This window comes from Oscillospiraceae bacterium, assembly GCA_015065085.1.
Lineage (GTDB): Bacteria > Bacillota > Clostridia > Oscillospirales > SIG627 > SIG627.
The window spans coordinates 115343-173013 of sequence record SVQW01000001.1 but is presented as its reverse complement, the minus strand read 5'-3'; the positions used below and the strand labels follow the sequence as shown (position 1 = coordinate 173013).

Below are 57671 nucleotides of genomic sequence, written 5' to 3'. Positions count from 1 at the left end.
ATAAATGAAAATCGTTTCAGCACCAGTGTCACTCCCACAAGTGATGAGCAAAGCGCTATCAGTACGCCGACAACAAGAGCGTTTCTCACAAGAGGATATTGGAAATAGTATAAAATCTTTTCAAAAGCCACTGTCATTCCACACAATCCTCCCGCAAAAGAATACCGCATTCCAAAGCCTGTTCCTTTGTACCGAAAAACGAAGTTTCACCAAGCTGCAAAATGTGGCTTGCGTATTTATAAACAGCATTCATATCATGCGTTATCATAATCACGGTCATACCGTCGTTATTGATATTTTCCAGTATATCATACATACTGCGGGAAGCATCGGGGTCAAGACCTGAAACTGGTTCATCCAACAGAAGTATTTTCCCCGCAGAGCAAAGTGCACGCGCCAGAAGCACACGCTGTTGTTGACCGCCCGACAGGTTTCTGTAACATTTTGAGGCAATATTACTTATTCCGAGGCGCTTCATATTATGTTGAGCCAGTATTTTTTCATTTTTTCCGTAAAACGGCTTATTGCATCTGCCCAGACATCCGGACAACACTATTTCACCAACCGAAGCGGGAAAATCACGCTGTATATCAGTTTGCTGAGGAAGATAGCCTATATCATGTATTCCAACTCCGTCACCGGTAAAAATATTTCCGCCCAAAGGCTTACAGAGTCCCGCTATTACCTTTGCCAATGTACTTTTTCCCGTACCGTTGGCACCGATTATACACAGATAATCTCCGCTATCGACAGTAAAACTGACGTTGGCTATTATTTTTTTCGATTCGTAACCCATCGAAAGGTCCTTACATATCAGTTGCGACATAAAAATTCCTTTACACAATAAGTGCGCCGTGTATCAGCGCAAGGTTATTTTGCATGACATCAAGATAGCTCATACCTTTTTCTATCTCTTTTGAGCTTACCGCCTGCATTGACTCAAGCTCGAATATTTTAATTTCGTCGCCGTACGGCTCTGCAAGCGCCCTTGCGATTCTCTTGTCAGATGTTTCGGTGACGAAAATGACCTTTGCCCGGTTTTGCTCAATTTTTTCAGCCAAAAGTGCCAATGTTTCAAAGGACGCCTCGCTGTCGGAAGAACACGAGTCAAATGCTGCACAATACTTTATGCTATAATCCCGAACAAGATAACGCAACGGAAAACGATCCGCCACAATTATAGTATCCCGCGGTGCAGTTGAAATAAAATCCGCACTTATTCTGTCGAGCTCACAAAGCTTATCGGTATAACTCTTTACATTACTTTCATAGTAATCCTCGTTTTCGGGGTCGAGCTCACAAATAACCTCTGCGATTGCGTTACAGAAGAAAACTGCATTTTTCAACGAAAGCCATACGTGCTCATCCACAACAGAAATGTGCTCGTGGTCGTGTTCATTTTCTTCATCGCATGAATCGGTGAATAGCACCTCTTCTCCGAGAAGTTCAATAAGTTTTAGCTGACGAATATTCTTGTTGCCCGAGTTTTCTACGGCTTTATCTATCCATGACTCGGAATATCCGCCTATGCTTATCACAAGCTCGCTGTCGCACAGACTGACAATATCACTCGCATCCGGCTGAAAGCTGTGCATATCCACACCGTTGTCGTTAAGGTAGATTATCTCAAACACGTCTTCTCTGCCCTCTACGATATGCTTCACCCAGTCGTACTGTGCAAACGCAGTGCAAACAACAGAAATCCTGTTATCCTCACTCCTGACGGGATACGCACATGAATTGAGCATAATGCCGACAGCTATACACAGCAAAATATAAGCCGTTTTAATGTTCTTCACTTTCCGCACCTCCGCATTTTCCGCAAACACCGTATAACACAGTTTTTTCACTGCTGATTTTAAAGCCGTCCCTTTCAGACACATTTTGCATAAGCTCGGTGCAAATATCATGATTCATATGAAAAGTATTGCCGCATTTTACGCAGTTCAAATGTATACAGTGGCGGCACTTTTCCGAAATGAGACTCTGATAATATATTTCGCGACTTGTGTTTTTCACGCTTCTTGTTATATATCCGTCCTGTTCAAGCCTTGCCAGGTTGCGGTAAATGGCGCTGATGCTTATTTCAGCATTTTTAAGGGCACTTTTTACCTCTTTCGCCGTAAATGATTTATCGGGATTGTTTTTAAAAAATGACATAAGCTCACGGCGCTGTTCAGTCATGTACTTATCCATATTCTCTCCAACAAATGCGAATGATTCGCAAATTTTATATTTATTTTACCACCGCCACATCAAAAAATCAACGTAAAAATGTGAACATTAAAAAAAACGCCGTCAAAACGGCGTTTTTAGATTGATTATTTTATCAAAACAGCTCTTTACCTTCCCATTCGGCGGGCTTGTTCACACCAAGTATTTTAGCAATGGTGGGAGCAATATCACGTATATCGGCATTTTCAAGCTTCCCCGGTGTGACGAGATTGCTTTTAATTATCAGAGGTATGGTTACATCTTCGGGCATATTTGTGCCGTGGCAACGCTCATGTCCGCCGTGATCGGCAGTGACAATCACTGTATAATCCTTGGGAATACGCCCAATAATGCTTTTGATAAACAGATTAACATCCTTCACCTGCTTGAGATAAGCTTCGCTCATCCAGCCGTCCTTATGTCCGGCTTCGTCTGTCATTCCAAGGTACAGGAAAACGAAATCCGGATTTTTGGAACGTATGTAGCCTGTGGCAAGATCGGTAAGCATTGCATCGGTATTCTGACTGGAATGAAGATTTGAAAAACACGCCATATCAACCGAACCGGGCGACCATAAATCGCGGAGTTGTTCCCAGTTATAGAACGTCGCACACACGCCGCCCGCTTTTGCGATTACATCCACAAGACTATCAACCGGTCTCACCATAGGCATCCAGACATTTGTCGTAATACCGTGTCTGGCAGGCTCCACACCGTAAAAAAGTGATGTGTGGCAAGGGAGAGTGACCGATGGCATAACGGTTTTAGCCTCAAGGGTAGAAAGTGATTCTTCGGCAAGCTTGCAAAGATAGTTGTCACCGCATTTATCAAGCGCATCCGGGCGCATACCGTCCACAAGAATAAGCAAAACTTTATTTTCCATAGTTAACTCCTTTTGTTTTATATTTTACTGTAATTATATCAATTACGACTTGTTATTCAATGCATATTTGTAAATATACTGTTAATTGTTATTTTTTTGCCACTTACTCTTGCAATTCCATGCGTTTTGTGGTATAATAAATGGTTGTAAAATTCGAAAGGCGGAATGAATTAATGAAACAGGAAAACATAAGAAATATCGCCATAATCGCTCACGTTGACCATGGCAAAACAACACTGGTTGATGCCATGCTCAAGCAAACAGGTACCTTCCGTGAAAACGAGCAGGTTGCGGAGAGAATAATGGACTCCAACGATCTTGAAAAAGAGCGTGGAATAACCATTCTTGCAAAAAACACTTCTCTTGCCTACAAGGATTACCGTATCAATATAGTTGACACTCCCGGCCATGCTGACTTTGGCGGAGAGGTTGAACGCAGTCTTTCAATGGTAGACGGTGTTCTTCTTCTGGTAGATGCGTTTGAGGGCTGTATGCCTCAGACAAGAACAGTGCTCAAAAAAGCTTTAAGCCTGGGGCTTGTTCCTATTATAGTCGTTAACAAAATAGACCGTCCCAACGCACGTCCCAGTGAAGTGCTGGACGAGGTTCTTGAGCTTTTCATTGAGCTGGATGCAAACGATGAGCAAATTGATTCTCCCGTTGTATATGCTTCGGGACGCGACGGCTGGGCAAGTCTCACGCCTGAAAAGCAAAATGATGACCTCAGACTTCTTTTTGACCTTATCGTAGACAAAATCCCCTATCCGGCGGGCGACCCCGATCAGCCCTTCCAGATGATTGTTTCAAATATTGATTTCAATGAATATACGGGTCGTATTGCGGTGGGCAGAATAACAAGAGGACATATTAACGAAAAAACATTTGTATCGGTATGCCGTACAGACGGACGCATTGACAAGACCAAAATCGGCGGTCTTTATATGTTTGACGGTCTCAAGCGCACACAGGTCACTCAGGCATCTGCCGGTGATATTGTGTGCATGACGGGCATACCCGACATAAACATCGGCGAAACGGTATGCGACGCGGAAAATCCCGAAGCGCTCCCGTTTGTTGAAATCGAACAACCGGTACTCAGCATGAACTTTCTTGTAAACAACAGTCCATTCGCCGGAAAAGACGGTACTTTCGTTACAACTCGTCATCTGCGTGAAAGACTGATGCGAGAGCTGGAGTCCAATATAAGTCTAAAGGTTGAAGAAACCGACAACACAGATACCTTCAAGGTTTCGGGACGCGGTGAGCTTCATCTTTCGGTGCTTATTGAAAACATGCGTCGCCAGGGATATGAATTCCAGGTTTCCAAGCCTACCGTTATTACCAAAGAAATTGACGGTCAGCTTTGCGAGCCTTATGAAAAGCTGTTTATAGATGTACCCGACGAATACAGCGGTACGGTTATTGAAAATGTAGCCGCAAGAAAAGGCGACATGACCAATATGACCCCTATTTCCACAGGCTTCACACGTATCGAGTTCCTTATCCCCTCACGTGGACTTATAGGCTGCAGAAGTGAGCTTATGACCCTCACAAAGGGTAATGCCATAGTCAATACCATGTTTGAAGATTATTACCCGATGAAGGGCGTTATAAATGACAGAACCCGCGGCTCTCTTGTGGCATGGGAGGATGGATGCACCACTTCCTACGGTCTGTTCAATGCGCAAGACAGAGGAACTATGTTCATAGGTGTTTCAGTGGATGTATATGAGGGAATGATAATCGGTGAAAACAGCGAAAGCAGCGATCTGGTTGTCAACCCGTGCAAAAAGAAGCATCTTACCGCCATACGTTCAACAGGCGCCGACGAAGCTCTCAGATTGGTTCCTCCACGTCAAATGTCGCTGGAAAAATGCCTTGAATTCATCGCAGATGACGAACTTCTGGAGGTAACTCCCACCTCGCTCAGACTTCGCAAAAAAATCCTCAACAACGAACAGCGTGCAAAGATACGCGCAAAAATGACAAAATGAAGATACTGACTTTTATTCTGGGATCGGTCCGTACAAACGCTTTCATATGTGTTGACCCCGAGACCTCAAAATGTGTTGTTATTGACCCGGGCTGTGATGGTGAAGGAATTTACCGCAAAATTGCCGAAAGAAATCTGACACTTGAATATATTCTGCTTACTCACGGGCATTTTGACCACATTATGGCATGTAAAGTGCTGAAGGAAAAGACAGGTGCCAAAATCGCAATTCATGCTTACGACAATGAAATGCTTGTCGACCCCATGTTAAGCTACGCAATGCAGTTTGCAGGAAGCAATTTTACATGCGGAAACGCGGATATTTTTCTGAATGACGGTGATACAATCAACTGCGGTAACATGAGTTTTAAAGTCATTCACACTCCCGGGCACACAAAAGGCTCTTGTACCTTTGTTGCAGAAGAAAGTATGTTTACAGGTGATACTCTTTTTGCCGGCGATGTAGGTCGCACCGATTTACACGGCGGTAGCGAAAAGATACTCAGTAATTCGCTGAAAAAGCTGTTTTCGCTGGAAGGTGATTACAGGATTTATCCCGGTCACGGCAACTTTTCACGACTTTCGAAGGAAAGAGAATTTTTTAATTTTTGATTTTTTCTATTGACAACATGTCAAAAATATATTAAAATAATGGCGGTGCAAACCGCCACACGCCTCCATAGTTAAATGGATATAATAAACCCCTCCTAAGGGTTAGTTACAGGTTCGATTCCTGTTGGGGGTGCTGAAAAAACAGACTTGTCATTTGGCAAGTCTGTTTTTATAAAGGATATACACAGATACGGGAGATATAAAAATCACTGTAATCAACTCCACTGACAAGTAATAAGTAACAAATAAAGTCACCGATTGCTCGGTGACTTTGTTTTATAATATTGAAAAAGCGTATTACTCGCCTACAAAATATTTTCTGAACACAGGCCATGAAATATCAGCATAGAAACGGTGTCCTGCATCTCCGGTGATAAGCTGACAATTTTCGGGGGCTCCTTCTTTTTCGTATATCTGCTTTATCACATCGTATACCTTCTCTACCCCGGGATACAAGAAGCCGTGGTCCTTCGCACCGGCGACAACAATGAGCGGACGTGGTGCAATAAGGCATGCTATTTCACCCATATCAAAGTATTTTGCCATTCTGGGAATGTAATTACAGTCACAGTGGCGAAGTGTGCCTATAGATGTATCAAACGAGCAGACCGCACATGATGGCATTACGACCTTTATACGCGGTTCAAAACAAGCAGTATAATATGTTGCCGTTCCGCCGCCGGAGTTGCCCATAAGAGCAATTTTATCCATGTCGATATCCTTGAAGGTCTCCCCTACCGCATCGATAGCACGGGAAATATCCCATCCGCGCTCTCTTGCCATAGTTCTGCCCAAAAGCAGTGCAACCATGGACGGATGGGCACATGTAGTGTTATTATCACCATGATGCTTAGGTGTACGGCGTTCACCGAAGCCGCGCTGTTCTACAACAAGAGCCGCATAGCCCTCTTTTACTATCTGAGGCGCAAAATCTCTGTCTCCGTCGGCAACAAGCGCCGCGTCTCCTTCATATTTAGGTCTGCCAAGCGAAATATGCATACCACTGGAGTGTCCCTGCAAACAAATTACCATAGGATACTTGCCTTTGCCTGTCTTGGGGATAAGCAGATGGCAAGGAACCAGTGTGCGGTACTCAGAATAAAAAGTAAAGCGACGCTCAATAAATGTTTCTTCTTCCTTTTCCCATTCCACTTCCACCTTGAGGTCTACCTTCTCAGGCATATCTCCGAGCAAATCATCAAGACGCTCGCGGACAGCATTTTTCCATACCTGATAATCCGCATTGGGGTCAAATGACAAAAGCTTTTTTCTGTTCAGCAATATATTTTCATGGCTGAGATCGGGGGAAAATTCAACATTTTCCGATACTTCATATCTACTCATACAGTTTTATTTCTCCTGTTTTAAAATATTCTCCCATGTTAATAACACGTTGATTGCGGCTGCCGCGGAAGCGCAAAGTGAGGTCGCGTTGTTCTTCAACATATCTTCCGTCGACAAGCAAGTCGCACAGCTTCAAAAGTTCCATTATATCGGGATTCTCTTCCGAAAGTTTTAAAAGTTCCTCCAGTGTATAACCACTGTAAGACATAACGCCTTTATTTTTAGCCCTTACCGCACGCGCCAGCGGCAAAAGTTCCGACGCCTGACAAAACGGTTCACCACCCGAAAAGGTTATACCGCAAAGAAGCGGATTTTCGTCAAAAGCGGAAAGTATCAGGTCTATATCCGCTTTAAACCCACCCTCAAAAGGGTGGGTTTGCGGATTGTGACAACCTTTACAATTGTGTGGACAGCCCTGAGTGAATATAACGTATCTGAAGCCCGGGCCGTCCACTATACTTTCCGATTCGATACCGCAAAGCATAAGTTCCGACATGGCTTATTTTGTGCTCAGACTATGACGGACACGGTCACGCTCTTCTGCGCGTTTCGCATCATTAAAACGGTCTGTTGTACCAACAAGATAGCCTGTGATACGGCGGATTCTTTCGAATTTTATTCCTTTTCCGAGTGCATTCTTTTCTGTTGTATTCATATTATTCTTCTCCTTGTATGTATTGTCCTGCCAAATTAGGCATATTGGGATAAAGTTTTCTGAGTTCTTTGTATTTTGCAGGGGTAAGTTCCTCGCCTTCGCGTCTTCCGCAACGGGGGCAGACATCATCAATAACACCGGTGTAGCCGCAAACAGGGTCGCGGTCAACAGGGTGGTTAACCGAGCCGTAGCCGATTCCGCTTTCCTTCATGCAGCGGATAACCGATTCGAAAGCTTCGGGGTTTTTGCAGGTGTCACCATCCAATTCAACATAGCTGATGTGTCCGGCATTGGTAAGTGCATGGTAAGGTGCTTCAAGCTGGATTTTTTTGAAAGCAGTGATAGGGAAATATACGGGAATATGGAAAGAGTTTGTATAATATTCGCGGTCGGTAACGCCGGGAATTATACCGAATCGCTTTTTATCAATACGTACAAATCGTCCGCTGAGGCCCTCTGCGGGGGTTGCAAGAAGTGAAAAGTTAAGTCCGCGATTCTTGGATTCGTTATCCATTCGGCGTCTCATATAGCCGATTATCTCAAGACCCAGCTTCTGGGAGGCTTCGCTTTCGCCGTGATGAGAGCCGGTGAGAACCTTAAGTGTTTCGGCAAGTCCTATAAAGCCCATGCTGAGAGTACCGTGCTTAAGTACCTCTGCAACACTGTCATCCGGGCCGAGCTTTTCTGAATCAATCCACACGCCCTGTCCCATAAGGAACGGATAGTTTCTGACAGTTTTGGAGGACTGAATCTGCAGACGGTTAATAAGCTGACGGATAACCAGGTCTATACGCTTATCAAGTATAGTATAGAATTTTGCAAGATCGCCCTTGGATTCGATAGCGATTCTGGGAAGGTTTATAGAGGTAAAGCTGAGGTTTCCTCGTCCGCAGGTAACCTGTCTGTCAGGGTCATGAACGTTGCCCATTACACGTGTACGGCAACCCATGTACGCAACCTCGGTGTTATAGTCGCCCTCTTTATAGTATTCCATATTAAAGGGAGCATCCATAAAGCTGAAGTTGGGGAAAAGACGCTTTGCAGATGTCTTTATTGCCAGCTTGTAGAGGTCATAGTTTACATCGCCCTCGTTGTAGTTGATGCCTTCCTTAACCTTGAAAATCTGTACGGGGAAAATAGGAGTTTCGCCATTTCCCAAGCCCTCATCGGTGGCAAGAAGCAGATTCTTGATTACCATTCTCGCCTCGGGAGAGGTATCGGTTCCGTAGTTCACCGAGCTGAAAGGAACCTGTGCACCTGCGCGGGAATTCATGGTGTTGAGGTTATGAATGAAGGCCTCCATTGCCTGATATGTCTGATTTTCGGTATCGGAATACGCCATTTCAAATGCTTTTTCATGCATTTCCTTAATTTCGGCGGGTTTGAGCGATGAGCCGGAGAACGCCGCATTGAGTGCGGAAAGTGTTTCATCTTTCTTTCCGATTCCGACCGACTCACTTATCTGAGGCTTGATTTTGTCAATTATCTTGAGTGCTTCCTCGGCTGTTTTTCCAAGGTTAAAAGACATATACTTTACAAGAGATTTAAAGTATTCTTTACGGAATGTCTTGGCAACGCCGGGAGCCATGCAGTAGTCAAAATTGGGAATACCCTGACCGCCGTGCATTTCGTTCTGGTTTGCCTGGATAGCTATACAAGCCAGTGCGGAATAGCTTCCTATTCCGTTGGGCTCACGCAGATATCCATGTCCCGTGGAAAATCCGTTTTTAAAAAGCTCAAGAAGGTTTATCTGGCAACAGGTTTCGGTGAGCATATAAAAATCCTTGTCGTGGATATGTATATCACCGTTCATATGAGCCGAGGCAACATCCTTGGGAAGAATGTAATTATCAACAAAATACTTAGCACCCTCAGAGCCGTACTTGAGCATGGTACCCATAGCGGTGTCGGCATCAATATTGGCGTTTTCACGCTTGATATCCGCATCGGCTGCGCTGGAAAAGGTAAGCTCCTTAAATATATCCATCAGGTCACTTTCGGTCTGACGTATTTTGGTGTGCTCGGCACGGTAGAGAATATACGCCTTTGCGGTTTTCGCGTAACCCGAAGAAATAAGAGTAGACTCTACTATATCTTGTATTTCTTCCACAGTGGGAACGCTGTCCTTAGGTATATCAGAAACCACCTGTCTGGTTATACAGTCAAGGGTCTCGTCGGAAATTTCGTTTTCCCCGCCTGCTTTATTGGCTTTACTTATGGCGGCTCTGATTTTTAACGGGTCGAAATCAACAACATCGCCGTTTCTTTTTTTAATTTGCTGTATCATTTATATAAATCCTCCGATAACATTTTTGAAAGTAAAAATATTATATCACATACTACATCTAGTTGTCAATAGCTTTTTGATAACTAAATATAGTTTGTACACTTATCTAAAAATACATCTTTTTTTTAGATAATATTTACAAATCATCCGTTTTTCACAGAATTCAGATGCACAATTAAGCGTCTAAAGAAACATAAAAGAAATTTTTTGAAAAATTATATAAATTTGTCTTTACATTCTTGAAAAAATAGTATATAATATGTATAAGGAAATTTTTAATTGTAAGGAGCACCTCATTGATACTTATTCTTGAACAATCCAAGCAGACACTCGATGAACTTAAAACAAAAATAGACGAGCTTGAGATTTCGCTGGACATAAACGCACTGACCGAAAAAGTGGACTCTCTGGAAGCAAAAGTGCAGTCCGAAGGCTTTTGGGATGACCCACAGGCATCTCAAAAGACTCTGGTTGAATTGAAAGCCGAAAAGGACAGACTGGAAAGCTTCAAGCAGCTCAAGCTTTTATTTAACGACACCTGCGAAATGTTGGCGCTTGCCTGTGAAGAGGATGACGAAGCACTTGCGGAAGATATCCTCAATGATATACGCAGAATAGAAAAAGGCTATGACGAGCAAAAAACACGCATACTCCTCTCGGGTGAATATGACCGAAACAATGCCATCATCGCCATACACCCCGGTGCCGGCGGAACAGAAGCTCAGGACTGGGCGCAGATGCTTTACAGAATGTATTCCCGCTGGGCCGAAAAAAGAGGCTTCAAGGTCAAGGTACTTGACTATCTGGACGGCGACGAAGCCGGCATAAAGAGTGTTACTTTCCTTGTTGAAGGATTATACGCTTACGGATATGCAAAGAGCGAAAACGGTGTACACAGACTTGTCCGTGTCTCCCCATTCGACTCTTCGGGAAGACGACATACCTCATTCGCTTCGGTAGAGGTGGCGCCCGAGTTCAATGATGAAATAAAAATCGAAATCAAAGAAGAAGAAATAAAAGTGGAAGCCCATCGTGCCAGCGGTGCCGGCGGACAGCACGTAAACAAAACCGACTCTGCTATACGTATTACACATATTCCAACCGGAATTGTTGTCGGATGCCAAAACGAGCGAAGCCAGGTTCAGAACCGTGAAGTCGCACTTAAAATGCTTAAGAGCAAGCTTCTCGAAATCAAAGAACGTGAGCACCTTGAAAAAATTGAGGATATCAAAGGAATTAAGAACAATATTGAGTGGGGTTCACAGATACGTTCTTACGTATTTATGCCCTACACTCTCGCAAAAGACAACCGCACCGGCTATGAAACAGGCGATATTTCTGCTGTCATGGACGGAGAATTGGATGAATTTATGAATGCCTTTCTTAAGTATAAAGCGCAGGCATAATTCAGATAATAAACAAAAAATAATTTATATATAAAGGAGAATTGTTATGCGTAAACCCAGAATGATTGTCGGCATTTCACTTGTTGTTCAATCCGTAACCATGTTTGTACTTTTCCTGTCCTTCATGAACAAGAACAAGAAACAGCTTGCGGGTACCTTTCTTACGGTAGGTCTGATAGGCGGTCTTGCAGGTCTGTGGATTCTTTATATGGAATATCTCGAAGCAGAAAACAAGCGCCACATGGACGCAATGGATGCCTGCTACGACTGCGATAACGAAAATTGCTGTGATTGCTCGTCTTATGACGGATTTGAAGAATTCGACGACGACGAAGTAAGCTACTCTATTCAGGAAGAAACTGAAGAAAACGCGGAAATTCCCGAAGATTCCGACGAAGACGCTGAATAATATGAGTTAAAATGTGCTGAACTTGTGTTCAGCACATTTCAGTGTGTCGATAACCCTATCGGCACACTGTGAGACTTTCGAAAAGTCAGGGATATTTTGCCGATTAAAGCCCGTCGGCGTACAAAGGTACGATAGGGCTTGAAGCGACAAAAAGCGACAAACAGCAGGTGATATTCGATGCATCACCTGCTGTTAAATTATTTTTCGATTTATTTTCGTCTTTTTGAAATGTAATTTTTTTAAGTCGCGGTATCACGACTTTCTCGACAGTCCGAAAATGTGCTGAACTTGTGTTCAGCACATTTTTCACATCACAATATTCATAAGTTTTTGTTCAAAGTTTTCTTCCTTTATAAGGTGGACGTTATCAATAAGGCATATATTCATATCCTGTGCACGCTGACGGAAATACTTTGCTGCCTCACCCTGTTTGCCCAGATGCGTAGCCACAAGCACCTTTTTGACATATGAGCCTCCGAATCGGAGAGCTACGGTATTAAGCTTATAAAGCTCATCATCACCCACCGAGCCGTTTTTGCAGGAAACAAAAACAGGTACAAGGTTTTTCATGAATACCACATCAATTTCGTTTTCCGTATCACGTTTGCCGTCCCCGGATTGGTTTACATTGCCATCCCAATCAATGCACACCTGCATGGCGGAATCTGTATAATAGTTGCTGCCGTCGGAATTTTTCAGGCGGCGCGCCAAAATAAGTGTTTTCAGTTCCAGAACATTTCCCGCTTTTGAAAGGCATTTTTTAATTTGACTGTTCTTGTAGCGGTAAGAGACAGTGGTACCGTCTTTTTCAAATTCGTGTATCAAACCATATTCAGCCAAAGCCTCCAGCAACGAAACTGCCTGCGAGGCGCTTTTATTTATAGTAACGTCCGCTTTTATCAAGCCGTTTGAGCTTTTCGGCAATTTTGCCGCCTCCAGTGCCGACAGAGCCCCCACTGCCGAATTCCATGACGAGGGTGACTTTTTGGAAATATTCCACAAAGTGTCCACATCACAGATAAATTCATCGTTAAAATCCCATCCGTCGCATCGTCTGCCGTTTTCCTGCGCCATACATACTGCACCACCGTGAAGCGAAACACTTTCTTCGATGGTAATGCTCGGCATGGAAGTGTTTAACTGTGGTATTTCGCCGTCATCTGTTTCAAACAGCCCTACGCTGTGAGTGCTGATATTATACCTGTGCAAGGTCAAATCTCTGCTGTCACGGTATCTTTCGTATATAACACCTACTGCAACAAGCGCAACGTCGCCGCCTCCCGTAAGGTCAAAACAGCATTCCTGTTCAGCTTCAACTATCTTTTCAAGAACAGAAAGCATTGCACCCATATTATTCTTGGCTGCGCATTTTACATAAAACTGTGTATCAATGCCGCGCCGTGACAAAAATTCAGAATATTTAGGAAGCTGTTTTTTTATTCTTCTTGCATCTCCGCCCACAAAATATACCTTTTGAGGGCGAAGGCTGAGACAGCCTATCATATTATTCATGGGCTCTTTATCAAAAAATTCAATCAGTACCATATATGTATTCCAATCCGAAAAAATGTATACGTACATTTTACAACATTATATTTGTTTTGTCAACACAAAGCCTCATTATACCGGAGTATAATGAGGCTTTTGAAGGCTATTTATTACAGTTCCAAAAGTTCGATTGCATTTTTGTGAGTAATTTTGTCAAAGCTGTCCTTGGAGATCTTGCCGTCTTTATACCAGGTGCGCAAAGTATTGGCAAGAGGCGCATTCATTCCGGGGAAGCACATATCGGTTCCGAAGAACATTCTGTCAGCAAACTCTTCTATGAATTTGAAGGTAAACTCCTCATCTCTGGTAAGGGCGTTATAGCAGGTGCCGTCCGAAAGGTCGCAAAGGAGATTGGGATAACGGCGGAGAAGTTTGGGTACTACACCCTCTTCTTTTATCTTTCCGCGATTAAGTTTACCTACCATATCACCGCTGCGTGTCCACACATATGCACGTTCACCGGGAGTTTCAAGACGGGCGATTTCAGCCCAGAAAACAGGACCGTGACCAAATATTTTAAGCTTTGGATAGCGCTGAAGTGTGTGTTCAAGCTGAGGAAGTCCGGGGTCATCATAAAGACCGAAGTCATTAGTCTTTTGATCCGAGCCATCGTATGTAATGGGAAGTCCGACCTTTTCAGCACATGCAAAAAGGTTCTGAACCATCGGATCCATAAGTTCCATATTGGGCATTACCTCGCCCACTCCCTTACAGCCGTTATCCTTATAGTATTGCAGCACTACATCAAGCGGTGCATCGGGGCTGTTGGTGAGGGCGCGTGGGTCAAGATTGCAGAAAGGTATAAATCTGTCGGGATATTCTGCGCATATTTCCAGTATTTCTTCATTGCTCTGAGGCAAGTATATCTCGTTATTAACCACCGGCATAAGAACGGCCTTATCAATACCGAGGGCATCGTACTCCTTGATTAGCTCTTCCGGTGTTGAAAAAGAAGGAATACAGGGAAAATGATGGGGTTTACGATAACAATGAGAATGAATATCTATAAACATGGTATACCTCCAAAAATAACTTTAAGTGCATTATATATCTTTTAAATATTTTTGTCAATACATTCTATTAAATATGCAAAAAAACTGCAAAACACCATGCCATGGCACGGTGTTTTGTTTTAGTTTTATTTTGCAAGAGGAGTTGCTATAATAATTCTTATAAGACCGCCACGGTCGGGACGTTTATCAAGCCATCCGATAAGAGCGTAATCATCACTGTTCTCAATATCAGAAACCGTTATTGCACGGTAATCGGCATCCTTGTATTCGTATATCGCAACTTTATCCCACACAGCATAGGTCAATCCGTCAGAAAGAGCCGTGAGTTGTCCTACGGCATCAAGGTTCACACCGATTTTGAGATTGCGCATATCGGTGACATATGCACCGTCATTTTCTATTGATGCAATTCCGCTCTCAATGCCGAAAACAGTGTCAGTGATAAGACGTTTTGTACCGTCCGGACCAACGTATTCATAGGTTCCCGTGACACCGCGGTTTGTAACGGTTTCGATTGCCTTTTCCATTATAACATATGTATGACTGTCACCGGTATAATCATTCAGAAGCAGTATTTCTATCTCACCCTCGGCGTTAAGCTTATAGTAAATAACATCATCCGATGTCACCTTACAGCCGGCAAGTCTTTCGGTGTAAACGGGAATAACTGCCGAGCCGCACTTATCAGCCACCTTTGCACCGTCGGCATACTTATTCTCCGCCATGGCTTTTTCAAGGTCTTTTACAGAAGTATAGGTCTTGGCAATAACGGATATTTTTGTACCAGAGGATGTCACCTTCACGGATACCATCTTACCCTTGGAAGTATAAGAAAGCGTTGTAGGGAATTCCATAGTATTGCCGTCAAAGTCGGTTACGGATATACAATTTGAAGTATATGTACCGCCGTAAGCGGTAGTATAGTCCTTTGTGTAGAAATCCGTGATAAATCCGATAACCTCATCGGAAACCTCGTCCGCGCTCACGACACCTGCAATACCTCCGCTTTTACCAAGAAGAAGTGTGACATTGTCACCAATTGCGTATTCGCCTGCTGACGAAAGCTTATGAGATACGGAGGTGTTCTCAATTAAATAACTCTTGCCCGAGACCACAACAGAGCTTGGTGCCGATTTATCGGGAGAAGCTGCTTCATATCTTCCGCTTACCTTTTTTGAATAAACCCACACGGTTTTCAAGGGTTTGGAGTAGTAGTAAACGTCCCATTCACGGATAGCATCGGCATTTGATGCTTCATCGTTACGGTAAATTGAAGCGCTGTCAAGTTCAAAATCGATCTCGTCTTTATAGCTTGTTCCGTTGACAATGTACGGCCCTTCGATGGATGCGTTAACTATCTGCTGATAGTCCAAATCACCCTGAATATACATGGAACTGTCAGAGGCATCGGCAGTAATAATACCCTCCACAAGATTATCGCGGCCCAAAAGCAGCGTTACCACATCACCTTCGGAAACAGTACCAAGTTCGGACAAGCTGAAAGCAACACTGTCGGAAGCAATGCTGTAATTTGTGCCCGAAAGATTAACGGATGACGGAGCTGACTTTGTGGGAGAAACTCCGTTTACTATTCCGCTCTTTTTTGTGTCATAGCACCAGACGGTATTCATAAGCTTCGAGGAGTAGACTACATCATATTTCTGTATTTTATCAGCACTTGAAGCATTGCCGTTTTTATATATCATTGCACCCGACACATCAAACGGTATGTTGTCCTTCCAACTTAATTCATCCTCAACTACAAAAGGATCTTCAAGAGAGTATTGAGTCAGCAGAACATAGTCCGTTTCGTCCTCGACAAACAGGCGGTAATCAATTTCGTGCGCATCGTAAGCATATTCAACCTGGCCGTTATCACCCAAAAGCACCACGACGATATCATCTTTTGCAAAGGTACCCATAGAAGAGAATTTGTATTTCACATCGGAATTCCCGAGGGTATATGTTTTACCGGAAAGCGTCACGGTGTTGGGAGAAGCCACGGAAGAAACGCTCTGAAGCACACCGAACTCCTTATCACTGTACGCCCACACGGTATTTATCAGTTTCGAATAATAAACAACGTCATACTGCTGAACATCCCCAAAAGATGTTTGTCTGCCGTCACGCCATATTTCAGCCTTTTCAGCTGCAATGCCGGTTATATCAAGCCAGTTTTTGTCAGTGACAAGCAAAGGTCCGTCGGTATTTTTCTCAACGACGGCAAGGTAGTCTATTTCGTCATTGGAATCAAGAGCGTATCCGAGAGCCTGCGCATGAATGGTACCGTTTTTATTCTCGGTATTGAGCATATTATATATAAGGAGCATACATTCCTCACGCGTGAGAAATTCCCCCTGAACGGCATTGATATTTTTATCCAGCTTCAGGGATTTGTAGTTCGACATCTGCGGTGTGGGGTATGCTCCCACAAGCTCTTTTTCGGTATAGCCGAGTATTTTGAGTACGATATTTACGGCTTCCTCCAGCTTTACATTGTTGTCGGGGCGAAAGGTGCCGTCAAGATAGCCGTTGATCCATCCGTTTGAAATAGCAAGTCCCACATAGCGAGTTGCCCAGTGATTACTTCTCACATCGGGGAATAGCGTATTCTTTGGCGCTGTATCGGCAGCACTTTTGTAGCTTGAGGCACAAATAGCCATCTTTACAAACTCCGCACGTGTAACATTGTCGCTCAGGTTAAGTTCTCCGTTTTCATCGCCGTGCATTATCTCCAGAAGACGGATAACATCAGTTATCTTGTCAATATCAGCGTTTTCACGGGCGTGAACCATGGCAGTGAAAATCAGAGAAAAAGACAGCAAAAGTAAAATAAGTTTTTTCATACTTTTTCCTTTCTAATCGTGTCTGAGTGCATCAATAGGATTAAGCTTTGCGGCTTTATTGGCAGGCAAAAAGCCGAATATTATTCCTATACCAACTGAAATTCCGAAAGCAAGCATTACCGAATCCACCTTAGGAACAGCAGTAATATCAAACATGGGTCCTATGACGCCGGCAATTGATATTCCCACAATTATCCCGAGTATGCCTCCGATGGCGCTTGTGGTACCTGCCTCAATTATAAACTGGCTCTTTATATCACGTTGCTTGGCGCCCAACGCCTTTCGGATTCCTATTTCACGGGTTCTTTCGGTAACGGACACAAGCATTATGTTCATAATGCCTATTCCGCCCACCGCAAGAGATATTCCTGCGATTCCGGCTAAAATACCTACAACTATATCCATAATTTCATTAACTATGCCAAGTATTTCAGTCATGGAAAAAACGGTATACAAGTCATCATTAAGAAAGACCTCGTAAAGAGCTTCCTCGATTTTTTCCTGCGCCTCTATAACAGTGTCATCACTTGTGGCTGCGGCAACATATGAAGAAATGGTGGCGTTTCTCGAAAACTTGGTAGCGTTAGAGTACGGTATAAGCACCATATTATCCGTGCTGTTTTCGGTGGAATCGGCTATTTCCTCAATCACACCTACAATATTGTACAACTCTCCGTTGATTTTAAGTGTTTTCCCGAGTGCAGCACCGTCAAAAACATCCGCAGATTGGTAATAAGAGCCTACCGCACACACCTTTTTGCGCGCGGAAATATCGAAATACTGCAAAAATCTGCCCGAAGCAAGTGTCCAGGCATTAACACTAAGATAGTCCTCGCCCACACCCGTAACAGAGCTTGACAAATTTTCGTTGTTGCAACGTACGGCGCCCGAAACATTGACCTTCGGACTTATGTACGCGACGAGTTCATTGTTTTCTTCGGCGATTTCATACATCCTGTCAACAGAAACAGTACGGTTTGAGCCGCGTCCGGTAAGATTTATATTGAGAGTTCTTGTTCCCATTCCCTCAAACTGCTCTGTCATATAGTTTTGCATACCGTTGCCGAGCCCTGTTATAATTATAACCGCCGCAACGCCTATAATTATGCCCAGCATAGTGAGGAAAGCACGCATTTTACTGGTACTGAGTCCTTTCAGAGCCAGCAAAAAAGATTGATAAAAGCTCATTTTTTACCTCCTTTATGCTGTTCTTCGTGAGAAAGCTCAGGATTTACCACCGCGCCCGCTCCGTCGGAAGGCCCGTCATATATCACTTTGCCGTCCGCAAGACGTATAATACGCTGTGCCTTACGGGCTATATCATTATCATGGGTAATAAGAACAACCGTGTTCCCCTCGCTGTTAAGCTTCTGCAGAAATTCCAGCACTTCCCTGCCCGTTCGGGAATCCAGAGCACCGGTAGGCTCGTCAGCAAGTATAACAGGCGGATTGCCCGCAAGTGCTCTTGCTATGGAAACTCTCTGCTGCTGTCCACCCGAAAGCTGTGACGGAAGGTTTTTCGCTTTTTCCTCCAACCCAACCTTTTTGAGTGCCTCCATTGCCATACGTCGTCTTTGTGACTTGGGCATACCGCTGTAAAGCAAAGGAAGCTCCACATTTTCAAGCACATTGAGCTTGGGTATCAGATTATACTGTTGAAATATAAATCCCAGTGTTTTGTTTCTTATGTCCGCCAGCTTATTGTCGTTAAGAGTGGAAACATCGACATCGTTGAGGTAATATGAGCCCAATGTAGGTACATCAAGACATCCTATAATATTCATACAGGTAGATTTTCCGGAGCCTGATTGGCCTACGATGGCTACAAATTCACCTTTTCCGATTCGAAAAGATATGTCATCTGCTGCTCTTACCTCTGTGTCACCCATTTCATATATTTTTGATATATGTTCAAATCTTATCATCTGGGCATTCTGCCTCCCATATTTCCGCTGTTAAAGCCTCCGCCCATGTTTCCACCCATCGACGGCATTGAGCCCATACCACCCATTGAGCCCATGCCCATCATACCGCCGGTAACAGTGGCGCTTGAGTCAACTGTGGTGTTCAGAATAACAACCATATCTCCTTCTTCAAGTCCCGAAACTATTTCAACATAGTCATCATCGCTCACACCGGTAACAACCTCAACGATATCAAAATCGCCTTCCTGTACGTTCATGTTTCCAAAAGCATTGTGACGCTCGAAGCCCTGCTGTCTTTGCGGGAGTTTTTCACGATCTGACTGCGACATATCGGAAATTTCCATTTTTTCCGGCATCTGCGGCATTTCGTCTTTACCAAACGTTTCCTTTTCCTGCTGAATCTTATCACCGGGTGCACCATTTCCTGCATCTTTTTTCAGAACCCTGACCTTATTTCCTCGCATTATCGCTTCAACGGGTACTGCAAGCGCATTTTCAACCTTTTCAATATATATGGTTGCATTAACGTTCATACCCGGCAAAAGTACATCGTTTCCGTCAAGCTCAATGGTAACCGGGTAAGTTGTGGTGCCCATGGAGCTGGAGCCGATAATACTCTTTTTCTTAACATAGCCCGTATATGTTTCATCAAATGAATCGGAGGTTATGCTAACCTCCTGTCCCTCCTTGATGAGAGAAAGATCCAATTCATCAATATTCATTTCAAAATTAAGCTTTGACATATCGTATATGATAGCCAAAGCGGAATTTCCGCCTGTACCGCTTGAAATATTGTCGGAAGCCTTGTAATTCTTCTGAACAACCGTTCCCGCAATAGGAGCGGTTATTGTATAGTCTTCAAGCTTTTCGAGGTAATCGTTATAGTTTTCCTGAGCCTTTTCAAGCTGTTTTTCCAGATTTTCTTTTTGGTCATCGAGATTTTCGGAGGAAATTTTCAATATAACCGAGCCTTCCGAAATTCTGTCACCCTCGGAAATGTTAAGGGTTTCTATTTCTCCACTGTATACAGCAGTTATTTCCTCATCTACATTGTACTTAAATGTGCCCTCTCCTGCGGATTCAATATCGCCTACGATTGCATAGGCTGTGGTAGCAGTAGTAATGCTTCCGGGGTTTTTTACACTGACAGTAACAGTGCGGAGCTTTGCACCAACCGAAGTTACTGTTTCGAGAGAGCCGATTTTTGTAACAACACCGATAACGCTGTCGGAAGCGGAATTGACGGTAACAACCGCCGACTGTCCCACATTTATATCGGGAATATCCTGTACGAAGAAAGGAACCTCGAGAAGCATTGTATCACGGTCAATTATATGAGCTATTTTTGCACCTTTCTGAACTGTATCATCCTCTTCAACATATACCTCTTCACAGACACCGCCGTAGTCACTGTAAAGCACAAGGTCTGTATAGTCTTCCATGAGTTCGTCAAGTGCCTCGCGTGCATCCTCCACATTGTCGGCAAAATCACGTATGTCGCTTTGCAAATCGGCAGAATCTATTGTATACAGCACCTGATCCTTTTCAACAATATCCATTTCTTCAAAATCTGCGCTCATTATCTCACCCGTAACCTTAGCGGTTATGGTGTATGAATCAATTGGCTGAAGTGTTCCCGTGCCTGTAAGAGTAACACTGATGGTGCGGCGTTCGGCGGGAGCCACCGTATAACCCGAGGTGCTCTGCACCGCAGCACTTCGCTCGGGCAAAAAGCTTATGTATTTCTGAGCAAACGAATATGCCTTATCATTCTTCCATACGAATATGCACACGCCTGCAATTAACACAATCACTGAAAGCCATCTGATAATACCGCTTATGAGCCTACGGCGCTTATGATTTTTTGGCTTTTTGTTATTTTTGCCTTCAAAAATCTCTTGTGCGGTGTTGGTTTGAGTTTCTGTATTATTCTTTTCTGACATGGTATTTTCCTTTCCCAAAATTTATTCACGTATAATATTTTACACATTTATATGTACTTCGCGTGTATAAAATGTGACACAACAAGACCAATATATAAATTCCCTGTATATGTTTTTTAAAAAAACAGTAAACTTGTTAATTATATAAAAACAAAAGAACTGCAACTCGATATTGCAGTTCTTTTTTCGTATAATCATTTTGCACCGACGATGTCAGATTTTATTTCGCCCGCCTTCACAAGAGCTATTTTTGTAATTACAGGACCTATGATTTCGTAGATCAGTGTAGCGCAAAGTATTACAGCGCGTATTACGTCCGCATATTGAGGTACAGATGTCTGAGCGACAATGGTTAATCCTATTGCAACACCTGCCTGAGGGATCAACGTGGGACCTATGTACTTACAAACCTTATCGGGTGCATGGGTAAGCTTTGCACCGATGTAGGAACCCAGCATTTTTCCGGCAACTCTTACAACAAGGTAAAGTATTCCCACAATTCCTATCTGCGGGATTATACTTACATTAAGCTGCGCACCCGAAATAACGAAGAACATCATAAAAATGGGCGGAGTAACATTGTCGGCGATATTTGCGACGGTGTCACTTTCATTGGAAATGTTGCAGAATACCATACCGGTAACCATGGTGGTCAAAAGTGCCGAAGCTCCAAACATGGAAGCAGCACCACTGGAAAGAAATACTGCGCAAACAGCTATGGAAAGGCGGTTTGAAGTCTTTTTGAAGTACTTCATGGGAATAAGCATAAATACCCCCACAACAGCACCAATAAGCACAGAAAGACCGATTTCAATAAACGGTTGAAGCACGGACATGAGTATACTGCCGCCGTTCCCGTTCATGGAATTGGCAATCGTAACGGAAAAACCAAACGCCATAAGCGCCACCGCGTCATCAATTGCAACAACGCTGAGAAGTGTCTCGGTAACCGGTCCCTTTGCCTTATACTGCTTTATTACCATAATGGTTGCAGCCGGTGCAGTAGCCGCGGCGATAGCACCCAGAACTATGGAAAATGCTTTATCAAAGCCGCAGGCAATAAGCACGAACTGAACCAGAAATACCGCAACAAGTGCCTCAAAAAATGCTATTATCACCGGCATCATACCGACACGTTTAAAATACGAGCGCTTAAACGTAAGACCTATGGTAAAAGCGATAAACGCAAGCGCCATATCAGAAACAACAGAAAAATCCGAAACCACATTTTCGGGAAGTATCTTAAAAACATAAGGCCCCAAAAGAAGACCCGCCAACAGGTAACCTGTTACATTGGGAAGCTTTATAAGCTTTACAAGTCTTCCGCACAAAAGCCCCGCAGCAAGAAGAATCGCTATATAAACAAGGGTATTAAATTCCATACAAAATAACTCCCCCATCAATCCTCAAGTGAAGAAATGCCATCAACAAAAGTTACCGGCATACCGAAAACTATACCGGAATCCGGCTGTGTCACATCAATCACCTCATGGAAAATATTTCTTGCGATTTCCACAGCCTTATCGTCCGCCACCATAAAAATAGTGCGGTTATCCTCGCGGTTTCCCACAAAAAACGCACGCAGAGAAGCAAAAGTAAGATCATCCTCGTGATGATTTGCCAAAGCATGGGCCATACCGGTGGAATTGATGACGGTAGCTCCCTTCAATCCGGCTTCGTTGAATCTTTCCAGAAGCTCATCAATTTTGTCAAGACGATTGATTACAAAAAACAATACCTGCATAACATAAACTCCTTTATACATTTATAAAATTATTCATTACATTGCTCAGAAGAAGAATCGCAACTATACCCAGCACAAGACCTGCATACTGCTTGGCATTATATCGTTCCTTAAATATAACCGCTGAAACAAGTGTACAGAATATCAAGCATCCTCCGTTTGCAATAGGGAAAAATATGATGCTGTCCATAACACCGGAAAGATAAAGATTGACACTGTGGTTTATTGCCGTTCCCACACCCACCACCGATGCTATTGCAACAGTAGCAGGCTTGATTGAAAACACCTTTGAAACAGATTTTTCGTTCTTGAGCACACTCAGGAACGACGCAACTGCGTAAATTGCAAACGCAACGATAAGGAACTCGTTCATCTGCGGTTCTCCATCGGGAACGTATGCTTGAAAAACTGTCTGCATAACTCCGAAGCCGCCGTTGAGGAAGAATACGATTATTGCGAAAAACAGCCACTTTGCACTTACGCTTTCATTCTTCTTCGGGTTGGCGTTGAAATAAAACATAATGAGCATTAAAACAACACCTATCACCTGGAAAACATTGATGCTCTGGTGAAACCATACCACTCCAAACAGTGCGGAAATAACCATACCGCAGGAGGAAAGGAGCGTTGTATAAGCAAAGGAACCCAGCCCCAGTGCACGGTAGAGTGCAAGCTGAAACCCGGTGAGTATGAGACCGAAAATACCGCCCATCATCAAAGTATACAGCGTGGGAATTTCCAATCCGCCCGAAAAAAGTCCCAATACAACAAAAGTAAGAATGGAGCACACTGAGGTTATCATGGTAAAGCGGGTAATATCCGTGCTTTTTTTAACCATTTTTTTGCCGAACAGATTATTAAAGGATTCGGCAGTAACAACTGCCACGGTAGTCAGCACCAGCAGCAAAGCGTTTGTTATTGTCATACAATATGTACCTTTCATAATTCAGTATTCATCGAGATGTAATTATATCACACATAAATGATAAAATCAATATCAATATTGACCAAAAAAATGCAAAATATCAACCATAAGATAAAGTAAAAACCTATGTAAAAAAATAACCGCAGACGAAAGCTTTTTCGTCTGCGGATTTGGCTAAACCGTATATTATCCCTTTTTATTTATCGCTGCATTTGAATGTGTCGCACTGTGTATCGGAGCAAGTACAGCACTTATTGCCGCAAATGTGAACATCGGCAGCGGTACAGCTGTTGTCGGCATTGTAATCACAATGCTTCGCATCGCATTCGATATACAGGTCACTTACAGGCTTTTCAACGGAAGAAATGAACTTCTTCACAATGTCATCCTTCTGAGAAAAGCTGTCACACTCGGTATCGCAGGTCTGAACTGCGTTCATCTTTCCAACCTTTATTGCGTCAAGACAGCAAAGGTTATCCTTATTATGAGTACAATCGGTAACGGTACAGCTTAATTTAGGCATATTATTTCACTTTCCTTTCGTTGTTGTGTCTTTAGTTTGCACATTAAAGAAAAAATAATTCCCGCCAACATAATATTTTTTTATCATTTTTTTCCAAAACTATTGACAAACACAATTTTTTATGATATCATACAACTGTACTAACACGAATAGTACACTTACGTCATTGCGAAAAGGGGTGAAAGTATGGCTACAATGATAAACGTTGATTTCCGCGACCGAAGACCTATTTACGAACAGCTTGTGGAATCGATAAAGGATCAAATAATGCGAGGGATACTTACCGAGGATGAGCAACTTCCTTCGGTCAGAGCGTTGGCGGCGGAATTAGGTATAAATCCCAACACAATTCAGAAGGCATACAGCGAGCTGGAGCGTCAGGGAATAACCTACACTGTTCTGGGAAAAGGATGTTTTGTTTCCATCATCGGCTCAAGCATTCTGGAAGCAAAAAAATCAGAAATCCTGAAAAAGCTTCACATAGCAGCAAAGGAGGCTAAAGATTTAGGAATAGACATGGCGGAGCTGGAAACTGCAATTCACAAAGGTTACTGTGGAGGTGACATTAAAAATGATTGAAATAATCAACATATCAAAAACCTATCCTTCCAGCGGTGTAAAATCACTGGATGATATAAATCTTAATATAAATAACGGATCTATACTTGGACTTGTCGGCACAAACGGCGCAGGAAAATCAACACTTCTGAGAATACTTGCAGGGGTTTACAGACCGGATAGCGGAAAGGTACTCATTGACGGTAACGGTGTGTTTGATAACAGAGAGCTGAAGCAAACACTATCCTACCTGCCGGACGACCATTATTTTTTCAAATCCGCAAATCTTTTACAGTGTGCGGAGTTTCACAAAAGGTTTTACCCCAACTTTTCGGATGAATATTTTGAAAAACTGGTGGGTAATTTCGGGCTGGACAAAAAACGTTTGCTTAATACATTTTCAAAAGGAATGCTTCGTCAATGCGAAGTGATACTGGCTCTTTCAACCATGCCCAAGTATATGTTATGCGACGAAACCTTTGACGGCCTCGACCCGCTTATGAGAGGTTATGCCAAGCGTGAGCTGATGGCTTATGTAGCTGAGCAGGGTGCTACGGTCATACTGTCCTCGCACAATCTGTACGAGCTGGAGGATCTTTGCGACCACATAGCGCTTATCGACAACGGCAAACTGGTTATAAACCGTTCACTTGACGATATAAAGGACAACATTTTCCGTTATCAGACGGTTATAGAAAATGCCCCGGAAAGTATCATTCCGCAGGATATAGAAATATCTTCTCTGACAAACAAGGGCAAGCTTTACAGCTTTATTGCGCCCGGTGCGGCTGATGAGATAGAAAGCAAATTCCGTGCGTACTGCGAAGATAACGGAAGCACGGTATCTTATTTTGAGCCCATACGCCTTACACTGGATGAAATCTTCTGTTACGAACTTAAAGCAAAAGGACTTACGGCATTTACGGGAGGTGAAATGAATGTTTAAGAACATTTCTCAATACATCCGTCACAATCTTAAAATCGGACGTTCCATAATCATTCTTCTGACGGTAGTTATGCTGATATGCGGTCCCATTCCCGTGTTTATGGAAATCGGCGATTATATGGACCGTTTTGACAACCGCATCGGTATCGAAAAAATGGATTATGCCAGAACTGTCGAACGTCAGTTACGCAGCATTTTTGACTTGACAGATGAGTACTATTCAATTTTTCTCAGCCTTATCGCCGCAGTTGCGGGACTTGTTCTGGCTTATGTACTTTTCTTCCATTTCAGGAAGAAAAATTCGGCTGACTTTTTCCTTTCCCTGCCGCTGACGCGCACGGAGTGCTACATTGCAAACTTCATTTCGGGTGTCATTTATTACGTTATCCCTCTGCTGTTCACCTCCGTTGTGACAATAGTCGGTCTTAACATAATGGGATCGTGGAAGTTCCTGAATATATCAAAGCTTTTATTTATGTCTGCCGAAAACAACGGAATGCTTGCCATGCTGGGCAACAATCTGGCGTTTTTCCTGCTCTTCTTTGCCATAGGAACAGTGGCGGTGCTTCTCACAAGCAACGGAATAAACGCGTTGGTAGTATACGGCACCATCAATTTTTACCCCATCGTATTCTTGGCAATGCTTTTGGCATCGGCAGAAATCTTCAACAATGACATAATTGATTTTTCTGAAAAAATACTGAAGGACATACTGCCAATCACACCCATTGTACGTATACTCGTGTACAACGAACTTGCTCCTACCGTATGGACATACGTCATGGCAGTAATATCCTCCGTAATTATCGGCGCATTGGGATGCTTTATCTGCAACATACGCCCTGCCGAAAGCTGGAGCAGCGCCATAGTATTCAAGCCTCTGCGCCTTATTTTGCAGTACATGTACTGCTTCATAGTCGCTTTTGCGGGCGGACTGTTCTTCTATGCCGTTTCAGACCGCTCTGTGATAAATATAATCGTAGGCTCTGTTATAGGTCTTGTAGTTTCATTTATGGTGCTCAACATCATATTTGAAAGAGACGTCAAAGCAATCTTTAAAAAGCCTTTGAGACTTTTATGGTCGGCTCTCATATTCATTGTTGTGTTTGTGGTTATAGTAATTGACATATTCGGTATATTCCGTTACCGTGAGCCCGCGTTATCTCAGGTAGATTATGTTGAGGTTTCACTCAATCACAGTGTAATAACGCAAAACTATTACACTGTCGATGAGCGTGAATTCTGTCTGAGCAGAATGGAATCGGATGAGGAAAAGGAAGCGGCCATAAAGCTGTATACCATGCTTCATGAACAGATACGAAACGGCAACTATTCGTATTTGTTCAACGGGCCGGAAAACTCGGTGAGCTACAGCGGATTGAAGATTTTCGATGACATAGCTTTAAGCAATCTCGGACGCAGTAATCATGTAGTTGTGCGTATGATGAAAAACCAAGAAGAGATACGCCCTCTGCGAAGCAGTTACTTCACAAGGACAGAGGAAATGTATGAGCTTTACAAAACCATATACGATTCTCCCTCCTACTCCGACCCTGTAATAACAGTGCTGGAGGACGCGGAATTTGTATGGGCACAGCCGGGCTCTAACCTTTTGAGATACAGCGATAATCCTGCAAAACTCGCGATATACTCAAAGGACGTTCTGGAAGAATTGCGACTGGCTCTTATTGAAGATTACAAGAATACCGACTTTGAAGGGCTTCAGGACAACACCCAATACACATTGGAGCTTCTGTACAATCTGAATGGAAATATAACATCGCTTGAAAACGAAAAAACATTTGTTACGGCTATTCAGACGGTCGACGTTGCTGACTACGATGTAATGAGAAACAACGTAGATTACGAGCGCAACATGACTATTTCAATTCCTGCAGGCTTTACACGAACCCTGGAAATACTCAGAAAGTATTCTTACCTTGATGAAATCGACAATCTCGTGGCGAAAGAAAATGCGAAAATCGTAAAGATTGATGTACAGATTTATTCCGATGAGGAACCGCTGCGGATTACGGAAGTTACAGACCGGGAAGAAATCGATCGCATCCTCAATGACACGGTAAACCGTGTTTCGCACTCCATGTCTTTCCCTAAAAGAGGCGTTGTTCTCTATTTGTACACAGGAGATGTCGAGTATAGTCCCGACAGCGATATGGTATATATGGCAGATTACGCGAAATACCAGGATGCCGACAACAATGTCCGCGTTGATTTTCTCAAACGCAATTCAACGCTTTACTGATACTGAAAGGAACGATTATGTATACATCCGAAGACTTCACTACGACGCAATTGAATATCATAAATGCCGTGAAGTCGTTACCGCGTAAACAACGTGAGGTTATTGTGCTTTACGATGTCCGACATCTTTGTGTTTCGCAAATTGCAACGCTGTTGGGAATCAGCGAATGCCTCGCCAAAAAACGCCTTGACCGTGCAAGGATTTATCTGCAAGAAAAACTAATTAAAACACTGTAAGTTCATTTTCTTCTTTTTCAAACATGCATCCGTGTCGTAAAAAGCATTCGGATGCATGTTTTTTACTAAAAAACATCTTTAAATTGCAAAGGTCTGTGTAAATTTTATATGGACAACATATATAAATAATGTTATACTTGTGACATCAATGTGATTATTGATTGACAATTGAAACTATATTTATACAAGAAAGGATATACAATCATGGCAAACAAAAATGAAGAACTCGTAATGAACGGTGCCGGTATTGCTGAAATCGGCTTTCCCATGTGGCCCCAGTTCGCTCCCGAAACATTAAAAGATATCCAGGAACCTATCATCAACGGTAAGGTTAACTACTGGACAGGTCCCAAAGGTATGGAATTTGAAGAAATGTGGAGAGAATGGATCGGCGCCAAGATGGCGATCTCCTGCACCAATGGTACTGCAGCGCTTCACATCGCTCTGGCAGCTCTCGGCATAGGCCCCGGCGACGAGGTTATCGTTACATCCTACTCCTTTATCGCTTCCTCTTTCGCAGTTGTTCAGGCGGGCGCTATCCCCGTATTCTGCGATGTTACCGAGGATCACACTCTCGACCCCGACAAGATTGAAGCTCTCATCACCCCCAGAACCAAGGGTATCGTTGTTGTTCACCTTTACGGTGTTGTTGCTGATATGGCAGGCATCATGGCTGTTGCAAAGAAGCACAACCTCAAGGTTGTTGAAGACTGTGCTCAGTGCTTCGGCGGTGAGTTCAACGGCGTTAAAGCCGGTTTGATCGGTGACGTAGGATGCTTCTCCTTCTGCCAGTCCAAGCACTTCACCACCGGCGGTGAGGGCGGTATGGTTGTTACCAACGACGAAGAAATCGGTTGGGAATGCCGTTCCTTCCGTGACCACGGTTACGATGTTAAGCAGAGAATGAGCATGCTCGCTCTGGAAGAAAAGCTCCCCTACATCCACAGAAGAGTAGGCTTCAACTACAGAATGACCGAAATCCAGTCTATCATCGGTATCAATGAGCTCAAGAGATTCGACAACTGGAATCTTGCAAGAAGAAAGAAATATGCTGCTATGTATGATAAGGCATTCGGCGGCATGAAGGGTATCAAGAAGCTGCCTGTTAACACCGAAGAGAGAAAGAACTCCTACTGGTGGTATCCTATCGTTATCGACAGAGATGCTCTTGACTGTGATGCTCCCGCTATCATTAAAGAGCTTGGCTCCATGAAAATTCCTTGCTATGGTATCCAGTGGCCCGAGGCTTACCTCGAAAAAGCTTACACCGAGCATCAGGGCTTCGGTTCCGCTCAGTTCCCCTTCGAATCCAAGGAATACACCGATGCGGCTTCCGTTGATTACACCAAGGCTCACTGTCCCGTTGCACACGACCTCAGATTTGCTACCGTTTGTCTGTTCCTGCATCCCTCTTGGGAAGAGGTACACATTAACAAGTGTATCGATGGTCTGACCCAGGTAATCAAGAATCATCTGAAATAAGATATAAACGGGAACGGCACACGCGCAGGTGTGTGCCCGTTCCCATTTTTGTATTCTTCAACCACCAGAAAGGAATTATCTATATGAAAAAGGTAAAATGGGGCGTTATAGGCGCCGGCGGTATCGCTGACAGAAGAACCATTCCCGGCATGATGCTGGCTAAAAATGCCGAGCTTGTTGCCGTTATGGAAATCAACATGGAACTCAGCGAAAAAATCCGTGCAAAATACAACGCAAAAAGAGCTTACGATAATGCAGAAGCTCTCCTCGCAGACCCCGAGGTAGAAGCAGTATACATTGCTTCTCCCGTTGGCTGTCATCTTGAACAGATAATAGCCGCAGCCAAGGCAAAGAAACATGTGCTTTCCGAAAAACCCATTGCAATGACTGTTGCGGATGCTGAAAAAGCAAAAGCCGCCTGCGACGAAAACGGTGTTCTCTCCGCTTCCGGCTTTATGATGCGTTACCACGCTTACCACCAGGCAATGAAAAAGCTTATTGCAGACGGCGAACTGGGCGATATCGTTTCCTGTCGCGGTCAGCTGACCTGCTGGTATCCTCCGATGGAAGGTGCATGGCGTCAGAAGAAGGAGCTTTCCGGTGGCGGCGCTCTTATTGACATGGGTATCCACTGTATCGACCTTATTGAATACATCACCGGCTCCAAGGCTGTCAAGGTTGCCGCTTTCAACGATACTCTTACTCACGGCTACAATGTAGATGACACCTCCAATGTTATTCTTAAGCTTTCAAACGGTGCTCATGCATACGTTGATTCCAACTTCAACATTCCCGACGCTGCCGCAAAATGCCGTCTCGAATTCTACGGCACCCGCGGAAGTATTTTGGCTGAAGGCACTATCGGTCAGGTTGAGGGCGGTACAGTTTCGGTTGTTATTTCCGGTGAAAGCGGTTATGACGCAGCTCAGAACCGTGTGGATGTGACTCCCAAGCAACTGGATGTTGAATTCGGCAACATGTACACCAAGGAAATCGAGTCCTTCTCCGATTCCATTCTCAACGGTACTCCCGTTGAAGTTCCTATGTCCGATGCTATATGGATGCAGAAGGTTATTGATGCTGCATACCGCGCATCCGACGAAGGAAAAACTATTACACTTTAATTTTTGAAAGAGGTAAAAAACCATGTTGAAAGCAGGTTTTGCAAGAATAGATATCACTCCCCAGCTGGGTACCTGTATTGCAGGATACTATGCACGCAGAGTGGCAGACGGAATTGTAGATCCGCTTCTGGCTTCCGCTTTGGTAGTAGATGACGGCGAAAAACGTGCCGCAATCCTCAGCATTGACGTAATTTCCATCCCAACCGCCGTTTATAAAAAGGTGCTTGAAAAAGTATGTGAGGTCAACAAGCTTGACCCGGCGGCTGTCATTATGGCCTGCACACATACGCACACCGGCCCTGTCTTTGCAGATACTACCTACAATCAAGCCAGTGAACTGTACAACGAAATGTTCGCCTGCAAAATAAGCGATGTTGTTGCGCTCGCTATTCAGGACCTCAAGCCCGTTGAAATCAAAACCGGTCTTTCCAAGGCTGAAAACATCTCCTTTATCCGCAGATATAAGATGAAGGACGGCAAAGTTCAGACCAACCCCGGTGTCGACAATCCCAACATCGACCATCCAATCGGAGAAAACGATGAAAGCGTTCAGGTCGTTTCTCTCGCACAACAGGGCGGTCATGAAATCATTCTGGTCAACTTCCAGGTGCACGCAGACGTTGTGGGCGGAACGAAATTCTCCGCTGACTTCCCCAAATATGTTCGTGATACTGTTGAAGAAGTTCTTCCCAACACCAAGTGCATTTTCTATAACGGTGCAGAGGGTGATACCAACCACATCAACGTTCATCCTCCCAAAACCAAGAGAAAAATTGAAATCCAGCATGCAAACATCGGTGAAGGTGGCGTGGGCCATGCGAAAACCATGGGTCGCATAATTGCCGGTACTGTACTTGGTCTTTATGAAAAGCTTGAGCCTTCGGATGACGGCAATGTAGATTACAGACAGGATTTTGCTATTGTAGGCGCTAACAAGGGTACTCCCGAAGAAATTGAGGCAGCTATTCCCATTGTCGAAAAGGACAAGAGAGGCGAATTCGTAACCAACAATATGGAGGACGTAAGTCTTCTTGCAAAATGTTACCGTGTCCTCAGAATGGAAAAGTTCCCTTCCGACCACCACGAGCTTCGCGTTACCGCCATTAAGTTTGCCAACATCTGCTTTGTTGCATTCCCCGGCGAGCCTTTTACCGAAATTGGTCGTCAGGTAAAGAATGCTTCCGGTTTTGAAAGATGCTTTATCTGCTGCTGCGCAAATGGTTCCGAAGGTTACTTCCCCACTCGTGATGCTTACGAGGGTGGATACGAGTCAGGTTCCAGCCCATTCAAGCCCAACGTTGCCGAAGTTCTTATCAACAAAGCAAACGAGCTTGTCAAGGAATTGAGATAATAAACCTTTTTTTACAAAATTTTGCTGTCCGAAACAAAGTTTCGGACAGCGTTTTTTTATTTATTTATCGAAAACATTAATTTTAAGGCATAAAATTTAAAAAGTTTCACTTTAGTTCTTTACAAAACCAAAATTAAATGTTATACTATATACTGTATAATTTCATACAAACCGAGCCGGAGGATACCGTGATCACAATTAATACAAATTCTTTTGACCCATACTACAATCTGGCGGTTGAGGAATATTTTCTTACAAACAACGATGAAGATGTTTTCATGCTGTGGCGGAACAACAATACCGCTGTCATAGGAAAAAATCAGAATGTATACGCGGAAATAAATATTCCATACGCCAAGGAAAAGAACATCACCGTCGTTCGCCGTATTACCGGTGGCGGAGCGGTATATCACGATTTGGGAAATGTAAATTATACCTTTATTACTTCACGGGAAAAATCGGGAGTATTGAATTTTTCTTACTTCACCTCCCCCATTATTTCGGTGCTTTCGCAGTATGGTATAAATGCCGAGCTTTCCGGAAGAAACGACATTCTCTATAATGGAATGAAATTTTCCGGAAATGCACAGTACTCCACCGACTCGCGAACCCTGCATCACGGCACATTGCTTTTTGACAGCGACCTTTCAATAATGCCGAATCTGTTGACAGTTGATCCCGACAAAATTAAATCAAAGTCAATAAAATCCGTCAAAAGCCGTGTTTCAAATCTGAAGCCGCTTTTTGAAAATTCCGACATTGCAGTCGAGGATTTTATGAACCTCATTGGAGATCACGTTCAAAAGATGTACAGGCCAACAGCGCATACCATCACTGCCGCAGAAAATGAAAAAATCCTTAAGCTCAGGGAAAAGTACGCCTCTCACGATTGGACCTTTACACCCAGAGGGACATACGAAAACCGCGCTAAAAAGTATTTTTCGTTTGGATTAGTGGACATTCGCTACACCGTAAAATGTGCAGTTATTACGCATATCGGCATATACGGTGACTTTTTCGGTACGAAAGATACGGCTGAAATTGAAAACCTTCTTACAGGTGTACGCCATGAAAGACATGCTGTCACAGCCGCACTTGAAAATATTAAAATCGAAAATTATATCGGATCCATGACCAAAGCCGATTTTATCAATATGTTATTTGAATAGGAGAGAAAAAATGAACGATAAACTCAAAAGTGCAAATATCAACTATCTTTTTAAAGCCATACTTTCATTGGAAGACATGGAGGAATGCTATAACTTTTTTGAGGATTTGTGCACAGCCTCGGAGCTTTGCGAAATGTCCAAGCGCCTTGAGGTGGCAAGGCTTCTCCGACAGAACGTTATATACAACGATATTGCGGACAAAACAGGACTCAGTACCGCTACAATAAGCCGAGTAAATCGTTGTCTCAAATACGGTTCTGACGGATATCTGCGTGTTCTTGATCGCCTGGAAGCGCTGGAAGAACAGGAAAAACGAGGAAACCGCTGATGTCTGAGCAGTATTCAAATCTCGCTGCTTACTATGACATTCTCAATGACGGTGTGGATTACGATGAATGGTTCGTTTTTTTGAAAAATGTTTGTAAAAGAAACGGCTTCTCCCCCTCCTCGGTGCTGGATTTAGCCTGTGGTACGGGGCAAATGGCACTTCGTTTTGCGCGTGAAGGCTATGATACCACAGCCATTGACTTATCCCCCGAAATGCTTGCTCTCGCAAGACAGAAGGCGGACAGCGAAAAGCTTGATATACTTTTTCTGAACCAGGACATGGCGGAGTTTGAACTGTACGGGACAGTAGACCTTATCGTTTGCTGTCTTGACAGTATAAATTATCTCACGCATCCCGACGATGTTGTATCATGTTTTTGTAATGTGCAAAACTATCTTAACCACGGCGGATATTTTATTTTTGATATAAATTCAGAATACAAATTTAAAAATATATACGCAGATAACGCCTACGTTTTTGAAAGCGACAATGTTTTCTGCACATGGCAGAATTATTATAAATCCTCCACACGCATGTGTGATTTTTATCTGGATTTTTTCGTACGCGACGGCGATTTGTACCGACGCTTCAGTGAAACTCAACGTGAGCGTTGTTACACCTTGAGACAAATGCTCACCTACATTAAAACCGCCGGTCTTGAAGCAGTCGGCATATACAGCGACTTCGACTTTACTCCGGCAGATATGAAAAATCAAGAAGAAACGGAAAGATTTTATTTAGTATGCAGAAAAATGTAACCAGCGACAATTCCATAATAACAAGAATAATGACATGCGACGGAAGTGCTATGCTTATAATAGCCAATTCCACGCAAATTGTAAAAAAAGCCGCCGAGATACACGGTCTTTCACACACCATGACCGCCGTATTGGGACGTGCGCTTACCGCAACGTCTCTTATGGGCTCACTGCTCAAGGACAAAGAGCATTCTCTTACGCTTCAGTTAAAGGGTGACGGCCCCGGAGGAAGCGTTGTGTGCGTATCCGATTATTTGGGGAACGTGCGTGGTTATGTTCAGAATCCCTCGCTCGACCTGCCGCCCAACAAATTCGGCAAGATAGACGTAGGCGGTGCAGTGGGAAAAGGTAACTTATATATAATAAAAGACCTTGGACTAAATGAGCCGTACGTAGGTCTCTCGCCTATTGTAAGCGGTGAAATAGCAGAGGATATAACCGAATACTACGCTTCGAGTGAACAGACGCCGTCCGTATGTGCTTTGGGCGTACGTGTTTCCGATGAGCACATCTGCTTTGCAGCAGGCGGTTTTCTTCTGCAGCTTATGCCGGGCGCGGATGAAAACGTTATTGTTACTCTCGAAAACAACATAAAGAATCTCAAATCGGTCTCTCAGCTCATCGCAGACGGCCTCACAGGTGAAGAAATCGGTGCTAAGGTGCTCAACGGCATTGACTTCGACATTTTCGACACAATAAGTGTCGATTACAAATGTCCCTGCTCGCGTGAAAAATATGAAGGGGCGCTTCTCAGTCTTGGAATAACCGAGCTTGAGGACTTAGCTAAAGATCCTAACGGCATAGAAACCGTATGCCATTTCTGCAACGGAAAGTATAATTTTGCCTCCGAAGAAATAAAGGCAATGATCGAATATCTTAAGGGGAAAAGCGATGAGTAAAAAACAATTCTCAATGCAGAAGTATTGGGATGATTTAGCCGCCAACCACAAACCCGAAATGACTTTTGAAGGAAAAAGCAAAAGCGATTTTGAGCTATGGTATGACAAAGCGTATGAAAAATACTGTGAGCTTTTGGGTATGGGTAAAATAAAAAAAGTTCCGCTTGAAGCGGAAATCGAGGACACATTCGAAAAAGACGGTCTCATTTATGAGCGCGTTGTTTTCGACTGCGACGACAACATGTCGGTTCCTTGCTATGTTATTCGCCCCAAGGATATGAAAAGGAACAAAAAGAACGCGGCTATCGTATGTTCGCACGGTCACGGCCCGTGGGGTAAGTTCCCCGTTGCGGGTATCACCGATTATCCCGGAACGGACAAGCAAGCAATCATTGAAAATATAAAACGCTGCAACTATAATTACGGCGAACAGATGGCACATCACGGCTTTATGACAATCTGCCCCGATCTGAGAGGATTTGGCGAAAGGCGTGACGGTCTTGGCCCCATAAAGCCCTTTCCCGGACGTGACAGCTGTAATATAAATTTTTTAAAAGGCGCAATGTTCGGTGTATACACACTTATGCTCAATATACATGACATGGGGTGTTGTATAGATTATCTCCAATCCCGTGAAGAAATTGATCCCGAACGCATCGGAATGATGGGACTTAGCCAGGGCGGAACAATGACCTGCTTTACATCCGCATTTGACAAGCGAATCAAATGTGCCGACATCATATGCTACGGAAGCCCATTCAAGTATTTTGCCATAGGAAATGCAAACTGGTGCGGTTCTCAGATGGTTCCCGAAATATACAAGTATTTTGACACTTTTGATATTGCGGGGATGATTGCTCCCAGACCTCTTCTTATGGAAATAGGCACACGTGATTCCTGCTTCTCGTATGAAACTGTCAAAACCGGTTTTGACAATGTTAAAAGAATTTACACTGCCGCAGAGGCCCAAAAGGATTTGTACAGCGATATATTCGACGGTGAACATTCATTCGGCGGAAACTTAGCACCCGAATTTTTCAAAAAATACTTATAATGCATCCGGAGGGGTATTATGCCCATAAAAATACCAAATTTATTACCCGCACGTGAAACGCTGGAAAACGAAAACATTTTCGTAATGAACGAAATACGTGCACAGCATCAGGACATCCGTCCGCTTCGTATTGCCATTCTGAACCTGATGCCCACAAAAATTGTTACAGAAACACAGATTCTTCGTCTGCTTTCAAACACACCATTGCAAATTGACATTACATTTTTGCAGACCGAAAGTTATAAGTCGAAAAACACATCTGAAGAGCATCTGACTGCTTTTTATAAAAACTTTTCTGACGTAAAAGATGAAAAATTCGACGGCTTGATAATAACAGGTGCACCGGTTGAAAATCTTGAATTTGAAGAGGTTGTATACTGGAAAGAGCTGTGCGAAATAATGGACTGGTCGCGCACCAATGTTCACTCTTCAATATTTATTTGTTGGGCAGCGCAAGCAGCGCTTTACCACAAATACGGAATTCCCAAATACCCCATAGACCAAAAAATGTTCGGCATATTTGAACATAAAATACACAATCCCTCTCACCCCATCGTGCGTGGATTTGATGAGTGCTTTTACGCCCCGCATTCACGTCACAGTGAGGTACGCCGGGAGGATATTTTGAAGTGCAGTAAGCTTGAAATACTTTCTGAAAGTGATATTGCCGGTGTGTACATGGTGGCGGCAAAAAATAACCGTTATTTCTTCATAACGGGTCACCCGGAATACGATTACGACACACTTTCCAAGGAATACTTCAGGGACGTTGACAAGGGGCTGGATATCAAAGTACCTTACAACTATTTCCCCGGGGACAATCCAAACCAAAAGCCTGTCAACAAATGGCGTTCCCACGCTCATTTACTTTATTCCAACTGGCTAAACTACTTTGTATACCAAGAAACCCCTTTCAATATTAACAATATTACACAAGAATAAGGAGAATAAAAAATGCTTAACGCTATTGTAGGTCAGTCCGGCGGCCCTACCGCCGCAATTAATGCAACTCTTGCGGGTGTAATCCGCGGATACCGCCAGCACAAAGATGAAATCGGTACACTTTACGGTGCATACAACGGCATCGAGGGTGTTCTCGCAGAACGCTTCTGCAATCTGGGAGAAAAAGTAGACACCGATGAAAAGCTTGAAATATTGAAAACCACTCCCGCAGCCGCTCTCGGCTCTTGTCGTCTTAAGCTTCCGGATATCAAAAAGCTGGACACAGACCCCGAATGCAAAAAAACATACGAAAAGCTTTTTGATATTTTTAAGAAACACAACATCGGATATTTCTTCTATATCGGCGGTAACGACTCCATGGATACCGTTTATAAAATATCCGAATATTCAAAGGTTTCCGATTGGAAAATGAAGGTTATCGGTATTCCCAAGACCATCGACAATGACCTTGTAGCCACAGACCACACACCCGGATTCGGTTCTGCCGCAAAGTATATTGCAACCTCCATGCAGGAAATTATACGCGACTGTTCGGTTTACACAGTTAAAGCCGTAACAATAGTTGAAATCATGGGACGTGATGCAGGATGGCTCACCGCCTCTGCAGGTCTGCCCAAAATTGTTTCGGGTGTTTCGCCTGACCTCATTTATCTGCCCGAAAAGCCCTTCAATGTTGACGAATTCATCGAAGACGTAAAGCAAAAGCTGAGCGAAAAGTCCGCTGTTGTTGTAGCAGTTTCCGAGGGTATACGCGACAAGGACGGAAAATATGCCGGTGAATCTGCTCAGAGCGGCAGTGTCGATGCTTTTGGTCACAAATACCTTTCCGGCACAGGAAAGGCGCTTGAACTCATTGTTAAAGATCGTATCGGCTGCAAGGTTCGTTCTGTCGAGCTTAATATTCTTCAGCGTTGTGCGGCTCATCTCGGCTCTCTCACCGACATAGAAGAGGGTGTTGACATCGCCAACTTTGCAGTTGACAATGCCATCGCAGGCAAAACCGGTATGATGGCTTCCTACAAGCGTCTGCCCGGCAAGGAATACAAGTGCGAATTTGAGCTTATCGATATTTCCACAATTGCAAACGCAGTACGCAGTGTTCCGCTCAACTATATCAATGAGCGCGGAAACTTTGTTACCGACGAATGCCTTGAGTATATACTTCCTCTGATAAAAGGAGAGACCGCTCCCAAATATGAGAACGGTCTGCCGGTTCACATTATTCTTTAATTACCGTCTGATCTGCGGTATCCTGTATTCATGTCTACCGTATTGATGAGAGGTTTTCCCTCAAAATATCTTGTGATATTCTGTGCGGCAATGGATATTATTCGATCATGAGTTTCACGCAGATGGAAAAAACCTGATATATGCGGAGTCACAACCGCATTTCTGATTTTCCAAATTCTGTGCTCTGCGGGAAGCGGCTCCGGATCTGTCACATCAAGACTTGCTCCCAGTAGCTTTCCGCTTTCCAAGGCATCACATAGTGCCTCGGTATCCACAGCACTGCCTCTGCCTACGTTTATAAGCACCGACCTTTCTTTCATCAAAGCAATTCTCTCTCTCGAAAAAAGCTTATCCGTCTGAGGTGTCTGAGGAATGGAAAGTGCCACAATATCTGCCTGTGGCAGAAGCTTATCAAGCATTTCGGGCATGTAAAGCTCATCGACATATTCAGGGCATTTTTGAGCGGTACGGCGTATACCTATAATGTGAGCGCCCAATGCTTTCATTTTTCGTGCAAAGGTACTTCCTATATCGCCTAATCCTACAACAAGTACGGTTTTACCTTCTATGGTTTCCACACTACCTTCATCCTGCCACAGACTGTTATTTTGGTTATCTCTGTAATAATGCAGTTTTTTGTATATTTCCAGCAAAGTGCCTATCATGTGCTCGGCTATTGCAAGTCCAAATGCACCGCTGGCATTTGTAAGAGTACAGCCTTTAGGAAGTATACCGGGAGCAGCGTAGGTATCCGAGCCCGCAGTGCTGAGCTGAAGCCATTTGAGCGATGTGCATGAATTTACAACATTCAGCGGAATGTTGCCGAGCATTATTTCGCTGTTTTTTATATCGCGGAGCTCGATTATTTTACTGTCGATATAATTTATCGCCGCTCTGCCATCGACAGCCCTTTCAAGCATTTCCTTATGATAGGATAATGTTGGTATTACGCAGGTTATTTCTTTCATAATTTTCCCCTATATATTTAAAATTTTAAAATTATAATCTTTTCAGGAGCATTGAAATGAAAAATTCACTTTTACAATATTTGGAAAACGACAGCCGTCTTACATACGAGCAACTTGCCCTCATGCTCGACAAGGATGAGAGTGACATTAAAGCTGCAATAGAGCAGTATGAAAAGGAAAAAGTTATCGTAGGCTACAAAACCCTTATCGACTGGGACAAGACAGAACGCGAATATGTTACTGCCATGATTGAGCTTAAAATCATTCCTCAGAAAGACCATGGCTTTGACGGTATTGCAAAAAAAATATGCAATTTCCCCGAAGTACGCAGTCTTTTTCTGATGAGCGGAAGCTATGACCTTTCGGTTCTTATAGAAGGCAAAACAATGCGCGAGGTGGCTCTTTTTGTTGCGGAAAAGCTTGCCCCGCTGGATCAGGTTCAATCCACTGCAACACACTTTGTGCTTAAAAAATACAAGGACAAAGGCGAAATTTACGATGTTCTCGAAAAAGACGAGAGGAGAAATCTTAATTGATTAACTACGACAAAATAATCGCGCAACGTGTACGCGATACCAAGCCCTCGGGAATACGAAAGTTTTTTGACATTCTCGAAAGCATGGATGACGTTATTTCTCTCACCGTCGGTCAGCCGGACTTTATAACTCCCTGGCACATACGCGAAGCAGGTATAACAGCGCTTGAAAACGGAAAGACATATTACACCTCCAACAAGGGCCTTACCGAATTGAGAGTTGAAATTTCAAAATATCTCGACCGCAGATTCAATCTGGAGTACGATCCGCAAAGTGAGCTCATTGTTACCGTGGGCGGCAGTGAAGCAATTGACATTGCGATACGCGCAGTCGTAAACCCCGGCGACGAAGTTATTATCGTAGAGCCTGCTTTTGTATGTTACTCCCCCATCGCCGCAATGGCAGGTGCTACACCGGTCGTTATAAACACGCGCGAAGAGAATAAATTCAAACTGACAGCAGAAGAGCTGAAGTCCGCCATCACCGATAAAACAAAGCTCCTCGTTCTTCCTTTCCCCAACAATCCAACAGGTGCTATTCTTGAAAAAGATGAACTGGAAAAAATAGCAGATGTTTTGCGCGGAACTGATATTATCGTGCTTTCGGACGAAATATACGCCGAGCTTACATATGGCAAAAAGCATGTTTCGTTCGCCTCTTTGCCCGACATGAAAGAACGCACCATTCTGGTAAGTGGTTTTTCAAAAGCATATGCCATGACCGGTTGGAGAATGGGGTATCTTGCGGCTCCCGAAGCGCTCGTCAGTCAGATGTTCAAAATACATCAGTATGCTATAATGTGTGCTCCTACCACAAGTCAGTTTGCCGCCACAGAGGCACTGAAAAACGGAGATGACGATATAGAATACATGCGTGGCGAATACAACGGACGCAGAAAAATACTTCTCAAGGGTCTGAAAAACATCGGCATAGATTGCTTCGAGCCCGAGGGTGCTTTCTATGCATTCCCCAACATTTCAAAATTCGGTCTTTCCAGTGAAGAATTCTGCGAAAAGCTTTTATATCAGCACAAGGTAGGTATAGTCCCCGGCACGGCTTTCGGTGCTTGCGGAGAAGGATTCGCCCGCATTTCGTATGCATACAGCCTTGAGCATATTCAGAAAGCGCTTACAAAAATCAAAGAGTTCATTGATACCCTTTGATTTACCATTACATTATAACACTTTTGTTAAATTTGTAAATAGTTAATTTTCATTTTTTGCACTTTTATCCGGGATTATCACTTGTGCACAAAAAATTTACAATTTTATTGTGCACAACTCTTGACAAGAAATTCATTATATTGTATAATGATATGACCGCATATTGCAGGTTCATAAAATTCTTCGGAATGCCTGCCGTAGCGAGACGTATTAAGAAAGCGAGGTGCATACCATGTTTGCTATTATCTTAACAGGCGGTAAACAGTACAAGGTTCAGGAAGGCGACGTTATCTTTGTTGAAAAGTTGGACGTTGAAGCTGAACAGACAGTTACTTTCGACAAAGTTCTTGCTTACTCCGATGATGCAGGCTTTGTTGCCGGTACCCCCACCGTTGCAGGCGCAAGCGTAACCGCTAGTGTCGTTAAAAACGGCAAGGGCAAGAAGATTCACGTTCTCAAGTACAAAGCTAAGAAGAACGAGAAGAAGAAGATCGGTCACAGACAGCCTTACACTAAGGTTCAGATCACCAAGATCGCGAAATAATGATCAAAGCGTTTTTTTACCGGAATCAAGACTTTGATGTTACGGGCTTTTCGATTTCGGGCCACGCAGGTTTTGATGACTACGGAAAGGATATTGTTTGTGCCGCGGTAAGCGCCATGACGTCTCTTGTAGTTAACACTCTGGAAGAGATTTTTCATTGCGGCGGTGCAATTGAAGCTGAAGAAAGCGGAGAGTTATCCTATTCTCTGCCCCAATCACAATTTAGTGACAAATCGGCTTACGGCGTGCTTAATGGTTTCTTGCTTCAGCTTGAAGACTATGCCGCACAGTATCCGAAAAACATAAAGATAAGCCTCAAGGACACAAAGTAATCTATCGGAAAGGAAGAAATACTATGTTAAGAATAAGCTTACAGTTCTTTGCTCATAAGAAGGGTGTTGGTTCTACTAAGAACGGCCGTGACAGTGAGTCTAAGCGCCTTGGCGTTAAGAAAGCTGACGGACAGGCTTGCATCGCAGGCAACATTCTTGTTAGACAGAGAGGTACACACATCCATCCCGGCGTTAATGTCGGAAAGGGTTCTGACGATACTCTGTTCGCACTTGTTGCAGGCACTGTTAAATTTGAACAGATGCCCGGCAAAAAGACCCGCGTATCCGTTTACGCGGCTGAATAATCGCCAACCGAAAAAGGTCACAGAAATCTGTGACCTTTTTTATCAAAAAAGATAACGTGCTCGAAAATACTTCGAGCACGTTTTTTACTTATTCCATTATTATGGGAAGTATCATGGGTTTGCGCTTGGTTTTGGAATAAATATACTTTGTAAGGTCATCCTTAACCTTGGATTTGATGGCATTTGCATCACTGATATTTTCATCTATGCAATAGTAAATTGCCTCTTTGGCTATATTTTTAAGCTCCTCCATCAACTCTTCGGACTCTCTGACATATACAAATCCGCGTGAAACTATATCGGGTCCGGAGAACAGATATCCGCCGACAAGGTCGATGGTGGCCACTACCACTATAAGACCGTCGCAAGCAAGATGGCGCCTGTCGCGCAGAACAACATTACCGACATCACCCACGCCGTAACCATCTACAAGAACCTTACCCGCGGGGACATTGCCGTTGAAGCGTGCGGATTCTTCGCCGAATTCCATCACTTTGCCAACCTCCGGGATAAGTATATTCTCATGCGGTACGCCCATATATTCTGCCAGAGATGCACATTTTGTCACATGCTTGTATTCGCCGTGCAACGGAACAAAATATTTTGGTTTGGTAAGAGCAATGATTGTTTTAATCTCCTCCTGGCAGGCATGACCGGAAACATGTACCTCGGCAAGTCGGTCATACACCACTTCGACCTCTTTTTTCAAAAGCTCATTTATGATTTTGGAAACAAGCTTTTCGTTACCCGGAATAGGCGTTGCGGAAATAACCACAAGATCATCCATACCAAGGTGAACCTTATCATGCGTAGAATTCGCCATGCGGTACAAAGCACTCATAGGCTCGCCCTGGCTTCCGGTGGTTATAAGGGTGAGCTGGTCAGGACGATATTTTTTTATCTCATCTATATCAACTATCATCCCCTCAGGCACATGCATATACCCAAGCTTAATTGCCGCTGTAACGATATTTATCATACTTCGTCCGATAATTGCCACCTTGCGTCCATACTTTTCGGAAGCGTCAATTATCTGCTGTACACGGTGAACGTTGGAAGAAAAACTCGCTATAACAACACGTTTGGTTGTACCGTGGAAAATGTTATCAAAGGAATGTCCGACAGTACGTTCGGAGGGGGTATACCCCGGTCTCTCAGCGTTGGTGGAGTCAGAAAACAGCGCAAGTACGCCTTTGTTTCCCAGTTCTCCGAAGCGAGTGAGATTTATCATTTCACCATCTATTGGGGTAAGATCGATTTTAAAATCGCCGGTAAAAATCACAACGCCGACGGGAGTGGTTATGGAAAACGCCACGCTGTCTGCAATAGAGTGGTTTACTCTTATAAATTCAACAGAGAAGCAACCAATGTCCACAGTGTCCCCTGCGGCGCATTTTACAGTCCGGGTGACCTTATCAAGTTTAAATTCAATAAGCTTATTAGCCAATATTTCAAGCGTAAGACTTGTACCGTATATCGGGACGTTAAGAGTTTTAAGAATATACGGAAGGGCGCCTATATGGTCTTCATGACCATGAGTGAGAAAAATGCCTCTTACCTTTTCGATATTCTTTTCAAGATACGTAACATCCGGAATTACAAGGTCGATACCAAGCATGTTATCATCCGGAAAGCCAAAGCCGCAGTCGATAACAATTATATCATCCTCATATTCAACAGCGGTTATATTGCAACCGATTTCTCCCAGTCCGCCGAGCGGAATAACCTTTAGCATGGATTTGTTCTTTTTCTTTTTTGCCATAAAATTCCTTTCTTAAATTATTACACAACAACAAAGCCGTAACTGTATATACGGCATGTTATGGTATATGATTTTAATATGTAAGCACCGGACAGCCCGCCGATGCAATTTCATTCGTTTTCAGTGGTATTAAAATATATGCACCAAGTGCAATATAAATTACTCAAAAAAGGACAAGTCTGCACAAAGTTATGATAAGGCAAGAGGTCGCCATTCCCATTATATATACTGCTATGGGAGAAAACTTCAAGCTCGCTTTTCTTCTGACCTGCTGTGTCTGGGTGCAATACTTGTTCAATATATTGTCCGATATTATACGATTGGCCTCGTCAATCATTTTAGTTTCACTTGACGCGCTCTGCTTCTGTTCGTTGAAGCGTTCTTTGACAATGAAATACGCTTCATCAAAATAGTTTCCCTCGGGATTTTTAATAACAATGACTCGCTTTGTACACCCTTTAATCATGGCAACACACTCCCAAAATCATTTGAAAGTAGTATTGCCATGACACAGATGTATTATTCAGACTGTATTACCTTAAAAAGTAAATTAAGGGTTAAAGGTCTCGCCCTGATCGGCATCCGCCAGATTGAGTTCATCAATGCTCTTTGCCTTCACAACGGGCTCGCGCTTAACCGGCGGAAGAGTAATTTCGGGAAGAACAACCTTCTTCTTGGGAGCGGCAGGCTTTGCACTGCTATGATTGGGCTTATTTTCGCCTGCGGGTCTCTGCTTCTTTTCGGGAGAAACAACAATTCTGCGGTCGCTGTCATTTCCCACCGAGAAAGTGGTTACACCTTCCATATCCTGAATTTCGGAATGGATGATACGGCGTTCGTAAGAATTCATAGGCTCAAGTGAAACATTTCTGCCGGACTTGATTGCCTTCTGCGCCATGCGGCGTGCAAGTGCGCGCAAAGTTTCCTCACGCTTGGAACGGTAATTCTCTAAATCAACGGTAACTCTGACAAGCTTATCCGTGGTACGGTTTGCCGCAAGGTTGGCAAGATACTGAAGTGCATCAAGTACATCCCCGTGGCGTCCTATTGCAACGCCCAGTTCCCCGCCTGACACGGAAATCTTTATGTCGTCTGCAATTTCGTCATCCAGAGTAAGGTTATAACCTTCGACGCCCATATCATCAAGTACGGTACGTACAAAAGCTTCTGCTGCCTCCGCCGGTCCGAGCGTGTAATAAACTCTGACCTTTGCGTCCTGCGCACCAATACCGAGTATGCCTTTTTTAGGCTGTTCCAGTATTTCATTTTCAACTTTTTCAATATCAACGCCAAGCTGTTCGGCGCCGTTTTTCACAGCTTCTTCAATCGTTTTGGCTGTGACAATGATTTCTCTTATCAACTTATGCCTCCGAAAAAATTAATTATTATCTTCTTTTTTGTTATTATCCTCTTTAAGCGGTGCGGGAGCCAGTATCTCTTTGGTTTTATCATCCGACTTTTCAGTTTCGGTTGACTTAGGCTCGGGCTTTTTGGGAGATGAAACGGGTACCTGAGGTACATCGTCATCGTCATATACCAAAGAACGGCGTTTTGATACAGATGCCGCTTTGGCATTATGTTTCTGTGCTGCCTTAAGTTCGCGCTCGGCAGCTTTCATTTCTTCTTCAGTTATAACGGGTATCGGGTACACCTTAGCAAGTATATACTGCTGTACGATTGCAAGAATATTCTGGAAAGACCAGTACAAGCCAAGCGCCGAAGGAAGCATAAATGAGAACCACACAGACATGAGAGGCATAAAAATATTCATACCGCGCATCTGCTTTGCCGCTTCGGGGTTGGGCTGGTATGACAGTTTCTGAATAACAAACTGCTGAACATAACCTGTAATGAGTACCAGCACGGGAATAAGTATGATAGGTGTAAGAAGCGTTGTCCACTGAGGCGTGTCGGCAAGGTTTATTATGCCGAACATACTCATATCAGGAGCTTCAATAGCGAATTCGCCGAATGCTTCGGCATTTTTCTGCATTGCGCTCACTACACTGATTTCATCAATGTTCTTTGCTTCAAGCGCTCTGCCGCCGTTAGCGGACATAATGCCTGCCGTGATTTCCTTTAATTTGAAAATAACATCAGAAGAAATTCTGGAAATGTAAGTAAGCGGGCTTCTGACAACACTATACAGAGCAAAAATGATAGGCATCTGTATAAGAAGCGGGAGACAACCGCCTGCGGGATTATAGCCTTCTTTCTGATAGAAATCCATAATCTCCTGCTGCATTCTCTGTTGAGTAGCCTGGTCGGTACGGCCGGCATATTTATTTCTTATCGCCTGTTCTTTAGGGCGAAGCTTTGCTTGCTTGATTGAATTTTTCTGCTGTTTAATACCAAAGGGAAACAGAATGATTTTTACTACAAGTGCGAAAATAAACAGTGCTATGGCATAACTTCCCGTAAGGTTGTAGCACCATTTAATGAGATAACCGAAGGGTAGACATATATATCCCCAAATATCCATCAGATTCACTCCATATTAATTTTAGTTCAAGGCACGGGGTCATACCCGCCCTTTGAAAACGGATTACAACGTAAAAGGCGCCAAATTGTCAGGCAAAGCCCCTTCAATGCGCCGTGTTTTCTGAAAGCTTCCAAAGCATACTGTGAGCACGTAGGCGTAAAACGGCAACAAGGCGGAAAAAGCGGCGAAATAAACCTGCGGTAAAGCAAAATCGGAAAAATAAAGATATACTTCATTGTTTTTCGTTAAGCTTAATCAAAGCATTTTTTATATCACGTCGCACATGTTGCATTTTTGTTTTCTTTCCAAGGCAACGTGTGCGTGCTACGAAAACAAACAGGTACTGATTGACAAAAAGCTCAGGTTCGGACAGTAAAAGCGTTCTGTATGCCTCGCGTATCAGACGCTTTGCACGATTGCGCTCCACCGCCCCGCCGAGCTTTCTGTTAACGGTAATTCCTATTTTGGTTTTGGTGCCGCTTTTACATTTAAGGGCGTAAAGTGCAATATTTTTGCCCACAATGCTTACGCCCCTATTGTAAACGCGCGAAAACAAACCGTTTTGTTTGATTGTGTAAATTTTACCCATAATGCCCCATTAAAGGAAAAACCCCCGAGAAGGAGGTTTGTTGACCCTGAATTAGTAAGTGAGTCTTGCTCTTCCTTTTGCTTTACGTCTCTTGAGGACTTTTCTTCCGTTAGCAGTCTTCATTCTCTTGCGGAAGCCATGCTCCATTTTTCTCTGACGCTTTTTGGGCTGATATGTTCTCTTCATTGCCATTGCATAATCCCTCCTTACAATCAAATGCATTTTCAGACAACATACATTATACAACACTTATATGCGTTTTGTCAATAGTTTCACAAAAAATTAATATTTTGAATAAAAGTTTATTTTTTTAAAACCGTCTGCGGGGATAGTTTTCCTCAATTTGTGTTTTTTTGGGCAGATTTACAAAATGTTTTAATTTTTTGCGGCATTTATTTCTCCCGAAAGATTGACATAACGGTTTAAATATGTTAAAATATAAGATATTAATGTACTCAATACCGATTTATACTTATGGAGGATACCAATGAAATTCATTTCAAAAATTGCAGTTTTGCTTTTGATTACCGTGTTTTGTTCTTTCGGAACATATGTATTTGCAGAGGAAACCGCTGCTCAGGCACCTCAAGAATGGGTAGACGAATATGTTGAAAAATTCCCCAATTCAGAAGTTGCAATAAAGCTTCGCTATCCCGACATGCCGAACGACTGGTCCACCGATGCTTTGGTTAAAGCTGTTCAGAACGGTCTTCTCAACGGTTCGGATGGCCATATACTTCCCAATGATCCCCTCACCCGTGCACAGCTTGCCACCATACTTGTGCGCGCTTTCGGTGCCACCGTATCTGCAGATTTACTTGGCTTTACAGATATTTCTACCGATGCATGGTATTATGACTACATGGCAAAATCCGTTGCTATGGGTATTTTCCGCGGTGACGGAAGCGGTAAAATCCGTCCGGACGATTCAATAACCCGTCAGGAAGCTTTCACAGTTATTTCCAGAGCTTTCGACATTACAGGTGCTGATGCTTCCGTTCTTGCCGGTTTTCCCGACGGCAGCCTTGTTGCCGATTGGGCAAGTGACGCTACCGCTTCTCTTATTTCCAATGGATACGTAAACGGCTCCGACGGTTACATAAACCCGGACAATTCCATCACCCGCGCGGAATTTGCCCAAATAATGAAGAATCTTGTTGGTGCTTACATCACCGAGCCCGGAACTTATACAGAACTTCCCGAAGGAAGTATCGTTATCCGTGTACCGGGCGTAGTTCTTGACGGAATAACGCTCACCGGCAACCTTTACATCGGTGAGGGTGTCGGGGACTCAATCACACTTTCCAACGTTTCTTCAGATCACCGTGTGGTCATAAGAGGCGGCAAAAGTGCCGTTCTGACCGGAAACTACAATGTTGTTTCTGTTGTCGGAAAGGGGCTTACGGTAAATATTTCCGGCGCGAATGTAAAATCCCATTCTTCTTCCGAGGATTCTGTTATCATTTCCTCTCCCGGAGCTGCAACTCCCGGATGGGGAAATATAGACAACACCGGAGAAAAGGAAAACAATAGCGCTTCCAACCCTGTCCTCCCGGAAGACAAGGACGGCGATGGTTGGATAGACGGATGGTACTAATACGGAAGGCACGAAGCAAATGCAGGGACGTTATAACATTGCGGGTCTGATTACCGAAATTGATTTTATCAGCGAAACGCTTGCAAAGCAATCAGCCGCCTATGCTTACAGCGGAGGCAGACCCACCGATATATACATAAAAGTGCCGGATCAGGTTATGGACTACCACCTTGAACGCAATCCGCACCTAACACGAGGAGAATTGGACTACATTCTCACGGGTTTTGATTTTTCGCGTCAGGTTATTAATTACAACGCCTTTGTAATGCATTCATCATGTGTTATGTACGATAATGAGGCGTTCCTCTTCTCTGCTGACTGCGGTACGGGAAAATCAACACACGCATCCTTTTGGCAAAAGAATTTTGGTGAGGATAATGCACTTATATTGAATGATGACAAGCCTTTGATAATCAAAAAGAACGGTGTTTTTCATGCAGCAGGCACTCCGTGGAGCGGAAAAAGCGATAAAAATCTGAATTTTTCAGCACCCATTGCAGGCATCGCACTTCTTGAACGCGCGGTGCAGAACAGTGTTGTAAAAATTTCTGCCATCGAGGCATTCAAGGAGCTTTTCAGGCAGACTTTCCGCCCCAACAATGCGGAAGATATCGATAAAGTTCTCGCCATATTCAATGATTTCCTTGCGAGCACCGGGCTGTTCAGACTACATTGCAACATGTCCTGCGAGGCTGCGCAAACCGCGTATGAAGCGATGAGAACAAAAAGATCTTAAAAGAAAGTGTGGTTAAAGCTATGAAAATAAAAGAAGGTTACCTTTTAAGAGAAGTTGCCGGTAATTTCGTTGTCATCCCCCTCGGAAATGATACCGTGGATTTCAGCGGTATGATTACTCTCAGCGAAACAGGCGCATTGCTTTGGAAAAAGCTTGAAGAGGGTGCCGACGAGGCTCAGCTTATAAAAGCAATGCTGGATGAATACGATGTTGATGAAAAAACTGCGGCTGAAGACATACGGGCATTTGTAAAAAAGCTTTCCGATGCCGGCTTGATTTCCGAATGAAAAAAGATATTGCGCTGGTGCAGGCTATGCCCCTGATAGAAGAAATGCTGGCCGTAAACAGTGAGGTCGCATTCACTCCGGGCGGTAACAGTATGTTGCCTCTTCTTCGGAACCAGAAGGACAAAATTGTGCTCAGAAAGCCCGAGGGGAAACTCAGAAAGTATGATGTTCCCCTTTACAAGCGCAGTAACGGTGCTTTTGTTCTTCATAGGGTTGTCGGAATAAAATCCGACGGTTATGTTATGTGCGGGGACAATCAGACAATCAAAGAGTATTCCGTGAAAGACGACTGCATCATTGCTGTTATGTCCTCCTTTTACCGAGACGGAAAACATATATACTGTGACAGCTTCTTATACAAATTGTACAGCAGGATATGGGTCCTGTCGATGCCCGTAAGAAAACTTTACAGACGCACGAGGTCTCTTTTGGGCAGAATAAGGAGAAAACTCTTTGGAAAGTAAAACGTACATAATCACTGTAAATCACAAACCCTTACGCCGCCATTTTATGGCAGTGTAGGGGTTTTATGCCTTAACTTTGAAATTGTGAGGTTTAAATGACTGAACTGGACAAAATCCCTCAAAAAGTCCTGGAGCTTTTTGAGCAAAAAGGAATAACAAAAGACAGCATACTTGTATGTATGATGAGCGACCTTGATGACAACTGTTTTTTTTATGATAACTGGGTAGTGCTCACAAAAGACGAGGTGTGCTGTCTCACGGTTACGCGTTCGCTTCGCGAAAAAGAGAACATTACGTTTCTGACAAAATTTCTGTTTTTCGGAAAAAAACTGGAAGCAGTGTACCACGAATATGCCTTCAAGCATTTTGATTTAAAAGACATCAGAAACGCAAAAGTAGAAGAACTGATTTCATCTTGCCGCCTTGTAGCGGATTACGGTGAAAATACGGCAGTATTATTCAATGCTACTTTTTCCAAAAAGCATGATGCATTCACCTTTGCGAAATGTCTTAATAACCTTGTAAAAGACGGTAATATCGGTGAGATTCAGGATCATCCCCACCATGAAACATGTTGTCCCAAGTGCGGCTCACGTTACCCCGAGCCGGAACGCAAAATATGCCCAAGATGTATGGAAAAGGGCAAGCTTGTAGCGCGTCTCCTGCCATTTTTCAAGCGTTATAAATTCTATCTTTTTCTGCTGTTTTCCGGAATTATCCTCACAACACTTCTGGGAATAATAATGCCTTACATCAGCGGTAAGGTCATGTATGATGATGTTTTGAAGCCGGGAGGCTCGCTTTACGGCAGAATCGGGCTTCTGCTTGCCGCACTGATAGGTTCGAATGTAATTTCCTCTCTTCTTACAATCATTAACGGCGTAATACATTCCAAAATTGCCGCACGTGTCACGTATGACCTTAAAAAAGAAATTTTTAATTCTATCGGTCGTCTTTCGCTGGGCTTTTTCACAGGACGTCAAACAGGCGGATTGATGACCCGCATAAACAACGATTCCAATACACTTTACTGGTTCTTCTGTGACGGATTCCCGTACTTTGTGACCAACATATTCCAGTTTATCGGAATAGCTGTTCTCATGTTCTGCATGAGTCCGCTTCTGACGCTTCTTACTTTTGTGCCGGTTCCGGTTTTTGTTATTCTGTACAGCATAATTTTAAAATTCTTCCGCAAGCTTCACGCCAAGAGCTATTCCAAAAGCCGTTCCTTTAATGCAATTATAGCCGACGTTCTTACGGGCATGAGAATAGTTAAGGTGTTTGCGCGCGAAAAAGCCGAGATACAACGTTTTGACAAGCGCAACAGAGATAATTCAAATGCAAAAACGGAGTTGAATATATCTCAGAACTCGGTGTTCCCCCTGGTATACTACATCATGGGTATCGGTTCTTACATAGTGTGGGCATACGGCGGATATCTGGTTATATCAGGTAAACTTCACTACGGCGAACTTATGACCTACACAATGTACATGGGTATGATATATGGTCCTCTTGATTTTCTGACGGAGGTTACCGATTGGTGGGCCAACTGTCTGAATGCAATATCACGCATGTTTGAAATAATCGACGCCGAGCCGGATGTTCGAGAAGCCGATAACACCGTAGATATGCCCGATATAAAGGGAGACGTGGTGTTTAAGGATGTATGCTTCTCTTACGTCAAAAACCGCAAAACCATCGACAACGTTTCATTTGAAGTGAATGCGGGTGAAACGCTGGGAATCGTAGGAAAAACAGGTGCAGGAAAATCAACCCTCGCCAACCTGCTCACACGACTTTATGATACCGAAAGCGGAGAAATACTCATAGATGGCGTAAATGTCAGAGATATGAGTTTTGAGCAGCTGCACAAAAACATAGCGATAGTTTCACAGGAAACTTATTTCTTCCGCGGCTCCATTCTTGAAAACATACGTTACGCCAAACCGGATGCCACATATGAAGAAGTGCTTGCCGCCTCCAAAACCGCCGGGGCTCACTCTTTTATAATTAAATACCCCGATGGATACAACACACCCATAGGCTGGGGAAACCGAGAACTTTCAGGCGGTGAAAAGCAGAGAGTATCCATAGCGCGTGCAATACTGAAAAACCCGAAAATACTTATACTTGACGAAGCGACCGCCGCCATGGATACCGAAACGGAGCGTATGATACAGTCAGCCATAACCCATATAACCAAAAACTGTACCACAATCATCATAGCGCACCGTCTTTCCACCTTACGCGATGCCACAAAGCTTATAGTCATTGACAACGGCAAGATGACCGAGAGCGGTACACACAAGGAGCTGCTTGAAAAACAGGGAGATTATCACCGCTTATATCAGATGCAGCTGGAAGCACTGAAAACCATCGGTATTGAATGAGGAGTAACAATGGAACATACACTTGATAACGCAATAGAACTTGTCAGACTCACACCAGAAAACAGCAATTTTTCCGTTACGGAAAACGGATTTCTCATGATTGACACTCAGATAACTTCAAAGGCAACAAAGGAACCCCGTCGCCATCACGGTGCACCACATGGTGATGACACAAAGAATCCCTCCGAAGAAAAAGGGCCGCTTACAGGAAAGCGCAGAGCATTTCTGCACAGAGCGTTCCCGTTCGATAAGCCCTATGAATATATTTCTGTTTCAGATGACAACGGGGAAATAGGAATAATATTCAACACCCGTGATTTTGCTGAAACTGCGTCATTACTGGATAATGAACTGGATTCAAAATATTTTGCTCCAAAAATTGAAAAGGTTCTTTCCTTAAAGGAACGCTTCGGTTATTCCTACTGGAAGGTAAAGTGCGACAGAGGAAATTACGATTTCACGGTGAAAGACACCTTCAAAAGCATAATACACGTTTCGCAGGACAGGGTGTTTATTCTGGACGTTGATTCTAATCGTTTCGAAATAGAGAGTCTTGAAGCCCTGGACAAAAAATCTTTCAGAAAAATAGAGTTATACTTATGAAGCTGCTCAAAAAGCTATACAGAAAAATTTTCAAAAAGAAAAAAGCTCCCCCCACTCCTTTACAGAAATGGGTAAAGGATACCTACGGCGACAAAAGACCGGAGGGCTTTCCTTTCAATCTCACATCCGACAACAAGGTCGTAAGCGGAGGGCTTTTCTTTGCTGACGGAAAACTGCTTCGTGTTACCGAAGTTGAAAAAGAAATAGTATGCGAAGAGTTAGACTTTGATTCAATGGAGAATTTCAAATTTCGCACCGAAGTCGGACTTGTACGCATAGAATACGAGAAGAATTCAGAGCTGTTCGAATTGTGCCGTGCCGATATGAAATTCAATCTGGCACTTGCCGCAGCCGTGAAAGCACTCAATGCAAAAAAAGAAGGCAAGGACGGCTTCCGCGTTGATGTAAAAGAGCGCAAGTGCCCAAAGTGCGGACGTATTTACCGTGATGGTTCAAGCAAATGTGCACATTGCTCCATGGGCAAAAGAGAAATTTTGAAACGTCTTTTCAAGATTGCAAGGCCCTATATGCTCCCCATTCTTCTGTCTGTCGTTTTATTCTTCATGACAACAGCCATACAGCTTATCACACCACAAATTCAAAAAGCTATGGTGGACGATTACATAAACGCCGACAACACGCAAAAAGTACTCGGCAATGTCACATGGGGACTTATTATCCTCGTACTGGGTCTTGCAGTGGCAAATCTCGCCACCCGTATTTTAGGAATTTTCAGAAACAATCTGCTTGCCAAGGTTGGTAATAAAATCGTTGTAACCCTATGCAATATGACCTTTGAAAAGGTTCAAGCCATGTCGGTGGCGGATATTTCCAAGCGTACCGCGGGCGACCTGATGAACCGAATTTCAAATGATACATCGCGTATAAGCCAGTTTATAACCCGTGAATTACCAAATATTATCGAGCAAGTGTTGACATTTACAGCAGTTGTCATTGTTCTTTTATTCTACAATCCCCTTCTGACATTGCTTATACTGATACCTGCACCCTTTGTGGCAATTCTTTTCAGACTCATACACAGCTACACACACAAATTGTATCACAAGCAGTGGTTTGTGGATTCGGAAGCCAACACGGTTCTTCACGATATTTTCAAAGGAATACGCGTAGTAAAAGTGTTCGGAACGGAAAAACGCGAAACCGAAAAGTATGATAAGGCCGCAAAAGACGTTGCGGAAATATCCGAAAAAAACGAAATAATATGGAACATACTTACGCCCATATCAAACTTTGCTTTTGGTATCGGTTCATACATAATCACCTATTTCGTGGGTGTTCTTATACTTAAAGGGGAAATGTCTTTTGGCGACATGACCATGATATCGTCTTATGCCTCATTTATTTACGGTCCGCTGCGCTGGGCTTCCCATCTCCCCAGAATGATAGTGCGTACTTTCACTTCTGTGACCAAGGTATTTGAAATAGTGGACGAAGAGCCCGAGGTGACAGACAAAAGTGATGCACTGGATATCGATATCAAGGGCAATATCGACTTTGAAAACGTGGATTTTTCTTACGAAGAAACCAACGAGGTACTAAAGAACATCAATCTATCGATAAAGCCGGGCGAAATGATAGGCATTGTAGGACGAAGCGGTGCCGGAAAAAGCACGCTCATAAACCTTGTTATGCGTCTTTACGATGTAAAAAGCGGTGCTATACGCATTGACGGTCATGATATACGAGACCTTTCACAGCATAGTCTGCGTTCACAGATTGGTGCGGTGTTGCAGGAAACATTCCTGTTCTCCGGCACGATTTACGCGAATATCGCCTACTCCAATCCTGCTGCCACACGTGAGGAAATAATACGTGCCGCAAAGCTCGCCAATGCGCATTCCTTCATTATGAAGTTACCCGACGGCTACAACACATATATCGGCGAAAGCGGCTATACGCTTTCAGGCGGCGAGCGTCAAAGACTTGCAATCGCTCGTGCAGTGCTGACAGATCCCAAAATACTTATTCTGGACGAGGCAACCGCTTCTCTTGACACAGAAACGGAAAAGCTGATTCAGGATGCACTGCAAAAGCTCACAAAGAACCGCACTACCCTTGCGATTGCTCATCGTCTGTCAACCCTCAGAAACGCCACAAGACTTATTGTGATTGACAACAACACCATTGCCGAAAGCGGAACTCATGACGAACTGATTGAAAAGCGCGGCATTTACTACGGTCTTATAAATGCTCAGCGTCAGATGCACAAAATTTCAAAGGATGATGAAGATGAATAACATAAAAAAAGATATAAGAATACGTTTTAAGAAAACAGGCCCCATGAGATTTATATCTCATCTTGATCTCAACCGCACAATGGCGAGGGCTTTCCGACGTGCAGGCTTGCCAATAGCGTACAGTGAGGGCTTCAATCCCCGTCCCAAGCTGGTATTCGGTCTCAACCTCAGTATCGGTGCCGAAAGCGAATGTGAAGTTCTTGACACACAGATTACCGAAGAAATGGAATACGAGGACATAATGAAAGCACTGAACGACACTCTTCCCGCCGGTCTTGAAGTGTATTACGTAAAGCGTCCCGTTATGCCTCTTAAGACCATAGGCACCTGCGATTATGAAATTACCATTCCCTGCCCTTCGGACATAAGTGAACGGGCGAATGAGGTCTTTACACCCCCTGTGATGATACTCAAACAAACCAAATCCAGCGAGGCTGTTACGGATATTTCGGAAAACATAAAACACATTAACGCAAGCTACGCCGACGGAATACTTACGATTAACGCACGTCTCACCTCGGGAAACAATGATTACCTCAATCCTGAATATGTAGTAAAGGTCATTGCAGAGAAAGTGGATATCAACGTTTTATCCGCCGATTACCGCATAATGCGAAAAGAAATATACAATACCGACAATTCTGTTTTCAGATGAGGATACAAAGATGATAATACGGCACACACATGAAGATATTGCCTACACCGTTCTTAGCGCTCTGGAATCCATGAAGCAAACCGGCGACAAGATGCTGGAATTTGAAAAGGGACGATATAATTTTTATCCGGATTACGCCGCGGAACGTGTAAGCTGTATACTTAACCACGACAATGACGGATACAAGAAAATCGGTATACCGATAATTGATTTTGATGGCATTACTATTGAAGGTAATGGTGCCGAGCTGATATTTCACGGCGTAATGGTTCCGATTGAAATAACAAATTCACGCGATGTTACCGTCAAAAATCTCTCGGTGGACTATCCTGTGGCGCAATACGCTCACGCGACTGTTCTGGAATCGGGAGAAAAACTTCTCAAAATAAAAATTTGGGACAACTCCCCTTTCAAAGTGGTAAATCATTCCTTGAAATTCACTATGCCCGGTGCAAAGGATGCAGAAGCGGAATTTTTTCTTGACATAGATTCCGAAACTGATTTTATAACAGAAGGCACATCACGCACATTGATAAAAGATATGGACGCATTCGCAGATGAAAATAACACGTCGGTTGTAACTCTGTCGGGAAAAAGGCTTGACTGCGTGCCCAAACCGGGTAACACCTTGTGCATACATTTCGGAGAACGCTATGCATGCGGTGTTTTTATGGATTATTCTAAAAACGTAACTCTCGAAAACGTGACACTTCATCATGCACTCGGCATGGGCGTTTTGTGCCAAAAGTCCGAAAATATAACTCTCGAAGCATTAAAAATAACACCCTCCGACGGCCGTTACGTTTCGTCCTACGCAGATGCTACACACTTTGTTAATTGCCGCGGTAATATCACGCTTAACAACTGCTTTTTTGAAAAGCATTTCGACGATTGTCTGAACTGTCACGGAATATATATGCAGATTGACAAGTTTATTGACAAAAGAACTGTTCTGGCACGCTTTGTACATCATCAGCAGTTAGGCGTTGATATATTTGAAGCCGGCGAAAGTGTCGAATTTATCAATCACAATACTCTGATGGACGTTCAAAAAAATATTGTCAAATCCGTAAAACAAATAAGCAGAAGTCTTTGCGTTATAGAATTTGAAAACGAAACAGACAAAAATATAAATCTCAAGGATTGCATCGAAAGTCTGGATGCGGCACCCAATCTTACGGTTACAAACTGTACTATGCAAAAAGCATTCCCCCGTGGCTTGCTTATAACAACCCGCGGAAAGGTTCGTGTGGAAAACAACCGCTTCAACACCTTCGGCAGTTGCATTCACATTTCAGGAGACACCAATCACTGGTTTGAATCGGGCTGTGTGAGAGATGTTACCATACGAAACAACATTTTTGAC

The 57671-nt window shown here is 43.5% G+C and carries 59 protein-coding genes and 1 tRNA gene (2 of these 60 running past the window's edge); 33 read left to right on the top strand and 27 right to left on the bottom strand.

What is annotated here, in order from left to right; translation table 11 throughout:
- The 5 genes from E7588_00860 to E7588_00840 form a co-directional block, all read right to left on the bottom strand.
- On the bottom strand, window positions 1–137 hold the beginning of the coding sequence (locus E7588_00860) for a metal ABC transporter permease (protein ID MBE6687808.1). The gene continues 706 nt to the left of window position 1, outside the view; 137 of the gene's 843 nt are visible here — the first part of the coding sequence; the start codon lies at window positions 135–137; its stop codon lies off the left edge, out of view.
- Window positions 134–826, bottom strand: a complete 693-nt coding sequence (locus E7588_00855; protein MBE6687807.1) for an ABC transporter ATP-binding protein — start codon at window positions 824–826, stop codon at window positions 134–136. Before E7588_00855 ends, E7588_00860 begins: the two co-directional genes overlap by 4 nt.
- Before the next feature lie 10 nt (window positions 827–836).
- Complete coding sequence (locus E7588_00850) at window positions 837–1910, bottom strand: zinc ABC transporter substrate-binding protein (protein MBE6687806.1); 1074 nt, start codon at window positions 1908–1910, stop codon at window positions 837–839.
- Window positions 1786–2196: a transcriptional repressor gene (locus E7588_00845; protein MBE6687805.1), complete on the bottom strand. Its 411-nt coding sequence runs from the start codon at window positions 2194–2196 to the stop codon at window positions 1786–1788. The genes E7588_00850 and E7588_00845 overlap by 125 nt, the downstream gene beginning before the upstream one ends.
- A gap of 133 nt (window positions 2197–2329) precedes the next feature.
- The gene (locus E7588_00840; protein MBE6687804.1) at window positions 2330–3097 is read right to left on the bottom strand and encodes a hypothetical protein; all 768 of its coding nucleotides are present in this window, start codon (window positions 3095–3097) and stop codon (window positions 2330–2332) included.
- Between the two features lie 173 nt (window positions 3098–3270).
- Between E7588_00840 and typA the strand changes: the two genes are divergently transcribed.
- The 3 genes from typA to E7588_00825 all read left to right on the top strand — a co-directional run bounded on the left by typA (window position 3271) and on the right by E7588_00825 (window position 5835).
- On the top strand, window positions 3271–5091 hold the full coding sequence (gene typA, locus E7588_00835; GenBank protein MBE6687803.1) for a translational GTPase TypA: 1821 nt from the start codon (window positions 3271–3273) through the stop codon (window positions 5089–5091).
- The gene (locus tag E7588_00830; GenBank protein ID MBE6687802.1) at window positions 5088–5702 is read left to right on the top strand and encodes an MBL fold metallo-hydrolase; all 615 of its coding nucleotides are present in this window, start codon (window positions 5088–5090) and stop codon (window positions 5700–5702) included. Before typA ends, E7588_00830 begins: the two co-directional genes overlap by 4 nt.
- 61 nt (window positions 5703–5763) lie before the next feature.
- Window positions 5764–5835: transfer RNA gene (locus E7588_00825), tRNA-Arg, on the top strand.
- 164 nt (window positions 5836–5999) lie between these two features.
- Here E7588_00825 and E7588_00820 read toward each other — a convergent pair.
- Genes E7588_00820 through E7588_00805 form a run of 4 tightly spaced genes read right to left on the bottom strand, consistent with a single transcriptional unit; the run spans window position 6000 to window position 9988 of the window.
- Window positions 6000–7046: a hypothetical protein gene (locus E7588_00820; protein MBE6687801.1), complete on the bottom strand. Its 1047-nt coding sequence runs from the start codon at window positions 7044–7046 to the stop codon at window positions 6000–6002.
- Window positions 7039–7542, bottom strand: a complete 504-nt coding sequence (nrdG, locus tag E7588_00815; protein ID MBE6687800.1) for an anaerobic ribonucleoside-triphosphate reductase activating protein — start codon at window positions 7540–7542, stop codon at window positions 7039–7041. The genes E7588_00820 and nrdG overlap by 8 nt, the downstream gene beginning before the upstream one ends.
- Before the next feature lie 3 nt (window positions 7543–7545).
- Window positions 7546–7701 carry a ribonucleoside-triphosphate reductase gene (locus tag E7588_00810; GenBank protein MBE6687799.1) on the bottom strand — a complete coding sequence of 52 codons (156 nt, stop codon included), beginning with the start codon at window positions 7699–7701 and terminating at the stop codon, window positions 7546–7548.
- Between the two features lies 1 nt (window position 7702).
- Window positions 7703–9988, bottom strand: coding sequence for an anaerobic ribonucleoside triphosphate reductase (locus E7588_00805; protein MBE6687798.1), 2286 nt, complete (start codon window positions 9986–9988; stop codon window positions 7703–7705).
- A gap of 299 nt (window positions 9989–10287) precedes the next feature.
- Between E7588_00805 and E7588_00800 the strand changes: the two genes are divergently transcribed.
- Both E7588_00800 and E7588_00795 read left to right on the top strand, forming a co-directional pair.
- Entirely contained in the window at window positions 10288–11394 is a 1107-nt protein-coding gene (locus E7588_00800; GenBank protein MBE6687797.1) for a peptide chain release factor 2, read from the top strand.
- 46 nt (window positions 11395–11440) lie between these two features.
- Window positions 11441–11803: a hypothetical protein gene (locus E7588_00795; GenBank protein ID MBE6687796.1), complete on the top strand. Its 363-nt coding sequence runs from the start codon at window positions 11441–11443 to the stop codon at window positions 11801–11803.
- 306 nt (window positions 11804–12109) lie between these two features.
- Here the strand turns inward: E7588_00795 and E7588_00790 are convergent, their stop codons facing one another.
- The 10 genes from E7588_00790 to E7588_00745 all read right to left on the bottom strand — a co-directional run bounded on the left by E7588_00790 (window position 12110) and on the right by E7588_00745 (window position 24270).
- Entirely contained in the window at window positions 12110–13384 is a 1275-nt protein-coding gene (locus E7588_00790) for a DUF1887 family protein (protein ID MBE6687795.1), read from the bottom strand.
- A gap of 77 nt (window positions 13385–13461) precedes the next feature.
- The gene (locus tag E7588_00785) at window positions 13462–14364 is read right to left on the bottom strand and encodes a hypothetical protein (protein MBE6687794.1); all 903 of its coding nucleotides are present in this window, start codon (window positions 14362–14364) and stop codon (window positions 13462–13464) included.
- Window positions 14365–14489: 125 nt separating this feature from the next.
- Window positions 14490–17210 (bottom strand): S-layer homology domain-containing protein, encoded by a 2721-nt coding sequence (locus E7588_00780; protein ID MBE6687793.1) that lies wholly within the window; start codon window positions 17208–17210, stop codon window positions 14490–14492.
- Between the two features lie 12 nt (window positions 17211–17222).
- Complete coding sequence (locus tag E7588_00775; GenBank protein MBE6687792.1) at window positions 17223–18344, bottom strand: FtsX-like permease family protein; 1122 nt, start codon at window positions 18342–18344, stop codon at window positions 17223–17225.
- Between the two features lie 50 nt (window positions 18345–18394).
- Window positions 18395–19135: an ABC transporter ATP-binding protein gene (locus E7588_00770; protein ID MBE6687791.1), complete on the bottom strand. Its 741-nt coding sequence runs from the start codon at window positions 19133–19135 to the stop codon at window positions 18395–18397.
- Complete coding sequence (locus E7588_00765; protein MBE6687790.1) at window positions 19132–21078, bottom strand: HlyD family efflux transporter periplasmic adaptor subunit; 1947 nt, start codon at window positions 21076–21078, stop codon at window positions 19132–19134. The genes E7588_00770 and E7588_00765 overlap by 4 nt, the downstream gene beginning before the upstream one ends.
- Before the next feature lie 194 nt (window positions 21079–21272).
- Entirely contained in the window at window positions 21273–22460 is a 1188-nt protein-coding gene (locus tag E7588_00760) for a cation:proton antiporter (GenBank protein MBE6687789.1), read from the bottom strand.
- A 17-nt stretch (window positions 22461–22477) separates the two neighbouring features.
- Window positions 22478–22822, bottom strand: a complete 345-nt coding sequence (locus E7588_00755; protein ID MBE6687788.1) for a hypothetical protein — start codon at window positions 22820–22822, stop codon at window positions 22478–22480.
- A gap of 13 nt (window positions 22823–22835) precedes the next feature.
- The gene (locus E7588_00750; GenBank protein MBE6687787.1) at window positions 22836–23765 is read right to left on the bottom strand and encodes a hypothetical protein; all 930 of its coding nucleotides are present in this window, start codon (window positions 23763–23765) and stop codon (window positions 22836–22838) included.
- 178 nt (window positions 23766–23943) lie between these two features.
- Window positions 23944–24270 (bottom strand): DUF1540 domain-containing protein, encoded by a 327-nt coding sequence (locus E7588_00745; GenBank protein MBE6687786.1) that lies wholly within the window; start codon window positions 24268–24270, stop codon window positions 23944–23946.
- A 195-nt stretch (window positions 24271–24465) separates the two neighbouring features.
- On the opposite strand from E7588_00745, the gene E7588_00740 reads away from it, so the two are divergent.
- The 14 genes from E7588_00740 (at window position 24466) to E7588_00675 (ending at window position 38631) form a co-directional block, all read left to right on the top strand.
- A complete protein-coding gene (locus tag E7588_00740) occupies window positions 24466–24849 on the top strand; it encodes a GntR family transcriptional regulator (protein MBE6687785.1) in 384 nt (127 codons plus the stop codon).
- A complete protein-coding gene (locus E7588_00735) occupies window positions 24842–25774 on the top strand; it encodes an ABC transporter ATP-binding protein (protein MBE6687784.1) in 933 nt (310 codons plus the stop codon). Before E7588_00740 ends, E7588_00735 begins: the two co-directional genes overlap by 8 nt.
- Entirely contained in the window at window positions 25767–28037 is a 2271-nt protein-coding gene (locus E7588_00730; GenBank protein MBE6687783.1) for a hypothetical protein, read from the top strand. The genes E7588_00735 and E7588_00730 overlap by 8 nt, the downstream gene beginning before the upstream one ends.
- 17 nt (window positions 28038–28054) lie before the next feature.
- Window positions 28055–28273, top strand: a complete 219-nt coding sequence (locus E7588_00725; protein MBE6687782.1) for a hypothetical protein — start codon at window positions 28055–28057, stop codon at window positions 28271–28273.
- A gap of 231 nt (window positions 28274–28504) precedes the next feature.
- The gene (locus E7588_00720) at window positions 28505–29755 is read left to right on the top strand and encodes a DegT/DnrJ/EryC1/StrS family aminotransferase (GenBank protein ID MBE6687781.1); all 1251 of its coding nucleotides are present in this window, start codon (window positions 28505–28507) and stop codon (window positions 29753–29755) included.
- Window positions 29756–29838: 83 nt separating this feature from the next.
- Window positions 29839–30879, top strand: coding sequence for a Gfo/Idh/MocA family oxidoreductase (locus E7588_00715; protein MBE6687780.1), 1041 nt, complete (start codon window positions 29839–29841; stop codon window positions 30877–30879).
- Window positions 30880–30901: 22 nt separating this feature from the next.
- Entirely contained in the window at window positions 30902–32230 is a 1329-nt protein-coding gene (locus tag E7588_00710) for a hypothetical protein (protein MBE6687779.1), read from the top strand.
- Between the two features lie 137 nt (window positions 32231–32367).
- The gene (locus E7588_00705; GenBank protein MBE6687778.1) at window positions 32368–33399 is read left to right on the top strand and encodes a lipoate--protein ligase; all 1032 of its coding nucleotides are present in this window, start codon (window positions 32368–32370) and stop codon (window positions 33397–33399) included.
- Between the two features lie 10 nt (window positions 33400–33409).
- On the top strand, window positions 33410–33727 hold the full coding sequence (locus tag E7588_00700) for a TrpR-like protein, YerC/YecD (protein ID MBE6687777.1): 318 nt from the start codon (window positions 33410–33412) through the stop codon (window positions 33725–33727).
- Window positions 33727–34485: a class I SAM-dependent methyltransferase gene (locus E7588_00695; GenBank protein MBE6687776.1), complete on the top strand. Its 759-nt coding sequence runs from the start codon at window positions 33727–33729 to the stop codon at window positions 34483–34485. The genes E7588_00700 and E7588_00695 overlap by 1 nt, the downstream gene beginning before the upstream one ends.
- Window positions 34486–34514: 29 nt before the next feature.
- Window positions 34515–35384 carry an Hsp33 family molecular chaperone HslO gene (locus E7588_00690; protein ID MBE6687775.1) on the top strand — a complete coding sequence of 290 codons (870 nt, stop codon included), beginning with the start codon at window positions 34515–34517 and terminating at the stop codon, window positions 35382–35384.
- Window positions 35377–36438 carry a hypothetical protein gene (locus E7588_00685; GenBank protein MBE6687774.1) on the top strand — a complete coding sequence of 354 codons (1062 nt, stop codon included), beginning with the start codon at window positions 35377–35379 and terminating at the stop codon, window positions 36436–36438. The genes E7588_00690 and E7588_00685 overlap by 8 nt, the downstream gene beginning before the upstream one ends.
- An 18-nt stretch (window positions 36439–36456) precedes the next feature.
- Window positions 36457–37380 (top strand): homoserine O-succinyltransferase, encoded by a 924-nt coding sequence (metA, locus tag E7588_00680; protein MBE6687773.1) that lies wholly within the window; start codon window positions 36457–36459, stop codon window positions 37378–37380.
- A gap of 12 nt (window positions 37381–37392) precedes the next feature.
- Window positions 37393–38631, top strand: a complete 1239-nt coding sequence (locus E7588_00675) for a 6-phosphofructokinase (protein ID MBE6687772.1) — start codon at window positions 37393–37395, stop codon at window positions 38629–38631.
- Here the strand turns inward: E7588_00675 and E7588_00670 are convergent.
- Complete coding sequence (locus E7588_00670; GenBank protein MBE6687771.1) at window positions 38628–39599, bottom strand: D-2-hydroxyacid dehydrogenase; 972 nt, start codon at window positions 39597–39599, stop codon at window positions 38628–38630. The genes E7588_00675 and E7588_00670 overlap by 4 nt on opposite strands.
- A gap of 56 nt (window positions 39600–39655) precedes the next feature.
- On the opposite strand from E7588_00670, the gene E7588_00665 reads away from it, so the two are divergent.
- The 5 genes from E7588_00665 to E7588_00645 all read left to right on the top strand — a co-directional run bounded on the left by E7588_00665 (window position 39656) and on the right by E7588_00645 (window position 42479).
- Window positions 39656–40135, top strand: coding sequence for an Lrp/AsnC family transcriptional regulator (locus E7588_00665; GenBank protein ID MBE6687770.1), 480 nt, complete (start codon window positions 39656–39658; stop codon window positions 40133–40135).
- Window positions 40136–40218: 83 nt separating this feature from the next.
- The gene (locus E7588_00660) at window positions 40219–41298 is read left to right on the top strand and encodes an aminotransferase class I/II-fold pyridoxal phosphate-dependent enzyme (protein ID MBE6687769.1); all 1080 of its coding nucleotides are present in this window, start codon (window positions 40219–40221) and stop codon (window positions 41296–41298) included.
- Window positions 41299–41530: 232 nt separating this feature from the next.
- Window positions 41531–41842, top strand: coding sequence for a 50S ribosomal protein L21 (gene rplU, locus E7588_00655; protein ID MBE6687768.1), 312 nt, complete (start codon window positions 41531–41533; stop codon window positions 41840–41842).
- Window positions 41842–42174, top strand: a complete 333-nt coding sequence (locus E7588_00650; GenBank protein MBE6687767.1) for a ribosomal-processing cysteine protease Prp — start codon at window positions 41842–41844, stop codon at window positions 42172–42174. Before rplU ends, E7588_00650 begins: the two co-directional genes overlap by 1 nt.
- Before the next feature lie 23 nt (window positions 42175–42197).
- Window positions 42198–42479, top strand: a complete 282-nt coding sequence (locus E7588_00645; GenBank protein ID MBE6687766.1) for a 50S ribosomal protein L27 — start codon at window positions 42198–42200, stop codon at window positions 42477–42479.
- A gap of 88 nt (window positions 42480–42567) precedes the next feature.
- Here E7588_00645 and E7588_00640 read toward each other — a convergent pair whose 3' ends face one another.
- From E7588_00640 to E7588_00610, 7 genes are all read right to left on the bottom strand, one after another.
- Entirely contained in the window at window positions 42568–44241 is a 1674-nt protein-coding gene (locus E7588_00640) for a ribonuclease J (protein ID MBE6687765.1), read from the bottom strand.
- A gap of 163 nt (window positions 44242–44404) precedes the next feature.
- Window positions 44405–44707 carry a hypothetical protein gene (locus E7588_00635; protein MBE6687764.1) on the bottom strand — a complete coding sequence of 101 codons (303 nt, stop codon included), beginning with the start codon at window positions 44705–44707 and terminating at the stop codon, window positions 44405–44407.
- An 84-nt stretch (window positions 44708–44791) separates the two neighbouring features.
- The gene (locus tag E7588_00630) at window positions 44792–45601 is read right to left on the bottom strand and encodes a protein jag (protein MBE6687763.1); all 810 of its coding nucleotides are present in this window, start codon (window positions 45599–45601) and stop codon (window positions 44792–44794) included.
- A gap of 18 nt (window positions 45602–45619) precedes the next feature.
- On the bottom strand, window positions 45620–46723 hold the full coding sequence (locus tag E7588_00625; protein MBE6687762.1) for a YidC/Oxa1 family membrane protein insertase: 1104 nt from the start codon (window positions 46721–46723) through the stop codon (window positions 45620–45622).
- 26 nt (window positions 46724–46749) lie between these two features.
- Window positions 46750–46959 carry a membrane protein insertion efficiency factor YidD gene (gene yidD, locus E7588_00620; protein ID MBE6687761.1) on the bottom strand — a complete coding sequence of 70 codons (210 nt, stop codon included), beginning with the start codon at window positions 46957–46959 and terminating at the stop codon, window positions 46750–46752.
- Entirely contained in the window at window positions 46956–47312 is a 357-nt protein-coding gene (gene rnpA, locus E7588_00615; GenBank protein MBE6687760.1) for a ribonuclease P protein component, read from the bottom strand. Before rnpA ends, yidD begins: the two co-directional genes overlap by 4 nt.
- A gap of 51 nt (window positions 47313–47363) precedes the next feature.
- Window positions 47364–47498, bottom strand: coding sequence for a 50S ribosomal protein L34 (locus tag E7588_00610; protein ID MBE6687759.1), 135 nt, complete (start codon window positions 47496–47498; stop codon window positions 47364–47366).
- Window positions 47499–47799: 301 nt separating this feature from the next.
- Between E7588_00610 and E7588_00605 the strand changes: the two genes are divergently transcribed.
- The 9 genes from E7588_00605 to E7588_00565 form a co-directional block, all read left to right on the top strand.
- Window positions 47800–48909: an S-layer homology domain-containing protein gene (locus tag E7588_00605; protein MBE6687758.1), complete on the top strand. Its 1110-nt coding sequence runs from the start codon at window positions 47800–47802 to the stop codon at window positions 48907–48909.
- 19 nt (window positions 48910–48928) lie between these two features.
- Entirely contained in the window at window positions 48929–49645 is a 717-nt protein-coding gene (locus E7588_00600; protein ID MBE6687757.1) for a hypothetical protein, read from the top strand.
- A gap of 20 nt (window positions 49646–49665) precedes the next feature.
- On the top strand, window positions 49666–49932 hold the full coding sequence (locus E7588_00595; protein ID MBE6687756.1) for a PqqD family protein: 267 nt from the start codon (window positions 49666–49668) through the stop codon (window positions 49930–49932).
- Between the two features lie 44 nt (window positions 49933–49976).
- Complete coding sequence (locus E7588_00590; protein MBE6687755.1) at window positions 49977–50396, top strand: hypothetical protein; 420 nt, start codon at window positions 49977–49979, stop codon at window positions 50394–50396.
- A gap of 95 nt (window positions 50397–50491) precedes the next feature.
- On the top strand, window positions 50492–52789 hold the full coding sequence (locus E7588_00585) for an ABC transporter ATP-binding protein (protein MBE6687754.1): 2298 nt from the start codon (window positions 50492–50494) through the stop codon (window positions 52787–52789).
- 9 nt (window positions 52790–52798) lie between these two features.
- Complete coding sequence (locus E7588_00580) at window positions 52799–53392, top strand: DUF1854 domain-containing protein (protein ID MBE6687753.1); 594 nt, start codon at window positions 52799–52801, stop codon at window positions 53390–53392.
- Window positions 53389–55650, top strand: a complete 2262-nt coding sequence (locus E7588_00575; GenBank protein MBE6687752.1) for an ATP-binding cassette domain-containing protein — start codon at window positions 53389–53391, stop codon at window positions 55648–55650. Before E7588_00580 ends, E7588_00575 begins: the two co-directional genes overlap by 4 nt.
- Window positions 55601–56305: a DUF2344 domain-containing protein gene (locus tag E7588_00570; protein MBE6687751.1), complete on the top strand. Its 705-nt coding sequence runs from the start codon at window positions 55601–55603 to the stop codon at window positions 56303–56305. Before E7588_00575 ends, E7588_00570 begins: the two co-directional genes overlap by 50 nt.
- Before the next feature lie 10 nt (window positions 56306–56315).
- On the top strand, window positions 56316–57671 hold the 5' portion of the coding sequence (locus E7588_00565; protein MBE6687750.1) for a hypothetical protein. Its footprint extends 249 nt past the window's final position; the window shows 1356 of its 1605 coding nt (coding positions 1–1356); the start codon lies at window positions 56316–56318; its stop codon lies off the right edge, out of view.

Excerpts from the sequence above, each read along its gene's own strand:
- E7588_00730 (MBE6687783.1), top strand. The coding sequence starts at position 25,767 with ATGTTTAAGAACATTTCTCAATACATCCGTCACAATCTTAAAATCGGA.
- E7588_00770 (MBE6687791.1), bottom strand. The coding sequence starts at position 19,135 with ATGATAAGATTTGAACATATATCAAAAATATATGAAATGGGTGACACA.
- E7588_00635 (MBE6687764.1), bottom strand. The coding sequence starts at position 44,707 with ATGATTAAAGGGTGTACAAAGCGAGTCATTGTTATTAAAAATCCCGAG.
- E7588_00745 (MBE6687786.1), bottom strand. The coding sequence starts at position 24,270 with ATGCCTAAATTAAGCTGTACCGTTACCGATTGTACTCATAATAAGGAT.
- E7588_00590 (MBE6687755.1), top strand. The coding sequence starts at position 49,977 with ATGCTGGCCGTAAACAGTGAGGTCGCATTCACTCCGGGCGGTAACAGT.
- E7588_00845 (MBE6687805.1), bottom strand. The coding sequence starts at position 2,196 with ATGGATAAGTACATGACTGAACAGCGCCGTGAGCTTATGTCATTTTTT.
- E7588_00740 (MBE6687785.1), top strand. The coding sequence starts at position 24,466 with ATGATAAACGTTGATTTCCGCGACCGAAGACCTATTTACGAACAGCTT.
- E7588_00805 (MBE6687798.1), bottom strand. The coding sequence starts at position 9,988 with ATGATACAGCAAATTAAAAAAAGAAACGGCGATGTTGTTGATTTCGAC.
- E7588_00660 (MBE6687769.1), top strand. The coding sequence starts at position 40,219 with ATGGATGACGTTATTTCTCTCACCGTCGGTCAGCCGGACTTTATAACT.
- E7588_00595 (MBE6687756.1), top strand. The coding sequence starts at position 49,666 with ATGAAAATAAAAGAAGGTTACCTTTTAAGAGAAGTTGCCGGTAATTTC.
- E7588_00820 (MBE6687801.1), bottom strand. The coding sequence starts at position 7,046 with ATGAGTAGATATGAAGTATCGGAAAATGTTGAATTTTCCCCCGATCTC.
- nrdG (MBE6687800.1), bottom strand. The coding sequence starts at position 7,542 with ATGTCGGAACTTATGCTTTGCGGTATCGAATCGGAAAGTATAGTGGAC.
- E7588_00650 (MBE6687767.1), top strand. The coding sequence starts at position 41,842 with ATGATCAAAGCGTTTTTTTACCGGAATCAAGACTTTGATGTTACGGGC.
- E7588_00665 (MBE6687770.1), top strand. The coding sequence starts at position 39,656 with ATGAAAAATTCACTTTTACAATATTTGGAAAACGACAGCCGTCTTACA.
- E7588_00670 (MBE6687771.1), bottom strand. The coding sequence starts at position 39,599 with ATGAAAGAAATAACCTGCGTAATACCAACATTATCCTATCATAAGGAA.
- E7588_00840 (MBE6687804.1), bottom strand. The coding sequence starts at position 3,097 with ATGGAAAATAAAGTTTTGCTTATTCTTGTGGACGGTATGCGCCCGGAT.
- E7588_00695 (MBE6687776.1), top strand. The coding sequence starts at position 33,727 with ATGTCTGAGCAGTATTCAAATCTCGCTGCTTACTATGACATTCTCAAT.
- E7588_00575 (MBE6687752.1), top strand. The coding sequence starts at position 53,389 with ATGAAGCTGCTCAAAAAGCTATACAGAAAAATTTTCAAAAAGAAAAAA.
- metA (MBE6687773.1), top strand. The coding sequence starts at position 36,457 with ATGCCCATAAAAATACCAAATTTATTACCCGCACGTGAAACGCTGGAA.
- E7588_00585 (MBE6687754.1), top strand. The coding sequence starts at position 50,492 with ATGACTGAACTGGACAAAATCCCTCAAAAAGTCCTGGAGCTTTTTGAG.
- rnpA (MBE6687760.1), bottom strand. The coding sequence starts at position 47,312 with ATGGGTAAAATTTACACAATCAAACAAAACGGTTTGTTTTCGCGCGTT.
- E7588_00675 (MBE6687772.1), top strand. The coding sequence starts at position 37,393 with ATGCTTAACGCTATTGTAGGTCAGTCCGGCGGCCCTACCGCCGCAATT.
- E7588_00725 (MBE6687782.1), top strand. The coding sequence starts at position 28,055 with ATGTATACATCCGAAGACTTCACTACGACGCAATTGAATATCATAAAT.
- E7588_00700 (MBE6687777.1), top strand. The coding sequence starts at position 33,410 with ATGAACGATAAACTCAAAAGTGCAAATATCAACTATCTTTTTAAAGCC.
- E7588_00640 (MBE6687765.1), bottom strand. The coding sequence starts at position 44,241 with ATGGCAAAAAAGAAAAAGAACAAATCCATGCTAAAGGTTATTCCGCTC.
- E7588_00610 (MBE6687759.1), bottom strand. The coding sequence starts at position 47,498 with ATGAAGAGAACATATCAGCCCAAAAAGCGTCAGAGAAAAATGGAGCAT.
- E7588_00600 (MBE6687757.1), top strand. The coding sequence starts at position 48,929 with ATGCAGGGACGTTATAACATTGCGGGTCTGATTACCGAAATTGATTTT.
- E7588_00855 (MBE6687807.1), bottom strand. The coding sequence starts at position 826 with ATGTCGCAACTGATATGTAAGGACCTTTCGATGGGTTACGAATCGAAA.
- E7588_00790 (MBE6687795.1), bottom strand. The coding sequence starts at position 13,384 with ATGTACGTATACATTTTTTCGGATTGGAATACATATATGGTACTGATT.
- rplU (MBE6687768.1), top strand. The coding sequence starts at position 41,531 with ATGTTTGCTATTATCTTAACAGGCGGTAAACAGTACAAGGTTCAGGAA.
- E7588_00720 (MBE6687781.1), top strand. The coding sequence starts at position 28,505 with ATGAACGGTGCCGGTATTGCTGAAATCGGCTTTCCCATGTGGCCCCAG.
- E7588_00690 (MBE6687775.1), top strand. The coding sequence starts at position 34,515 with ATGACATGCGACGGAAGTGCTATGCTTATAATAGCCAATTCCACGCAA.
- E7588_00785 (MBE6687794.1), bottom strand. The coding sequence starts at position 14,364 with ATGTTTATAGATATTCATTCTCATTGTTATCGTAAACCCCATCATTTT.
- E7588_00735 (MBE6687784.1), top strand. The coding sequence starts at position 24,842 with ATGATTGAAATAATCAACATATCAAAAACCTATCCTTCCAGCGGTGTA.
- E7588_00780 (MBE6687793.1), bottom strand. The coding sequence starts at position 17,210 with ATGAAAAAACTTATTTTACTTTTGCTGTCTTTTTCTCTGATTTTCACT.
- E7588_00810 (MBE6687799.1), bottom strand. The coding sequence starts at position 7,701 with ATGAATACAACAGAAAAGAATGCACTCGGAAAAGGAATAAAATTCGAA.
- E7588_00715 (MBE6687780.1), top strand. The coding sequence starts at position 29,839 with ATGAAAAAGGTAAAATGGGGCGTTATAGGCGCCGGCGGTATCGCTGAC.
- E7588_00765 (MBE6687790.1), bottom strand. The coding sequence starts at position 21,078 with ATGTCAGAAAAGAATAATACAGAAACTCAAACCAACACCGCACAAGAG.
- E7588_00645 (MBE6687766.1), top strand. The coding sequence starts at position 42,198 with ATGTTAAGAATAAGCTTACAGTTCTTTGCTCATAAGAAGGGTGTTGGT.
- typA (MBE6687803.1), top strand. The coding sequence starts at position 3,271 with ATGAAACAGGAAAACATAAGAAATATCGCCATAATCGCTCACGTTGAC.
- E7588_00850 (MBE6687806.1), bottom strand. The coding sequence starts at position 1,910 with ATGATATTTGCACCGAGCTTATGCAAAATGTGTCTGAAAGGGACGGCT.
- E7588_00685 (MBE6687774.1), top strand. The coding sequence starts at position 35,377 with ATGAGTAAAAAACAATTCTCAATGCAGAAGTATTGGGATGATTTAGCC.
- E7588_00625 (MBE6687762.1), bottom strand. The coding sequence starts at position 46,723 with ATGGATATTTGGGGATATATATGTCTACCCTTCGGTTATCTCATTAAA.
- E7588_00755 (MBE6687788.1), bottom strand. The coding sequence starts at position 22,822 with ATGCAGGTATTGTTTTTTGTAATCAATCGTCTTGACAAAATTGATGAG.
- E7588_00795 (MBE6687796.1), top strand. The coding sequence starts at position 11,441 with ATGCGTAAACCCAGAATGATTGTCGGCATTTCACTTGTTGTTCAATCC.
- E7588_00605 (MBE6687758.1), top strand. The coding sequence starts at position 47,800 with ATGAAATTCATTTCAAAAATTGCAGTTTTGCTTTTGATTACCGTGTTT.
- E7588_00710 (MBE6687779.1), top strand. The coding sequence starts at position 30,902 with ATGTTGAAAGCAGGTTTTGCAAGAATAGATATCACTCCCCAGCTGGGT.
- E7588_00750 (MBE6687787.1), bottom strand. The coding sequence starts at position 23,765 with ATGAAAGGTACATATTGTATGACAATAACAAACGCTTTGCTGCTGGTG.
- E7588_00830 (MBE6687802.1), top strand. The coding sequence starts at position 5,088 with ATGAAGATACTGACTTTTATTCTGGGATCGGTCCGTACAAACGCTTTC.
- E7588_00705 (MBE6687778.1), top strand. The coding sequence starts at position 32,368 with ATGTTATACTATATACTGTATAATTTCATACAAACCGAGCCGGAGGAT.
- E7588_00580 (MBE6687753.1), top strand. The coding sequence starts at position 52,799 with ATGGAACATACACTTGATAACGCAATAGAACTTGTCAGACTCACACCA.
- E7588_00760 (MBE6687789.1), bottom strand. The coding sequence starts at position 22,460 with ATGGAATTTAATACCCTTGTTTATATAGCGATTCTTCTTGCTGCGGGG.
- E7588_00570 (MBE6687751.1), top strand. The coding sequence starts at position 55,601 with ATGCTCAGCGTCAGATGCACAAAATTTCAAAGGATGATGAAGATGAAT.
- yidD (MBE6687761.1), bottom strand. The coding sequence starts at position 46,959 with ATGAAGTATATCTTTATTTTTCCGATTTTGCTTTACCGCAGGTTTATT.
- E7588_00775 (MBE6687792.1), bottom strand. The coding sequence starts at position 18,344 with ATGCGTGCTTTCCTCACTATGCTGGGCATAATTATAGGCGTTGCGGCG.